This is a genomic window from Flavobacterium sp. T50_26 (assembly GCF_057652995.1).
On sequence record NZ_JBYFCC010000007.1, the window covers coordinates 1 to 57671 of the forward strand.

The following is a 57671-nucleotide window of genomic DNA, read 5'->3' on the forward strand; positions in this document are numbered from 1 at the left end:
TTAGCCGATGCAGGCTATAGCAGTGGCGAAGCTTTAAAATACTTAAACGATAACAAAATCAATGCTTGGATGCCTAACTTTGGGCAATACGTTCCTGAGCGAGAGGGTTTTGTTCACAACAAAGCAGAAAACTATTATCAATGTACCAAAGTAGGAGGCAACCAAGCCAAACTACTCTTTAAAGGCGAGAAGACCGACAGCAAAGGTTACACCAAACGCACGTATCGCAGTAGCGAGAGCGATTGCAAAAAATGTCCCCTTCGAGAGCAATGTTGTGGAATGAAAACCAATTTTAAGAAAATAGACGACAGCATCCACAAAGAGCTTTATGACAAGATGCACCAAAAGCTGACTCAAAACCCCGAGTATGCCAAACGGATGGTCAAGGTGAGGAGTAAGACAGTAGAACCGGTTTTGGGAACACTCATCAACTTTCTCAACATGAAACGTGTCAATACACGAGGAATACAACAAGCCAACAAACATGTTTTGATGGCCGCTATGACGTATAACTTGAAGAAATACCTCAAGTTTATTGGCAAAAAACCAAAAAGCCAAGCCCAAGTTGTATCAATCAATCAAGGGAAGGTAAACACTTCTATAAAAGTCACTTTTTTGAAGTTAAAACGAACGTTTTTACGTCTACATTTTTTAAACAACAACATCTTTAATCCAAAAATAAACCTCGCTTAGAAAGCACTAAACGAGGTTGTTTTTTATGATTAGATTGAAAATTTAGTTTTTTGAAGGGGTTGTGCAACGGTTACCGCTGTTACCAGCTGTTTTTATTTTTCATTCTGTTTGTCAATAAATTTCACAACAATTTTGCTATTGGTCATTAGCAAGTAGCCGATTATAGTTTTAATAAAATGAAAAATTAACCAGGTTAAATTCGGATAATTTCTGATAAGTTCTTTCTGTTGAATAAACTGAAAAATTTCTCTGATTAGATTTGGAAAACTATCAATTAAAATAGTTCCGCCGATTAAAATTACAATAATTTTTAGAACTGTATTTTTAGAAACAGTTATGTCAATTCTATTTTCGGTAAAATGTCTTTCCAAACCAAGTTTTGAAATTAAGGAAGAAGTTTTGAACAAAAATAAGCAAGCAATCAAAATATACGCAAAGAGAGCAATTATTCCAAATACTAATTCTGGAATAAATGTATTCCAACCTTCGACAAATTGGCTTGTCATTAATGTCACAGCAATTTGAGGAAATATATAAAGGCAGTTAACTAGCAGCCACAATCCAATTACTTTAAGTATAATATTCCAAAAAGTTTTAATTTCCATAGTTGTTTTTAGGTTTTGTGAGCCAAAATAGCTGGTAACTTGTCTATACCCGCTACAAAGTAGCGACTATACACCCATAATCAGCTGTATACCCGCTACTTTATAGCGTAATTTATTCAAATATACAATTTATTTATATTCTTACAAATCGTCAATTGGACTTTTATCTGTTGAATACTTTTGGTACTAACGTGTGTATAAATTTCTGTTGTTTTACTACTGTTGTGTCCTGATAATTGTTGTATGAAATGTAAATCTGTATTTTTAAAATGAAATATTTTCCCGGCACTTCACCTGCATGAGGGATAGTAGCGGAAAGCCCGGAATGTAGCCGAAGCTTGCGGAGGCGAAATGAGGACTTGCAGCGAATAGCCCGACCCGTAGTTTACGGAGGGGCATGCCCAAATTTTAGAAAAAGGAAGTTTTAATTTTAAAATTTTATATAACCGCTCCTAAATCGATTGGAGCGTTTTCAAAATCCAATTGTTGTTGCACATAGGTTAGGGTGTTTGGGATATCATCGGCACACACAAAAATGAATTCGCCTGGTTTTGCACTATCAATGGCATATTGAATGGCTTCGGTTTCATCGGAAACGATGGTGACTTCTACGTTGAGGTTCACTTCTCGGATGCCTTCCATAAGTAAAGTAGTGAGTTGTTCTTTGGTTCGTCCGCGGTTGTTTCTGTCGTGTTTGAGAATTATTTTGTCAAACATTTGTCCGGCATATCGCCCGATGCTTCTAACGTCTTCATCACGACGGTCGCCCGTGGCAGAAACAACACCTGTTTTTTGGGTAGCCTGAACTTGATTCATATATTTCTCCAAATGCTCATATCCGCTGGTATTGTGGGCATAATCGACCATCAAAATAAAATCTTTGAACTTAAAATGATTCATTCTGCCCGGTGTCATTTCGGGAGAAGGAATGAACGATTGAAGTCCGACTGAAATATCTTCTAACGAAAAATTACTTATTGAAGCAGTCAACAAAGCCGGAAGAATATTTTTAATCATAAACTCGCACGTGCCTGAGAAGGTCAGTGGAACCTGTGAAACTTCTGCGATGGTGGTTTTCCATTCGCCTTTGCTAATGACAAAATGATTGTTTTCGATAAAAGCGGCTAATCCACCTTCGCGGCAATGGTTAATGATGCGTGGATTATTGGCATCCATACTAAACAAAGCAATATTGCAATCAAGGGTTCGTTTGATTCGGAAAACTAAATCATCATCGGCATTCAGAATCGCATAACCGTGATCAAACGTGCTTTGCGGAACAACGGCTTTTACTCTTGCGAGTTGATGAATGGTGTCAATGTCGTTTAAACCTAAATGATCGTCGGTGATATTGGTTACGATACTAATGTTACAATTATCAAACCCTAAACCAGAACGAAGAATTCCACCTCTGGCACATTCGAGTACAGCGAAATCTACTAATGGATCACGCAAAACTACTGCTGCACTGGCCGGGCCGCTGCAATCGCCTTTCAGAATTGGGTTTCCATCGATGTAAATTCCGTCGGTGGAAGTATAACCGGTATGGTGTCCTGCGGTTTGTGCCAAATGGGCGATTAATCGGGTAACGGTTGTTTTACCATTTGTACCTGTAACGGCAACGAGCGGAATACGCGATTCTGCATTATTTGGAAAAAGCATTTCTACTAAAGGTTCTGCCACATTTCTGGCCGTTCCTTCGGTAGGAGAAAGGTGCATTCTGAGGCCGGGACCGGCATTGACTTCAATAATTGCTCCGTTTTGGTTGGTGATGGGTTCTGCAACGTCTTCTGCCATAATATCAATGCCACAGATGTCTAAATTCATTAAACGTGCAATGCGTTCTGCCATAAAAACATTGGATGGATGCACTAAATCGGTTACGTCTTCGGCTGTTCCGCCGGAGCTGATGTTGGCTGTATCTTTTAAATATAAAATATCACCAAAGGATAGAACCGTATTTAACGTAAGGTTTTTTTCTGCTAAAATAGCTTCTGTTCCTGCGTCGATTTTTATTTTGGTTAGTTCTTTTTCGTGACCATCGCCTCTGCGTTCGTCTTTATTGATGGCATCAATTAGTTCTGAAATGGTGGAAAAACCATTGCCAACTACCATTGCCGGAGTTCGTTTGGCAACGGCAACGAGTTTGTAATTGATGACTAAAAAACGATAATCATTTCCTTTGATAAATTTTTCGACAATGATATTTCGGGAAACTTTTTTAGCTTCATAAAAACCATTGATGGCTTGTTCGATGGTGTTGATTCGGGTTGTAATTCCTCGTCCGTGATTGCCATTGACGGGTTTAGTCACGATGGGAAAACCGATTTTGTTGATAGCTTCTTCGAGTTCAGTAATGTCATAAACGAGTGTGCCTTTTGGAACCGGAATATAGTTTTTGGCTAATAAATTTCGTGTATCTTCTTTATCAGAAGCCATATTAACGGCGATACTGCTTGATGTAGAAGCAACTGAAGAACAGATAATTTTCTGATTGCAACCTTGTCCTAACATAATCAACGAATTGCTGTTGAGTCGGGTGTATGGAATGTTTCTGCGTTCGGCTTCTGCAACGATGGAGTAGGTGCTTGGACCGAATTTATCTCTGTTGTTGAGGCGTTTCAATTCTTGAATATCTTCGTCAACGGAATAGGGTTGTTATGGATTAGTTTTTCTACTAAATTAACGGCAGCTTTGGCGGCGTAGATTCCTGCTCTTTCGCTAGTATAGGAAAAAACAACGTGATAAATTCCGGATGTGTTGGTAGAACGTGTTCGTCCGTAGCCACATTCCATTCCGGCTAAGGTTTGCAGTTCGAGAGCGATATGTTCGATGACGTGACCTAACCAAGTGCCTTGTTTGACGCGTTCAAAGAAACCACCTTCTTCACCAATGGAACAGCGATGACTTTGCAAAGACGGTAAAACCCGTTTTAATGCATCGCCAAAGCCATCAATGATGTCGGTGGGTCGTTGTTCCCATTCGCCAATGTCAAGTTTCATAACAATTAGTTTTTTTCTGTATCCGGACCAGTAATTGGGTCCACGCATTACTTTGATGTTAAGAATTTCCATGGTTTTTTGCTGTTTATTTATGATTCAACGTGGTTAGGGCGTATAAGGAAGTTGACTGGTTGAAACTAGTAAATGACAGCGTTTGGTTGACGATGTAACTACCTAATTATTGTAGTGTAAAGGTCTGATGATATTGCAGAAAATTGTTATATAATTTTTGGGAAGGGTTATATAGTTTACATATAAGCGATATAATTTGTGTCATTTCGACGATAGGAGAAATCACATCACGTTTATCAAGTTACGCTAGTCAAATATTGGGTTATCTTCTTTATGTGATTTCTCCTTCGTCGAAATGACACATCGTGGGGATTAGTTTGATTAAACAATAGTTATCGGATAGGTGGTGATGGTTTTGTTTGAGTTCTGGTTATGCAAAAAACTACTTTTTTGGCGTTCCGAACTACTTTTTTGGGGTTCAGAAGTACTTTTATTACGTTGGGTAACCTATTAAAAGGGTTTCAAGACTACTTTTATTACGTTGGTAGACGTATTAAATGTGGTTCTGGACTGGTTTTAATACGTTGGTGGACGTATTAAAATAGGTTCGCAACGTATTAAAATAGGTTAGGGGACGTATTAAAAGGGGTTCGAGACGTATTATAATACGTTGGTGGACGTAATAAAAGGGGTTCGGAACGTATTAAAATACGGTAGGGGACGTATTAAAAGTAGTTCGGAACGTATTATAATACGTTGGTGGACGTAATAAAATACGTTAGGGGACGTGGTAGAATACGTTAAGAGACGTATTAAAATACGTTGGTGGACGTATTAATTGTGGTTGGAGACGTGATAAAAGTGGTTTGAGTGCAGTAAATTTCTTTGTAGCACTTCACTCGCGTGAAGGATTGAAGTGGAAAGCCCACAGAGAGGAGGCACGACGAACGAGGACTTGCAACGGAAAGCCTGACCCGGAGCTTGCGGAGGGGCACGCCCCATTAAAAATTAGTTTAAAAGTTTAAAGGTTTAAGGGTTTAAAAGTTATTGGTTTCAAGTTTCAAGTTTCAGGTTCTGGATTGGGAGTTGTTCAAAAGAAAATGTTCTCTAAACGAATCTTTTTCAATCCATTATAGCTAAGCTATCAAATCAATGAAAATCTGTTTCATCCGCGGCATCCGTGTTCCATTCAAAAGCAAAGCGATTTTAAGAGTTTCAAGTTTGAAATTTTTGTTTCAGGTTTCAAGTTTCAGGTTGGAAGCGTGCAGAAAATGGAGTAATTTTCTTGAATTTTCATTATTCGTTAGAAAATAATTAAAAAAATATCGATAAAAATGTTGTTATTTAAATTTTTATGTTAAATTTGAGTCCCCTTAAATCTATTATTAACCTAAATTGACTATTTATGGCTACTGTTTACGAATCCATCGAAAACGAGAAAATTTCTTCTCTCGTGTTCCCCAAGTCCGATGTTTTAAGTAGAAATGAAGCAATTCTTCAACGGCTCTCTGAGTTGAAAATGGCCTTAACATTCGGTAATCTTGATTATTTTAAAATTAAAATTTACTTTGAAGACAATCAGTCCAAGAAGGTTGTGGAAGCAAAAGTATGTGGTGTAACGAAAAACCGCGTGATTTTGACCCAAGGTATTGGTATTCCGATTAATAGAATTTATAGGACGTTTAAGTTTTATAATTAATAATCCTATTTATGATAGAAACTGCTACCACTTTCTTTGAGCCTATCGAGAAAGAGACGATTCAATTATTACATTTTCCGCAGGAAGATGTTTTGGAAGACAAACAATTAAAAAGAACCAGAATTGCCGGACTTTCACGAGCGTTGGCACTCGGCAATTTAGAACACATTAAGACTAAAATTTACTTTGAAGATGATTTGTCTAAACGTGTAGTAGATACTACCATTTGGGGAATTACAGACGATAAAGTGATTTTGAAACAAGGAACTATCATACCGATAAACAGAATCTATTATTCGCAATAGATCTCTAGTTAGTTTGTTAAGTTGAAACACCAACTGTGCCGGTTGGTGTTTTTTTTGTGGTTTTTTTGGCCACGAATTTCACGAATTAGCACGAATTTATATAGTCTGTTCGCTTCGCTCAGGTGGTGAATTAAGCTTAATACTTTTGAGGACATATTTTTTTGACACGAATTTCACGAATTAGCACGAATTGAATGATTAAAAATTCGTGCTAATTCGTGAAATTCGTGTCAAATTTTTTATTAATTAATCGTGTAAACATATTGGCAACGCACTTGCTTTTTGTCTTTGACGGCAGGATACCAAGGTTCGTCAAACTTTGTGAAGACTTTGATGGTTTGGGCTTTGTAATGAGCTGAGATAGAATTTAATACTTGGATGTCGGAAATGGTTCCGTCGATTTCTACTATAAAACTACACACAATTTTGGGAACTACCGGCTCTTTGATGTCTTGTTTTAAATTTCGTGCAATGAAACGTTGCATCGCGTTTTCGCCATACATTAATTTGGGTTTGATATCGACTTCGCTTTCTAAATAGACTTTTTCGCCTGAAACGGTGTGGTTTAATTTTTTGGCATACTCCGTATTGGTTTGTGCAAAGGAGGTGAGTGTAAATACTAATAGACAGATTAATGATTTCATAGGGATTATTTAAAGAATATAAAACTCAAATTTCGTGATAAAAGTATATAATTGCTGTGAATATTTTGATAAAAAAAACACCAATCCGTTTCCGAATTGGTGCTTTCCAATTAACTAATCAATATGAAAAAACTACTCTATTTAATCTTTTAAAGACTTTTATTTTAGCCACGAATTCACAAATTGTAATTGATACTATTTTAATTTTATTACTCTAATTTTGAATGCTATGCATTCAATTTAATCTGTGAAATATTGGAGATAAATTTTTAATTAACCTTTATTTTAGCCACTGATTCACAGATTATATTTCTAATTTTTTTTCAAATTTCAAAAGAAAATTTGTGAATTCGTGGCTAAATACTTGAATAATTTACTTACTTTACTAATTCACTTTGGTTTCTAAAAACCAATTCGTTATTGAAACTGTCGAGCAAAATGATGCTGTCGGTTTTTACGGTTCCGCTCAAAATTTCTTTTGATAATTTGTTTAATACTTCGCGTTGAATAACTCGTTTTACTGGTCTGGCTCCGAATTGTGGATCATAGCCTTTTTTGGCTAAATAATCAATTGCTTCAGGAGTGGCATCCATTGTGATGTTTTGCTGAGCTAACATTTTGGTGACACTTTTTAATTGCAAGCCAACAATTTCTCGAATGTTTGCATTGGATAATGGCGTGAACATTACGATTTCATCAATACGATTGATAAATTCGGGACGAACGGTTTGTTTTAGTAAACCTAGAACTTCCACTTTGGCGGCTTCGGTTGCGGCTTCTAATCCTCCAGTCAAATTTTCAAATTTCTCTTGAATAATATGACTTCCCATATTCGACGTCATAATGATAATGGTGTTTTTGAAATCGGCTACGCGACCTTTGTTATCGGTTAATCTTCCTTCATCCAACACTTGTAAAAGTATGTTGAAGGTGTCTGGATGAGCTTTTTCAATTTCGTCTAACAATACGACAGAATAGGGTTTGCGACGAACGGCTTCGGTCAACTGACCGCCTTCGTCATAACCCACATATCCGGGAGGAGCACCTACTAATCGGCTCACGGCGTGACGTTCTTGATATTCGCTCATATCGATTCGCGTCATTGCATTTTCGTCGTCAAATAAATATTCCGCCAATGCTTTCGCTAATTCGGTTTTACCGACACCGGTTGTTCCTAAGAAAAGAAATGTTCCGATGGGTTTTTTCAAATCCTGCAATCCGGCACGACTTCTGCGAACTGCATCGCTAATGGCTTCAATGGCTTCTTCCTGACCAACAACTCTGTGGTGCAATTCGTCTTCTAGTTTTAATAATTTATCGCGTTCGCCTTGTAGCATTTTAGTCACGGGAACACCTGTCCATTTGGCAACGACTTCGGCAATATCTTCACGAGTAACTTCTTCTTTAATCAATGAAGTTCCGGATTGATTTTCTTGTAATTGAATTTGCAATTTGTCCAAACGTTCTTGAGCTTCTTTGATTTTTCCGTACCGGATTTCGGCTACTTTTCCGTAATCGCCTTCGCGTTCGGCACGTTCGGCTTCTAACTTGAAGTTTTCAATTTCAATTTTGACGTTTTGGATGTTATCAACTACTTCTTTTTCCGATTTCCATTTGGCAAAAATCTCGTTGCGTTCTTCTTTTAAATTGGCTAATTCCAGTCCTAATATTTTCAGTTTGGCTTCGTCATTTTCGCGTTTGATGGCTTCAATTTCAATTTCCAATTGCATGATTTTTCGATCCAAAACATCTAATTCTTCCGGTTTTGAATTGATTTCCATACGCAATTTCGAAGCGGCTTCGTCCATTAAATCAATGGCTTTGTCCGGCAAAAATCGATTGGAAATATAGCGTTGCGATAATTCAACGGCAGCAATAATTGCTTCGTCTTTAATTCGCACTTTATGATGCGTTTCATACTTTTCTTTGATTCCACGTAAAATCGAAATGGCACTTTCAGTATCCGGTTCATCGACCATAATTTTTTGAAAACGTCTTTCGAGAGCTTTATCTTTTTCAAAATATTTTTGGTATTCGTCTAAAGTCGTTGCACCAATCGCACGCAATTCGCCACGAGCCAAAGCAGGTTTTAGAATATTGGCGGCATCCATCGCACCTTCGCCACCGCCTGCACCAACTAAGGTGTGAATTTCATCAATGAATAACACAATGTCGCCTTCGGCAGCAATGACTTCTTTGACAACGGATTTCAAGCGTTCTTCGAATTCACCTTTGTATTTTGCACCGGCGATTAACGAACCCATATCTAACGAAAAAACGATTTTGTCTTTCAGGTTTTCGGGAACGTCGCCATCTACAATTCGGTGGGCTAAACCTTCTGCAATGGCGGTTTTACCTACACCGGGTTCACCAACCAACATAGGGTTATTTTTGGTTCTTCGTGAGAGAATTTGCAACACTCTACGAATTTCTTCATCACGACCAATTACAGGATCGAGTTTACCGGTTTTGGCTAATTCGTTGAGGTTTTTTGCATATTTGTTTAATGCGTTATACGTTTCTTCGGCAGAAGCAGACGTTACTCGTTCGCCTTTTCGTAATTCTGAAATGGCGGCTTCTAAACCTTTTTCGGTTACACCTTGGTCTTTTAAAATTTGAGCCACTTTACTTTTCGATTTGAAAATGGCTAAGAGTAAATGTTCAATCGAAACATATTCATCATTCATTTTTTTAGCAATGATGGAAGCTTCGTTTAGCATTGTTCCCGCTTCACGGGAAAGCATAATTTCGCCACCCGAAACTTTTGGAAAACTTTGAATCGTACTATCTAAGATTTGGGAGAACAAGTTGACATTCACATTCATTTTTTTTAAAATAAACGGAGCAACGTTTTCATCTACTTCTAAAATTCCTTTAAAAATATGTTCGTTTTCCAGTTGTTGCTGACCAAAACCTTGTGCAATTTGCTGAGCTTGTTGCAAAGCTTCTTGCGATTTAATGGTTAAATTTTTTAAATTCATCTGTTGTGTTTTTATGTTTTTTGAGGCAATAAAATGCCTATTAATTCGGTATCTTTGTGGAGGTTTAGTCAACTACTATTCCAAAACAAAAACCAAGACAAAATGACTGATTTTTAAATGAAGTTTATTCAAAAGCAAGTCAAAATGTCTCAAAACACGTCAAAAATGAGTTTTTTCACTAATTTATTTGGGAATTCAGAAGAGGGAAATTCATCCAGAGTAGGATGGAGGATGTTAACTGATTTAGGTCAGATTAATGAACTTATCGAGTTATCGCATCAACAGCCGGTTTTGATTTTTAAACATAGTACGCGATGCAGCATCAGTCGTTTTGCGTTGAAAAACTTTGAAAACGAATATGATTTTTCAGAAGAAGATTTACAACCTTATTTTTTAGACTTATTAGAATACAGAAACATTTCAAACGAAATTGCCAATCAATTTGACGTAAAGCATCAATCGCCACAAATCCTTCTGATTAAAGACGGAAAATGTGTTTATAATGAATCACACGATGGGATTGATGTTGAGAGTTTGAAGAGGGTTTTGGGGTAGTTTTCAGTTGCGGTTACACACAAAGTTTATCCTCAATCTTGTCATTCCGACGCAGGAGGAATCTCATAAAAAGGGGATTTTTTTAAACTAATTTCTACCATAAATTATGAGATTCCTCCTGCGTCGGAATGACAAAAGGCTGGAAAATCGTCTTAATTAGAAAACAAGAAAACTTAACGTCTAATCCTATTCCTACTAATAATATCCTTCAACTTAGCTTTCAAATCCTCACCCGTATCATAAACCATTTGTTCGTTACTCGGAAACGGAACTGCTCTTCGTCCAAAATACGAAATAAATTGCTCATCAAAAGCTCGTCGATCACCACGAACGGTGGCATAAATATGTTCAAAAATAAACTCACTCGCCAACGGATACGCATTAATTAACTGATTGTTATTAAAATCAATATAATCCACTTTTGCCGTCACTTGACACGCTTTGAACTGCGTAAATTGATAGGCCGTTCCTTTCACGGTAATAAATTTATCCACTTTTATCGCGTTGCCTAAACTATCGCGAACAATATTTCCATTTGCATCCACCAAGTTTTTTACACCATCTTTAATCTGTTTTTCTTGAGTAACTTCTTTTTCGCGAATTTGCTCCGGCGAAATATTGATTTCTCTAAAATTCAAAATAATTCCGAAATCATAAACAATTCCCTGTTGCCTGTTGCTGTGATAAACCGTCCATTTATCGTTTAAACCATACGTACTAAAATCCAATAAATCATTTTGCAAACGAACCGGAATCATCACATTGGTTTCGTTTTTCGTGTAAACGTGCACAAAATCAGTTCCTTTAAAACGAGCTTCTTCCAACAAACTGTTCACGTCTTTAAAACCCGGATTAATTTGATTCAAATAAGTCAAATCATCAACAATAGCTCTGGCTTGCAGTTTGTTAGCAGTTTTTAATTCATTTTTTGAAGTTGTATATAAATAATTCGACAAGGCATTTTTGCTATTTACAATCTCGGTTGAATAATTCTCCATCGGAAAAATCGCATCCCTACCTTCATTAATTAATTTCAGCGGAAGCAAAGGACGAATCAACTCTTGTCTATTGTTTAAATTTATATATGTATTGAAAATTTTCTCCAAATTTGCCGGATTCGCATCTTGCGACCATGTTTCAATATTTCGCAAATCACGCTCTTTTGCTTTAGCGAATGCCTCTTCCAAAAGGTAAACATAATCTTGTTTTCCTTTAGCATTTTTATTGCCACGCAAGCCGCTCACTGCCGATTGAATCGCACCATCATAATCGCCCGAAGTCAATCTGTTAGTCGTTTGCTTTATACCACACGAAGCCAAAATAAGAAATACAAGCAAAAAAGTAATTTTTTTCATCTTTTGAAATTTTAGCAAATATATATTTTTTTTTGAAGCTAATCCGGCTTTCCGTTTCAAGCTTTTTTGTCTTGTTGTTTTTTTCTAAGGCAAAAAAAGAGCTTCCTTTGGTCGCTTTTTTTCGCCAAGAAAAAATACAACAATCCTGCAAAAGGCTTTTCACTTCAATCCGGGCTAGAAATCTGTGCTATCAAAGAAGTAAAAGGAGAAAATAGAGTATAGAAAATAGACAAAAGACGAAAGACAAAAGATGAAAGACAAAAGATGAAAGACAAAAGAAAGTAAGATATGATCCTGCATATCCATCTCGTCTCCCCCTCCTTCGGAGGGGGCCGGGGGGAGGAAAAAAAAACTCCGGTCAAAAACCGGAGCCAATTATTATTTTCTCACAAACGAAGGAAGCAACTTACTCGAAACCTCGCCAAACCCAATCCGAATCTGACTGTTTTTGCAGTAACCTTTCATTGTAACCGTATCATTATCATCAATAAATTTTCGTTCTGTTCCATTCGATAATTTGATTGGGTTTTTTCCACCCCAAGTCAATTCCAACATCGATCCATAACTTTCAGGAGTTGGTCCGGAAATTGTTCCCGATCCCATCATATCACCTGAATTTACTTTACAACCGTTTGAAGTATGATGAGCCAACTGCTGAGCCATTGACCAATACATATATTTAAAATTCGATTTGCTAATTAAGTTTGCTTCGCCATCTTTAGGTGTTAAATACACTTCTAAATTAATATCAAATGCTTTTTTCCCTTTTTGTTGTAAATAAGGAAGTGGGGCAGGTTCTTGTTGCGGACCTTTCGTTCTAAAAGGTTCCAACGCATCCATCGTTACAATCCAAGGCGAAATGGAAGAGGCAAAATTCTTAGCCAAAAACGGTCCAAGTGGCACATATTCCCATTTTTGCATATCTCTTGCACTCCAGTCATTCAACAAAACCATTCCGAAAATATAATCCTCTGCTTCAGAAACCGGAATATTTTCACCCATAATATTAGTATCGGTGGTAATAAACGCCATTTCCAATTCAAAATCAACTAAACGAGAAGGGCCAAAAACCGGCTGCGTATCGCCATTTGGCAACGTTTGTCCCATCGGTCGATGCACCGGAATTCCTGACGGAATAATCGTAGAACTTCTACCGTGATAGCCTACTGGAATATGTAACCAGTTTGGCAATAACGCATTTTCAGGATCACGAAACATCTTACCAACATTTGTAGCATGTTCTTTACTGGAATAAAAATCAGTATAATCACCAATTAAAACAGGCAATTGCATTTCAACTTCGTTAATATCAAAAATAATAATTTCTCGATGAGCTTTATTATCTCTTAATTTTGGATTTTCGCTATCAAACAAATCGCCAATTCGGTTTCTAACTAATCGCCACGTTTTCTTTCCATCAGAAATAAAATCATTCAACGTGTCTTGCATGAACATATCATCGGTCAATTCGATGCCTTCAAAATAGTTTAATTGCTGCATAGCTCCTAAATCAATGGCATAATTTCCAATTCGTGTTCCAATAGTTATAATATCATCTTTGGTTAAAAAAACGCCAAAAGGAATATTTTGAATAGGAAAATCGCTGTCATTTTGGACATCTATCCAAGATTTTCTGTTCGGGTTGTTTGCTGTTATAGGCATATTTGGGTGTTTATTAAATGTTGAAAAATTATCAATCAAATATATTATTAACTATTAATTTAACAAACGATTTTCGTAATTTTGAGCTCAATTTAACGAAATATTATCAAATGCAACGCGACGAACAAATTTTTGAGCTTATTTTAGATGAGCAAGACAGACAAATTCACGGATTAGAATTGATTGCATCAGAGAACTTTGTAAGTGATCAAGTGATGGAAGCAGCAGGATCTGTGTTAACCAACAAATATGCCGAGGGCTATCCTGGTAAACGTTATTATGGCGGTTGCGAAGTGGTTGACCAAGTTGAACAAATTGCCATCGACAGAGCAAAAGCTTTATTTGGTGCTGATTACGCAAATGTTCAACCGCATTCGGGTTCGCAAGCCAATACAGCGGTATTTTTTGCGTGTTTGAAACCCGGAGACAAAATTTTAGGTTTTGATTTATCACACGGCGGACATTTAACGCACGGTTCTCCTGTGAATTTTTCAGGAAGATTATATAATCCGGTTTTCTACGGCGTTGAAAAAGAAACCGGTCGATTAAATTATGACAAGATTCAGGAAATAGCTACAAAAGAAAATCCGAAGATGATTATTGCAGGTGCTTCTGCTTATTCTCGTGATATGGATTTTAAACGTTTCAGAGAAATTGCTGATAGTGTAGGTGCGATTTTGTTGGCCGATATTTCACATCCAGCCGGATTAATTGCCAAAGGTTTGATGAATGATCCGGTTCCGCATTGTCATATCATCACCACTACAACACACAAAACCCTTCGTGGACCTCGTGGTGGAATGATTTTGATGGGAAAAGATTTCGAAAATCCATTCGGAATTAAAACACCAAAAGGAGATATCAGAATGATGTCTTCACTTTTGGATGCCGCTGTTTTCCCTGGAAATCAAGGCGGACCATTAGAACACATCATTGCTGCAAAAGCGGTTGCATTTGGCGAAGCTTTGTCAGATGAATTTTTCAGATACGCTCTTCAAGTTCAAAAAAATGCAAAAGCAATGGCCGAAGCATTTGTAAAAAGAGGTTATGATATCATTTCAGGCGGAACTGATAATCACATGATGCTGATTGACTTACGAAACAAAAACATCACCGGAAAAGAAGCTGAAAATGCATTAGTTAAAGCGGAAATTACGGTAAACAAAAATATGGTTCCTTTTGATGATAAATCACCATTTGTGACATCTGGAATTCGAGTTGGAACGCCAGCAATTACTACCAGAGGCTTGTTGGAAGAAGATATGGAAACCGTTGTAGAAATGATTGATAGAGTAATTATGAATCATACAAACGAAGAAATCATTGAAGAAGTAGCAAATGAAGTAAATGATTTTATGGGCGAAAGAGCCATTTTTGTGTATTAAAAAATTGTTAATAACAATCTTAATAATAACCTTTAGAAGTGATTTACTTCTGAAGGTTTTTTTTTAAATTTATACATTAAAAGTAAGTTTTTATTTACTATTGCAAAATCAACAAATGAACAAACATACTTTACTGTTTTTAATTGTTTTTCAACTGAATATTTTTTTTGGGTTTGCTCAGGAAAATACTTCCAAACATACCGTTATTAAAGGCGAGACAGTATCCTCAATTGCCAGAAAATTTAAAGTTACACCAAATGATTTGTATCAATTGAATCCTGATATTTACGATGGAATAAAGGAGGGACAAGTGATTATTATCCCCAAATCTGTTGTAAAAATTCAGTCCAATAATGTAAAACCAGTAGATAGCTCAAACAAAACTATTGACGGAATTATTTATCATGAGGTAAAATTTGGTGAAACTAAGTTCGGACTTTCAAAACGATATGGCGTTTCAATAAAAGAATTGGAAAGACAAAATCCGCATATTCTCAATATGCTTCAAGCAGGTCATCAATTGGAAATTAGAGGAGGAGTTGATACTAATCCAACAAAAACACAAAACACAAAATCAAGTTTTTCCACTTCAAATTTTATAACGTATGAAGTTCTTCCTGGTGAAACTTTGTATGGAATTTCCAGACGATACGGACTTACGGTTGATGATTTGATGGATGTAAATAATTTAGTAGGAATTTTGAAAAGTGGTCAGATTTTACAAATTCCGGTTAAATCCAATTTAAAAGAAAATTATGAAAACGGTCAATTTCACTTAGTTCAAGAAGGTGAAACAAAATATGGGTTGTCTAAGCGATACGGCGTTACAATTGATGAATTAGAGCAAAAAAATCCACAAATTATTCGAATGCTTCAAACCGGACAACGAATTGTTATACCGGGAAGAATTTCTTTAAATGTAGTTCAAAAAACAGAAATAAAAGAGGAAATAAAAGTTGTAGAAACTCCAAAAGCGGAACCAGAAATTGTTGAAACTCCAATCCAAACTGAGAAAGTTGAAGAAGTAGTAGTGATTTCAGAACCTCAAAAAGAAGAAAAACCGGAAACAAAAGTTGTTGAAAAAGAAACGGTGAACTCAGAATCAGCAAATAAAAATTGGGTTGATTATGAAATTCAACCAAAAGAAACATTGTTTGGTTTGTCAAGAATGGCCGGAGTTTCTCAAGATAAATTGATTGAAATGAATCCGATTTTGAATGAAGGTGTAAAAGCTGGCATAATTATAAAAATGCCATCTGATAAAGTTTCAGAATATAAAAAACCTGAATCAACCATTTCTGAAACAAAAACCGGTTCTGTAATTGAGAATAAAGTTGAAGTAGCTGGTCTTTTAAAAACCATCAATAAAATTGAGAAAAAGGAAATTGCATTTCTGACTTCCTTTTCCAATGAAAAATATTTGAGTTTTATTCAAAACCCAATTGCAGAACCAACCAAAGAAATTGAATTTTTTGCCGGTGCAAATTTTGCAATTGATTCTCTTAAAAATATGGGAGTCATGGTGGAATTGAAAAACATTCAAATTGAAATTAGTAAAGATGGCAAAGCAGATGTTTCTTCTTTAAAGAAAAATAATATTGACAAATCAAAAGCTGTTTTTTATTATTCGGAAGGAATTAATTCAGAAAAAATTGCAGAATTTTCAGCTAAGAATACTATTCCATTTCTTGTAAATAGTTTCGAAGAAAGTGCTCAAAAATCAGCAACAACTTATGTTAGTATTCCATCCAAAAATGATTTAGCACTGATGGTTTTAAAATACATTGCAGATAAAAATGGAAATTTAATTGTTGTAAGTGATGCCGTTAGTGCATTAAATGAAGATTTTATTTTGCAAAATTTTCCAAAAGCAAGGTTTGTTAAAATTTCTGAAAAAGATGTATTAGAAGATGAAGCGTTAACTAATGAACTTATTTTAAATAGAAAAAATTATGTTCTTCTAAACACTGATAAAAATGGATTAATTTTGAATGCGACTACTGTTTTATTAAAGCATTCCAAAGAATATACAATTCAATTAGCCTTATTAGAACCCAAAGAATCAATTCAAAAAGAAGGTTTTTCTGAAATGCGATTTAAAGCTTTAAACACCATTTATCCGTCTTATTCTAATCGAAATAACATTAATGAGGTGAATAAGTTTAAAGCGGATTTTAAGCAAAAATACAATTTTGAGGCTTCCGAAGAAGTCATAAAAGGTTTTGATGTCACTTTTGATGCTTTGATTAGATTGTTTCAAGACAAAAGTTTTGAAGCATTAGCGAAAGATGAAATTTCAGAACACTTAAATCATAAATTTCATTATTTTAAAGATTCAGAGGGAGGATATTCTAACAAGGGTGGATATATTCTTCAATTTGATACAGATTCAAACATAAAAATTGCGAATTAAAGACTATAAACTCAATCATATATGGGTTATTTATACAAAACAATTATTCCTTTTAACTTTAAAATGTTAGTTAATAGTAAATTATTACTGATTATTTTATTTTTTTCAGGAATTGCAGCATTTGCCCAATGTCCAACTGTTACAAATTTAAATCAATCTTTTTGTGATATTCAGTCGCCAACTATTGCCAGTTTACAGGCTATAAATAATGGAGGTGGAATCGCTTGGTATGCAACAGATACATCAACTACACCTTTAACACCTGGTTTTGGATTAGTAAATGGCGAAGATTACTTTGCAGATAATAGTTCAGGTAATTGTGGAAGCAGAATTAGAGTTGTAGTTACAATTTATTCTGCACCCACCGGACAGAATTTTCAAGGACCTTGTGTTGATTCCCCAGAACAAGCAACAATTGCAAGTTTAATTGCTATAGGAAACAATGTGCAATGGTATAATGTTCCAAGTGGTGGTTCTCCTTTGCCTCAAAGCACAGTCTTAATTCCAAATACAATTTATTATGCAAGCCAAACAAATCCGGACACGGGGTGTCAAACATCTAGACTTTCTGTTTTTGTTAGTATAGGCGTTGTTCCTGTTCCAACTGGAGCTGCTGTCCAGACTTTTTGTCAAGACCCTTTAAATCCTTCTACGGTTGCCGATTTGGATGCAAGTGGAGATAATAATTGGTATTTAACAAGTTCGTCTGCATTGCCACTAGAATTGAATACGCCATTAATAGATGGTCAAACTTATTATGCAACAACGGTTGATCCACCTTGCGAAAGTGATGAAAGATTAGAGGTGCTAGTTTCAATTCAACCCCAAAATAATGCTGGTTCAGACGGAATTATTTCTTTTTGTGAAGATAATTTATCTACATCTTTGCCAATTAATTTATTTGATAGTTTAGGAGGAAGTCCTTTTAATACGGGTATTTGGAGTGGTCCGATAGTAACATCAAATGGAAGTTTAGGTACATTAGATTTGTCGCAGTTATCATTATCGGGCAGTCCTTATGTTTTTACTTATAGTGTAAATTCTTCAACAGAATGTCCGCCAGCTTCATCAACTGTGACAGTAATTATAAATGAAATTCCAAATGCGGGAACCGATGGAGCAACCATCGTTTGTGAAAACGACCCAAGTTTTGATTTATTCACCTTACTTGGCAACAACCCTGAAGTAGGAGGAAGTTGGTCACCGGCATTGGCGAGTGGGACAGGAGTTTTCGATCCATCGCAAGATACAGCAGGCGTTTACACGTATACGATTATCGGCACACCACCGTGTGCGAACAGTTCAGCGAGTGTTACAGTAACAGTTAATCCAATCCCAAATCCGGGCACAGCAGGTGTAGCACCTTTTTGTGAAAACGGAGCACCGGAAGATTTATTCAATTATTTAGGAGGAACTCCTGATGCAGGGGGAACTTGGTCACCAGCGTTAGCAAGTGGCACAGGAGTTTTCGACCCGACTCAAGATACAGCAGGCGTTTATACTTATACCGTAAATGATTTAGGACCATGTGATCCGCAAAGCACCACAGTCACGGTAACGATCAACCCAATTCCAAATGCAGGAACAAGTAATGCAATTGTTTTATGTGAAACGGATGCAGCAATCGATTTATTCACCTTACTTGGCAACAACCCTGAAGTAGGCGGAAGTTGGTCACCGGCCTTAGTGAGTGGCACAGGAGTTTTCGACCCCGCCCAAGATACAGCAGGCGTTTACACGTATACGATTATCGGCACACCACCGTGTGCGAACAGTTCAGCGAGTGTTACAGTAACAGTTAATCCAATCCCAAATCCGGGCACAGCAGGTGTAGCACCTTTTTGTGAAAACGGAGCACCGGAAGATTTATTCAATTATTTAGGAGGAACTCCTGATGCAGGGGGAACTTGGTCACCACCGTTAGCAAGTGGCACAGGTGTTTTCGATCCAGCCCAAGATACAGCAGGCGTTTATACGTACACCGTTGGCGGAGATGATGAGTGCGATCCACAAAGCACAACAGTCACGGTAACGATTAACCCAATTCCAAATGCAGGAACAAGTAATGCGATTGTTTTATGTGAAACCGATGCAGCTATCGATTTATTTACCCTTTTAGGCAACAACCCTGAAGTAGGCGGAAGCTGGTCACCGGCATTGGCGAGTGGGACAGGAGTTTTCGACCCTGCCCAAGATACAGCAGGCATTTACACCTATACGATTATCGGCACACCACCGTGTGAGAATAGTTCGGCTACTATCACAGTAACAGTTAATCCAATCCCAAATCCGGGCACAGCAGGTGTAGCACCTTTTTGTGAAAACGGAGCACCGGAAGATTTATTCAATTATTTAGGAGGAACTCCTGATGCAGGCGGAACTTGGTCACCAGCGTTAGCAAGTGGCACAGGAGTTTTCGACCCGACTCAAGATACGGCAGGTGTTTATACGTACACGGTAAACGATTTAGGGCCATGCGATCCACAAAGCACAACAGTCACGGTAACGATTAACCCAATTCCAAATGCAGGAACAAGTAATGCGATTGTTTTATGTGAAACCGATGCAGCTATCGATTTATTTACCCTTTTAGGCAACAACCCTGAAGTAGGCGGAAGCTGGTCACCGGCATTGGCGAGTGGGACAGGAGTTTTCGACCCTGCCCAAGATACAGCAGGCGTTTACACCTATACGATTATCGGCACACCACCCTGTGACAATAGTTCGGCTACTATCACAGTAACGGTTAATCCAATCCCAAATCCGGGCACAGCAGGTGTAGCACCTTTTTGTGAAAACGGAGCACCGGAAGATTTATTCAATTATTTAGGAGGAACTCCTGATGCAGGGGGAACTTGGTCACCACCGTTAGCGAGTGGCACAGGAGTTTTCAATCCAGCCCAAGATACAGCAGGCGTTTATACGTACACCGTTGGCGGAGATGATGAGTGCGATCCACAAAGCACCACAGTCACGGTAACCATCAACCCAATTCCAAACGCAGGAACAAGTGATGCTATTGTTTTATGTGAAACGGATGCAGCTATCGATTTATTTACCTTACTTGGCAACAACCCTGAAGTAGGCGGAAGCTGGTCACCGGCATTGGCGAGTGGGACAGGAGTTTTCGACCCCGCCCAAGATACAGCAGGCGTTTACACGTATACGATTATCGGCACACCACCGTGTGCGAACAGTTCAGCGAGTGTTACAGTAACAGTTAATCCAATCCCAAATCCGGGCACAGCAGGTGTAGCACCTTTTTGTGAAAACGGAGCACCGGAAGATTTATTCAATTATTTAGGTGGTACACCCGATGCAGGTGGAGTTTGGTCACCAGCATTAGCGAGTGGCACAGGTGTTTTCGACCCTACTCAAGATACAGCAGGTGTTTATACGTACACCGTTGACGGAGATGATGAGTGCGATCCGCAAAGCACAACAGTCACGGTAACGATCAACCCGATTCCAAATGCAGGAACAAGTAATGCGATTGTTTTATGTGAAACGGATGCAGCAATCGATTTATTCACCTTACTTGGCAACAACCCCGAAGTAGGCGGAAGTTGGTCACCGGCATTGGCGAGTGGGACAGGAGTTTTCGACCCCGCCCAAGATACAGCAGGCGTTTACACGTATACGATTATCGGCACACCACCGTGTGAGAATAGTTCAGCGAGTATAACAGTAACAGTTAATCCAATTCCAAATCCGGGCACAGCAGGTTCAGCACCATTTTGTGAAAACGGATCACCGGAAGATTTATTCAATTATTTAGGCGGAACTCCCGATGCAGGTGGAACTTGGTCACCACCACTTGCGAGTGGCACAGGAGTTTTCAATCCGGCAGAAGATACGGCAGGTGTTTATACGTACACGGTAAACGATTTAGGACCATGTGATCCGCAAAGCACGACAGTCACGGTAACGATCAACCCAATTCCAAACGCAGGAACAAGTGATGCTATTGTTTTATGTGAAACCGATGCAGCAATCGATTTATTCACCTTACTTGGCAACAACCCTGAAGTAGGTGGAAGTTGGTCACCGGCATTGGCGAGTGGGGCAGGAGTTTTCGACCCCGCCCAAGATACAGCAGGCGTTTACACCTATACGATTATCGGCACACCACCGTGTGAGAATAGTTCAGCGAGTATAACAGTAACGGTAAATCCAATCCCAAATCCGGGCACAGCAGGTGTAGCACCATTTTGTGAAAACTCACCGGCAGATGATTTATTCAATTATTTAGGTGGTACACCTGATGCAGGTGGAACTTGGTCACCACCGTTAGCGAGTGGCACAGGAGTTTTCGACCCGACTCAAGATACGGCAGGTGTTTATACGTACACGGTAAACGATTTAGGACCATGTGATCCGCAAAGCACGACAGTCACGGTAACGATCAACCCGATTCCAAATGCAGGAACAAGTAATGCGATTGTTTTATGTGAAACGGATGCAGCAATCGATTTATTCACCTTACTTGGCAACAACCCCGAAGTAGGCGGAAGTTGGTCACCGGCATTGGCGAGTGGGACAGGAGTTTTCGACCCCGCCCAAGATACAGCAGGCGTTTACACGTATACGATTATCGGCACACCACCGTGTGAGAATAGTTCGGCTACAATAACAGTAACGGTAAATCCAATCCCAAATCCGGGAGAAGCAGGTGTAGCACCATTTTGTGAAAACTCACCGGCAGATGATTTATTCAATTATTTAGGTGGTACACCTGATGCAGGTGGAACTTGGTCACCACCGTTAGCGAGTGGCACAGGAGTTTTCGACCCGACTCAAGATACAGCAGGCGTTTATACTTATACCGTAAATGATTTAGGACCATGTGATCCGCAAAGCACCACAGTCACGGTAACCATCAACCCAATTCCAAACGCAGGAACAAGTGATGCTATTGTTTTATGTGAAACCGATGCAGCAATCGATTTATTCACCTTACTTGGCAACAACCCTGAAGTAGGCGGAAGTTGGTCACCGGCCTTAGTGAGTGGCACAGGAGTTTTCGACCCCGCCCAAGATACAGCAGGCGTTTACACGTATACGATTATCGGCACACCACCGTGTGAGAATAGTTCGGCTACAATAACAGTAACGGTAAATCCAATCCCAAATCCGGGCACAGCAGGTTCAGCACCATTTTGTGAAAACGGATCACCGGAAGATTTATTCAATTATTTAGGAGGTACTCCTGATGCAGGTGGAGTTTGGTCACCAGCGTTAGCGAGTGGCACAGGAGTTTTCGACCCGACTCAAGATACAGCAGGCGTTTATACTTACACGGTAAACGATTTAGGGCCATGCGATCCACAAAGCACAACAGTCACGGTAACCATCAACCCAATTCCAAATGCAGGAACAAGTAATGCGATTGTTTTATGTGAAACCGATGCAGCAATCGATTTATTCACCTTACTTGGCAACAACCCTGAAGTAGGTGGAAGTTGGTCACCGGCATTGGCGAGTGGGACAGGAGTTTTCGATCCATCGCAAGATACGGCAGGCGTTTACACCTATACGATTATCGGTACACCACCGTGTGCGAACAGTTCAGCGAGTATAACAGTAACAGTTAATCCAATTCCAAATCCGGGCACAGCAGGTTCAGCACCATTTTGTGAAAATGGATCACCGGAAGATTTATTCAATTATTTAGGAGGAACTCCCGATGCAGGCGGAACTTGGTCACCACCACTTGCGAGTGGCACGGGTGTTTTCGATCCATCGCAAGATACAGCAGGTGTTTATACGTACACCGTTGGCGGAGATGATGAGTGCGATCCGCAAAGCACGACAGTCACGGTAACCATCAATTCTATTCCTAACGCAGGCACTAATGGAGAAACAACGGTTTGTATTACCGATGCAAGTTTTGATTTATTCACGCTTTTAGGAAATAATCCAGAATTAGGCGGAAGCTGGTTACCAACGTTAGCAAGTGGTACTGGAATTTTCAATCCGGCGGTTGATCCTGCAGGAATCTACACCTATTCTATTATTGGAACACTGCCTTGTGAGGATAGTTCAGCTACTATAACTGTTACAATAGAATCAACTGCAAATGCAGGAACTTTTACCGGTATTCAAAGTGTTTGTGCTTCAGAAGGAATATTTGATTTGAATACCTTGTTAGATGGAACGCAACAAACTGGTGGTACTTGGACAAATAATCAAGGCGACACAGTTTCAAATGTAATAACAGTTACTAATTTATCGGCAGGAACGTATAATTTTATTTATACAGTTGAGACCGATTGTAACAGAGATTTCGAATCAGTTCAATTAGCAATTATTCAAGGAACGGAAATTCTTCCGGAAGATGTGATTGTTTTATCCCCAATATGTCAAGGAGAAAACACAACTGTTACCATTTTCAATTTAGCAGATGGAAATTATTCATTGAATTATTCTTTAACAGGAAGTAATACGATAGATAATCAAATCGTTTTATTTACAGTTGTTGATGGCGAAGTAACCTTTGAAATCGATACAGCACAATTAGCAAATCCGGGAACAACATCTTTGGTATTTAATTCGATTTTAAATGCGGCTACAAATTGTGAAACTGTATTGACAGGTTTATCTTTTGAGATTGAAATCTTACCATTATTAACTTTGGCAAATACTAATTTGACTGTTCAAAATGTTTGTCTTGGTACGGAAGTTATAGTGCAAATTTCAGGAGCAACTAATTTGGCTGATGGAACTTATCAATTTGTTTATTCTATTCCGAATGCAAATCCGATAACCGGAAGTTCAGGAGATGTTGTAATTACAGGTGGAGCGGGGCAATTTACAATTCCAAGTTCGGTATTTCCAATGGCTGGAAATTATACGTTGACTTTTAATTCGATTACAAGTGAAACTTTACCTTGTAATAATTTGAATCCGGCTGTTTCCGTTTCATTTGAAATTTTACCGGCTGCAACCGTAACTGAAGCATTGGTTTCACTTTCCGCAATTTGTGCAAATTCAGACGGAACTGTTACTATAACAAATGCAACAAACTTATCAAATGGAACATACCAATTAACTTATCAAATAACAGGAGCAATTACGCATAACGAGACAATTTCTGTTGAATTTTTGAATGGACAAGCTAGCTTTGTAATCCCATCCACCATCTTAATCAATGCAGGTGAAATTACACTTTCCATCAATCAAATAAATTCTAATACAGGAAATGCTTGCGGAACTCCAGGTCATACTTTTAATGCAGTAACATTAACCATAGAAAATGTAGAAACTCCTGAACTTATTGACGGCGGAAATTCATTTTGTGAAGATGATAATGCTACCATTGCCAATTTAAGTAGTGGTATCAACACAGATCAAACCATTATTTGGTATGATGCTCCTTTGAATGGAAATGCTTATTCTGATTCAACTGTTTTGGTAAATGGGCAAGTTTATTATGCTTCCATTCAATCTTCAGCCGGTTGCGGAAGTACGGTTCGATTAGCGGTAACAGTTTCCATTAGAGATTGTACAGACATAATTATTCCTGATGGTTTTTCACCAAATGATGATGGAATTAATGACTTTTTTGTGATTAAAAACATCAGAACATTATATCCGAATTTCGATTTAGAAATATTCAATCGTTACGGAAGCATCCTTTACAAAGGAAATGCAGCTTCTCAAGATTGGGATGGAACATCAGACAATGGAATTCAAGTTGGTGGAAATAAACTTCCGGCAGGCGTCTATTTCTTTATTATCAATTTTAATGACGGAATTAGAGAACCATTACAAGGAAGGGTTTATTTAAGCAGATAATTACAACATTGGTTATGAAAAAACTTTTGAAATATAAAATTCAATTATTCCTACTTCTGATGTCAATGATGGCAACGGCTCAGCAGGATCCACAATACACACAATATATGTATAATATGAGTGTGCTCAATCCTGCCTATGCAACTGACAATCCGGATGTCATTAATTTTGGAGCTCTTTATCGTGCACAGTGGGTTGGCTCGGTGGGCGGACCAACAACCGGTTCATTTTTTGCTCATTCGCCCATTGCTAAAAAAATTGAAATGGGACTTTCTGTTATCCACGATCAAATTGGTGATGTAGTCAATGAAACCAATGTTTTTGTTGATTTTGCATATGTTCTGAAATTGAATGAAAACAATAAACTTTCCTTTGGAATTAAAGGAGGAGCCACTTTTTTTAATACAAGTTTTGACGGATTTGTTTATTCAGATGATCTTCCTGATCCTGCTTTTGCCAATAATTTAAGCAGAACTTTTCCTAATGTTGGAGTAGGGGCTTTTTACTTTGGTGAAAATTATTACGTGGGTTTATCGAGTCCGAATTTATTACGAACCAAACATTTAGAAAGACAAGACGGAATTATAGCAACCGGTGTAGAAGAAATTCACTATTTTTTTACAGGAGGTTACGTATTTAATTTGAATGATAATTTGAAATTTAAGCCCGCTTTTATGACCAAAGCAGCCACTGGTGCCCCAATGTCTTTAGACATCACAACCAATTTTTTAATTAATAATGTTTTTGAAATTGGTGCAGGTTATAGATGGGATGATTCTGTGAGCGGATTAGTGAATTTTAAAATTTCTCCGTCACTCAGAATTGGCTATGCTTATGATTATACGCTTTCTAATTTAGGAAATTTCAATTCTGGAAGTCATGAAATTATGATATTGTTTGATTTGAATAAAAAAGGAAAGAACAATGGCTACGACAAATCCCCCCGATTTTTCTAAAGAAATTAAAATGAGAAACAGTAGATACATAATTTTCTTTTTGCTAATAAGTCAGATTTTATTGGCTCAAAAACCATCGCTAAAAAAAGCAAACGAACTTTTTGCCAATAAAGCCTATGTGGAAGCAGCAAAAATGTATGAAAAATTTAAGGATAAGCAAGACCAAAATGTTTTGCAAAATTTAGGAGATTCTTATTACTATAATGCTCAAATGAAGTTCGCCACCGATAATTATGGCAATTTGGTTTTTAAATACAAAGACAGCGTAAAACCGGATTATTTATTCCGCTATGCTCATGCTTTAAAAGGGATTGAAGATTATGAGCGAGGCGATAAAATCATGAGTGATTATTTGAAATATCCGGTAGATACCAAAAAATTCAAAGAGCATCTTAACAATATTGTTCCTTATAATTACAAAGTCAATCAAATGACTAGAAGCACGAGTACAGGCGATTTTGGAATTTCTTTATTTGGTGAAAAAGTTGTTTTTGCTTCGTTACGAAGTGAAGAGAGTCCGCTCTATAAATGGAACGAAAAACCGTATTTAGATTTGTATGAAGCAACAGTTTCAAAAGCGGGAATCTTAGAAAATATCAAACCTTTTTCAGAAAAAATAAATACCAAAACACATGAAAGTAACGCTGTTTTTACAAAAGATGGCAAAACAATGTATTTCAGCCGAACCAATGATAAGCAAGTGCAAGTGGGTGAAGAAAAATTTGCATCGGTTAAACTTTTTAGAGCTGAATTAATAGAAAATGAGTGGACAAATATAATAGAATTACCCTTTTCCAGCGATCAGTTTTCTACACAACATCCGGCTTTGAGTGTGGATGAAAAGAAATTATATTTTTCGAGTGATAGACCGGAATCTTTAGGTTCATTTGATTTATTTTTTGTAGATATTTTAGAAGATGGAGGATTTACGGAACCTCAAAATTTAGGAAATAATATCAACACCATTCACAGAGAGCAATTTCCTTTTATAGCAGACGATGGAACATTATATTTTGCTTCAGATGGTTTGCAAGGATTAGGCGGTTTGGATATTTTTATGGCACGTAATTATGATGAAGTTTTTGCGAAACCCATCAATTTAGGGGAAACCATTAACACTGGAATGGATGATTTTGCTTATGTTTTGAAAGCTGGAGAAAACTTAGGCTATTTTGCATCTAACCGAAAAGGAACAGATAATCTTTATTCGTTTATTAGAGAAGAAAATGAACGCCGATTTGTTGTAGAAGGTGATGTTCGTGATAAAATATCAAAAGAATTATTGCCAGGCACAACGGTTACTTTATATGATATGGATGATAAATTAATCGGTCAATTAGTGGTAGGTGCAGATGCAGATTATGTGTTTAATTCTGAGCCCAATACGAAGTATAAAATTGTAGCCGAAAGAGATTTTTACATATCAAAAGAAGAAACATTTGAAACAACCGATGATGGAAGAGTTCGTTTTACAATTGAATTAGAAATTGAATCGTATGATGATGCCGAAGAAATTATTGTAACCAAAGACGACGGATTAGTTTACATTCAGTTGGAAAATATTTATTTTGATTTGAATAAATGGGATATTAAAGAAGAAGCAGCTCGAACGTTAGATGTTTTGGTTGCTATTATGAAAAAATATCCGAGAATGGAAATTGAATTAGGTGCACACACCGATTCAAGAGCTTCAGATGCTTATAATTTAGGCCTGTCGCAAAATAGAGCAGGTGCCGCACTAGAATATTTAGTTTCAAACGGAATTAGCCGAAACCGTATGCGATCAAAAGGTTATGGCGAACGTGTCCAATTAATCAAATGTGGTGACAATTGTTCGGAAGTGGAACATTCAATCAATCGTCGTTGCGAATTTATTATTCTGAAATAATTATTTGATTACCAAATCATATTTAGAGAGCAATCCTTTTAAGCCTTCGGTCGAAAAGATTGCTCTTTTCATTTTATTTTTTTCCGGATCGATGACAAAATCATAGCTCGAATAAAAGTCGGCTTTTTGAAGATTTGTATCAATAAAAACCGCTCTTCTTAAATTGCAATTATCAAATAAAGTTTCAGATAAATCACTATTCATAAAATCAACAGAAATCATACTGCAATTGATAAACTGCATCTTTTTTAGCTTTAAAGCATAAAACTGAGCATAATCCAACAAACAATTTGTAAAATTAAAATTATAAATCACTTGATCTGTCATCGCAAAGTTCACAGAAGTGAAATCACATCCAACAAACTGTACATCTCTTAATGAAACATAATTGATTTTAGTTTCTTTGAAATTACAATCATAAAACGTACATTCAACAAACATCACTCCGGTGAAATCACAAGCCGTGAAATCGCAGTTTCTAAAGATGCATTGCTCAAATTCATTGTAGCGAATGGATGAGTTTTCATAAATAATATCCTTAATTTCTTTATCGTAGGTGTAATCTGATTTCATTGATTAATTTTTTTAAATATAAAAAAGCTTCTCGATTAGATAATCTGAGCAACATTTAACTCACTTGGATTTTGCAAGCAATATCCAGCAAAGCTCCGCTTTGAAAATAGCAAAAACAAAAAAACGCTCAAGCGAGCTTGGCGTTTTTTCTTTTTTTGCTATTTATTTGTGACCTCGACTGGATTCAAACCAGTAACCTTCTGAGCCGTAATCAGATGCGCTATTCAGTTGCGCCACGAGGCCTTAATGCGGGTGCAAATATAGTTATTTTTATGTAACTTGCAAACCAAATTTAGTTTAAAAACCACTTTTTTATGGCTTTAGAAAAATATATTCGTGACATTGTTGATTTTCCGAAAAAAGGTATTGTTTTTAAGGACATTACACCGTTGCTGAGTAGTTCTGAAGCAACGTCAGAATGCTTGAAACTGCTTTTAGAAAGTTTAAATAATCAAAAAATTGATAAAGTTGTGGGCGTAGAAAGTCGCGGTTTCTTTTTTGCAACGCTTTTAGCTCAACAATTAAATGCAGGTTTTATTCCGGTGCGAAAACCAAAAAAACTTCCTTTTGAGACCATTTCGGCTTCCTATGAATTAGAATATGGATCGGATTCGTTGGAAATTCACATAGATGCGATAAAGAAAGGAGACAAAGTTTTAATTCACGATGATGTGTTAGCCACCGGCGGAACAGCAAAAGCCGTTTGTGAATTAGTAGAGAAATTAGGAGGTGAAATTATTCAATTGAATTTTTTAATGGAATTATCCTTCTTAAACGGAAGAGAAAAAATAAAAGAATATCCTGTTTTTGCAGCGATTACGTATTAATTATTTTTATCCAAAGCTCGTGTCGTCACAAAATATCGCCAACCGATAATCGCCATTTGCCATTTTTTGGCTTTGGCTAAATCTAATTGCTGCTTGCTAAAACTTGGCAATAATATTTTGTTAAGTTGTGCTAAAAGTGAGTACATTTTCCATTTTTAACAAAAATACAAAAAAAACGGCTATCGATGATGGTAGCTGCTTGGTTTTCAATGTTATTGTTTTTTTCGTGATTCTTTTTTTCTTTCTTCCATTTTCTTTTTTCTTTCTTCCAAGAGTTTATTTCTTTCATCTATTTTTTCATTTCTCTCTTTCATTCTTTCTTCCCTTTCAGATTCAGTTAATTTAGAATTTTCTTGTGCTTTTAGTTCAAGCTCTTTATTCTTTTCTAAATTTTCACTTGATTTTATTTTTTCATCTGAAGAAATAAATTTTGCAGTACCATCAACAATTAAAACACCGTCTTTTTCTTTTTGCCCATATCTTTTTATACCTTCTTCTTTATCTAAATCAGTTATACTACCTTCTAATGAAATTGTGGTTCCTTTAGGTAATTCACTTTTTAAATATTCTTTTCCGTTGATGATATAAAGTTTATTTGTAGTTTCGTCAGTTTTGAAAACTTCATCAGTATTTTTATAACTACCAATAACAACTTTATTTTTATTGGTGCTAATATTAACTGCATTTACAGTTTCAATTTCATAATAAAGTTTATTTTTATCTGCTTTTTTATTGTATTTTTTTTCAAATTCACTTGCTGAGATTTCTTTCATATCACTCAACTCATCATCTAAATCTATTTTAACTTTTTCTTCGGCACCTTTGACATTTCCATTAATAATTAAAATAATTTCTTTTCCATTTCTAGTTAGGTTATCCATACTTAAATGTTTTTCTTTTGGCTTCTTTTCTTCAACTAAAAGAACATCAAGTGGAGTAATGTCAACCTCTTCAAAACCATAAGCTAAATCATCATCATCTTCATCAGAATTGATATAGATTTTTATATTGTCAATTGGTTTTTCAGACTTACGATCCAAAACACGATTATATGTTTTCCCATAATCAAATTCTAGTTTAATGGCTATAATTTCATTACTCTTATTTCTTTTTACATTTGAAATTATTAATTTATGATTTTCTCCTGAAAATGTTTCTTGTAATTCTTTAATTTCTAAGTCTGTTGTGTTCTTCGTTAAAATAGATGAATAACTGGACGAAACGGCATAAGTGTTTTCTTCAACTTTAGTTTCTTTCGTTTGAGCTACTGTTTCAATTTGAAATAAAAGCGTAAATGCAATTAAAAAAGGAAGTATGACTGCATATTTCCAAGATTTCTTTTTGTGTGATTGATTTGTGTTTAACATAACGATTCGTTTTTTGATTAATGATTGAAAAAATTGATTGGTGATTGTTGATTGATTGTTGCTGATTACAACTTTTAATAATGTTTTTTGATAAGCGTGTTTGTTGTTAATAATTAAGAAAGTTTCATTATCGGCAATGAATTCTAAATTTTGGATGATTGCTTTTCGATACAACCAAATCACTGGATTTATCCATAAAATAGCACAGATAATTCTTGAAAATAAAACATCAAATGAATGCTTTTGTTTTACGTGAATGGATTCGTGAATAAGAATGTGATTTAATTCTTCTTCCGAAAATTGTTGGTGATTTATAATAATGTAATTAAAAAAAGAAAAAGGATTTTCGTGCTGAGAAGAATTGATTAAAGTATAATTTTCTTCGTTTTTTCTATCTTGATTTTGGATGCTTTTAAAGAAAGAAACTACCTCTATCGTAATTTTTATTAAAACTAAAATTGAAATTAGTAGATAAACGAAAATCAAAACTTCATTCCAATTAAAAGTATCTTCAATCGGAGCTATATTTTCTACAAAAATTGAATTTGAACTGATACTTTCATCAAAAATAACAGGTTTTGATTCAACCCAAACGGTTTTTGTAAACGTAATTAATGGAAAAATAAACGAAGAAATCAATCCTAAAATTAAATACAATCGATTCGATTTAAAGAATGTTTCTTTTCTTAAAAAGAGAACATACATTACATAAAACAGAACGATTAATCCGTTCACTTTTGCGAAATAGAGCAGCCAATTTTCCATACTATTTCTTTTTTTCAATAATAGCTAAAATCTCTCTCAATTCTTCAGCAGAAATTTTTTCTTCTTCCGCAAAAAACGAAACCATACTTTTATATGAGTTATTAAAATAATGCTCAATCGCAGTATTCATAAAAGTCTTGCGGTACTTTTCCATACTAATGATAGGGTAGTACTGGTGTGTGTTTCCATAGGCTTGATGTGAAACATAGCCTTTCTCCTCCAAATTCCGAATAATGGTCGATAGGGTGTTGTAATGCGGCTGATCTTCCTTAATTTCAGCTATCACATCTTTTACGAATGCTTTTTCCAGCTTCCATAAAATGTGCATAATTTCTTCTTCTTTATTCGTGAGCTTTTGCATAATTGTAAAGTTTAAAACAAACCTACAACTATTTTTTTAGTTACACAACTATAATTTTAGTTATTTAACTATAAATTAAGTTTTGACAGAGATGGAAGATGGAAGATGAAAGATGGAAGATGAAAGATGGAAGAAGTGTGATGAAAGAGGAAAGTAAGCGTTCTCACCTCTTAATAATTTTCAATAGCTTTGTGTCTTTCTTCCTTTCTAGCAAAACCCGCAACTCGAAACTCGCAACTCGAAACTCGCAACTCGAAACTCGCAACTAAAACTTACTCCTCCCGTACCTTCTTAATCACCCAAATCGAACAAAAAACAGCAAGCAATCCGCAGCAACCCATTACAAACCAGTTCACTTGATAGCCGTGAAAAGCAATAATTTCCATTCCCATTTTTGAGCTCACAATATGAGCCAAACTAAATGTCATGGTGTAAAGAGCCATATATCTGCCTTCGTGTCCGCGAGGTGCTCGACTTAAAGCAAAAGAATTAGAAAACGGAAACGCAAACATTTCGCCAAAGGTTAAGAACAAAATATTAATAACTAAAATTCCAACCCAAACGTTAAAAAGCAACGCAAAAAATCCTAAAGCCATACAAAGTGAACCCAGCATAACAATCTTCATTTTATCCACTTTTTTGCGTTCAAAGTACCCAACAATGGGCATTTCCAGTAAGAAAACCAGAAATCCGTTCAACGTCATCAGCAAACCGGTTTCAAGTTCCGTCAAACCATATTGCTCATTATTATAAAGTGGAAGCGTTGTAAACAATTGAAAGAAAATCATTCCCGTCACAAAACTCACAAACAGAAAAACCCAAAACGGACGATCCTTAAATACCGAACGATGCGGTGCTTCAAATTCATCAATATGCTCATTAACCGGCTTTTTCTTTTCTTTCACCAACATCCAAAAAATAGAAATCGCAATGATACACGAAGCTCCATCAACATAAAAAAGTCCGGAATAACCAATGTTCATAATAATTAATCCGCCCAAAGCAGGTCCGGCCGCAAAACCTAAATTCACGGCAAGTCGAACCAAAGTCAATGCTCTCGTCCTATTTTCAGGTTTGGCATAAGCTCCCAGCGACACAAACATTGCGGGTCGAAACATATCGGCAATAATCATCACAAAAAACCAAGCAATACAAAGTGTAGAAAATTCAGTAATAAACGGAAAGATAAACAACAATATTCCGGTACTCATCAAACTGAAAATCATCACTCTATAAAAGCCAATTTTATCCGCTAATTTCCCGCCAACCCAAGAGCCAATCATCGAACCCGACCCAAAACAAACCATAATCCAGCCCACTTGCTGATACGAAAAATCCAAATCTTCCTTCAAATATTTCGACAAAAAAGGCAACACCATCGTACCCGCCCGATTAATAAAAGTAATAATCGTTAAAATCCAAATCTCTCGCGTAAACCCACGAAAATTATTAATATACCTCGAAAAAGCAGTCTTAAGCATCGGTAAAAATTGAGTACTGCAAATGTACAAAGTTGCGTGTGTTTAAAAAGCTAACATAACAACAAAAAATGTGTGTGATTTTTTTCAGAAGCTATTCCGGCTATTCGTTCCAAGCTTTTTTGTCTTGTTGTTTTTTTTCTATGGCAAAAAAAGAGCTTCCTTTGGTTGCTTTTTTTTGCCCAGAAAAAATACAACAATCCTTCAAAAGGCTTTTCACTACTATCCGGGCTAGAATTTGCATCAACTACGCATTTCACACGAACATTTTTCTTCGCATATTTTCATTAAAACCTAACAATCAATTTCCTATTTTTGTAAAAACACAACAATGAAAAACGTAGTCTTTCTTTTCTTGCTTACACAATTAGCTTTTTCTCAACAAAAATTTGAACGCGACTCTGTCATTCAATTTCAAAAAAATATGAATGAACATTACGCAGATACAGCCAAAAGTCCGCTCAAGAAAAAAGATGTAGCTGTTTTTAAGGAATTGGAATTTTTTCCAATCAACGAAAAATACTTTGTGACAGCCAAGTTCATTCGAACCAAAAAAGAAAAACCGTTTGAAATGAAAACGACTACTTCACGAAAACCAATTTACGTGAAATACGGCGAACTTCATTTTGATATCGACGGAATTCCGTGTCAATTAAACGTCTATCAAAATGTTGAATTTTCCAAAAAACCCGGTTACAAAAACAGCTTATTCCTTCCCTTCACCGATTACACTTCCGGTCTAGAAAGTTATGGTGGTGGCCGCTACATCGACCTCGAAATCCAAAAAGGAAAAAATTGGACAGTTGATTTCAACCAAGCCTACAATCCGTATTGTGCCTACAACGAAGTGTATTCCTGCCCAATCGTTCCACAAGAAAATGATTTAAAAGTGGAAATAAAAGCAGGGGTAAAGGCGTTTAAGAAGTAAGTTTACTTTTTTGCTTAGTGAGATTATTAATTCGTGAAAATCCGTGAAATCCGTGTCCAAACTCTTCAACCTCCATACACACAACTTCACCAGCCAAGAAAACATCCTCGAATTGGTCAATCAATACCCGTGGGAATTTGATAATTCAGTACCTTTTTATTCCATCGGAATTCATCCTTGGTATATTGACGAAAGCAGGTTGTCATCTGATTTACATATAATTGACAAAGAACTTTCTCATCAAAAGTGCCTCGCTTTAGGCGAATGCGGATTAGACAAACGCATCGAAATTCCAATTGAAATTCAAGAAAAAGTGTTCAAAGCACAAATTTTATTAGCAGAAAAACATCAAAAACCATTAGTTTTGCACTGCGTTGCTGCTTTTCAGGAAATTATCCAAATCAAAAACGAACAAAATGTCACAGTTCCAATGATTATTCACGGATTTTCAAAAAATGAACAAACAGCAAAGCAACTTTTGGATAACGGATTTTACCTTTCCTTCGGAAAATATTTATTGCGAAATCCGGAGTTGAAATCAGTTTTTCAATCCGTACCAAACAATCGATTTTTTCTGGAAACCGATACAATTGAAGAATCAGTAGAAGAAGTTTACGCATTAGCAGCAAACTATAAAAATATAGAAATTGAAGAATTAAAGTCAATCATAAAAACAAATTTTGAAAAAGTTTTCCGCCAAAGTTTGTAAAAACCGACGACCAACAACCGACGACCAACAACCGACAACGGATAACCGACAACAGATAACCAACAACAGACAACAGACAACAGACAACCGATATGGCTAAATGGCAAGAACGAGCGGAGCTCTTATTTAAAACAGAAGGATTAAACAATTTAAAAAACGCAAATGTACTCGTAGTGGGTTTAGGCGGAGTAGGTTCATTTGCAGCCGAATTTCTTGCTCGTGCCGGCGTGGGCAACATGACCATTGTGGACGGCGATGTGGTGGATATTACAAACGTAAACCGTCAATTACCGGCCTTGCATTCTACGGTTGGAATGCCAAAAGTGCACGTGGTTGGTGATCGTTTGATGGATATTAATCCGGAATTAAATCTTACTCGCTTAGAAGAGTTTTTAGAACCGGAACGAGCTTTTGAATTGGTTACTTCCGATTTTGATTATGTTTTGGATTGTATCGATAGTATAACTCCAAAATTAAATTTACTTATCGCTGCCAAACGCAAAAAAGTGAAAGTTATCAGTAATATGGGAGCAGGTGGAAAATATGAAGCTTCCAAAGTGAAAGTGCGAGACATCAGTAATACAGAATATTGTCCGCTAGCCAAAACAATCAGAAAGCGACTAAAGAAAGAAGGAATTTCTAAGGGAATTAAAGCTGTCTATTCTACTGAAATGCCGGATGAAACAAGTTTAAAAATGACCGACGGCAAAAACTTTAAAAAATCATTTTACGGAACAAACAGCTGGATGCCTTGCTTGTTTGGATTGCATGCTGCGGAAACGGTGGTGAAGTATTTGTTGAAAAGATAGTGGCTGAGTCGCTGAGTAACTAAGTTACTGAGTTTATTATCTGCGAATTGACAATTATAAAACAATAGAAAAATCAAATAGCAAAAACAAGAAAAGTAAAATAATTTTCAAACCCATTTAAACCACTTAGTTTCTCAGCTTCTCAGCAACTCAGAATCTCAGCAACTCAGCAACTCCCTATGATACAAACCGTAATTTTCGATATGGATGGCGTAATCGTTGACACCGAACCGGTGCATCATTTTGCGTATGTTCAACATTTTAAACAATTAAACATTGACGTTTCACCTGAAATGTATGCATCGTTTACAGGCAATTCTACCAAAAATATTTATGAACGTTTGAAAACAATCTATGACTTAAAAGAAGACGTTCAAACTTTAGTAGAAACCAAGCGAAATTTATTCAATGATGCCTTTGATCAAAAAGAAGATTTGTATTTATTGGATGGAGTAGAAGATTTAATCAAAGAGTTACATCAAAACGGAATGCAATTGATTTTGGCTTCTTCTTCTGCGAATGTTACCATTCAACGCATTTTTAATCGATTTATGTTGGATAAATACTTCACATACAAAGTTTCAGGTGAAGATTTTCCGAAATCAAAACCACATCCTGCTATTTTTCTCAAAGCTGCAGAATTGGCAAATACTGATGTTCAAAACTGCATTGTAATTGAAGATAGCACCAACGGCATTTTAGCAGCCAAATCCGCCGGAATATATTGTGTTGGTTATGATAGTTTTCATTCAAAACTACAAGATTATTCATTAGCCGATAAAGTCATCAGTCATTTTAATGAATTGAGTTTTGAGTCGATAAGAAACATCAAATAAATAAAAAATTCCCCTTTTTTTGAAGGGGAATTTGATAAAATTTAATCTTTAATTTCTACTTTAGCATCTTTATCAGACACATCAATCGTGGTTTTATTATCACCATTTTTGGTGTTGATTTTAACACCATCTTTACCAATCTCTAATGATGTTCCATCTTCTTCAACTGGCTCAGCAGGAGCTGGAGGAGGTGTTTCAGTTTCAGATGGTTGCTCAATGATGATTGTATCTGCAGGTTTTTCTTCTTTTTTACCACAAGAAATTAAAAATAAAGTGGTGAAAACAGAAGCAAGAATTACATTTTTGTTCATAATAGTTAGTTTTTATTTTTGGTAAGATAATCAATTTTAGTGAGAATACCTATAAATTAACGTTTATCAATTCTGTCAGACAGTGTATGTTTGTCAATAATTCGAATACCATCATTTCTAACTTCACCGTTTTTTCGCATCGACCAAAAAAAATCACTCGAAAATCGTCTTGCTTCTTCTAAGTTTACAATAGGAAAAGGATAATCTGCTCCAATTTCAAAATCATAAAGCATTTGTTCAATAGGAGTTAATTTCCACGGTTCATGAATAAATTCAGTTGGAATAGAATTTAATTCGGGCACCCATTTTTTTATGAAAATTCCATCCGGATCGTGTTCATACGAATTTTTTACAGGATTATACACTCGCAAAGTGTTGATTCCGGTCACTCCCGCCTGCATTTGAATTTGTGGATAATGAATACCCGGTTCAAAATCAAGAAATTGTCTGGCCAAGTGCGGACTACAATTTTGCCACGGTTGAAATAAATGATGTGTATAAAATGAAACAACTAAGGCTCGCATTCTAAAATTCAAGTAACCAGTTGTATTTAAAAATCGCATACAAGCATCTACAAGAGGAACGCCGGTTTTACCTTCGATCCAAGCTTGGTGAAATTCTGGGATTACAGTTTGACTAAGCGTTCGATATCCTTTATTAACAGCAATAAATTCCATGTGGCATTCCATTTCAAATTTCTGAATAAAATGAGCCTGCCATCGTAACCGTGAAGCAAAATTATCAATCTGACGTACATTTTTCTTCTGATCTCTAAATTTTAAAGCGAGTTGACAAACCTGTCGGATGGAAATATTCCCCCAAGCAATATAAGGTGAAATCCGACTGCAACTGTGTCTTCCTAATTCAGGTTTCGAGATATGTCTGCTGTAATTTGCAACTCTTTCTTTCAAAAAGGAATTTAAATACCGCATTCCAGTTAAAGTTCCTCCTTTTTGAAAAGGTGTGTTTTTTGAAGTTAGTAGTGAAACAGATTTGAAAGTTGAACTTAGCTTTTCAAAGTTATCAATAGTAAGAAATGAATTTAATTTTGGTTGAAATGGAAACTGTGGAAAATCCATAAATTCAACCCAATCGTCTTTCCACGTTTTTCGGTTTGATATGCCTCGTTTTACGCCGTTGGTAATGTATTCATTCCAAGTAATTTGATTATTTCTACAAAATGTCGCAACCGCTTTATCACGATCAAAAGTGAGTTTAATTCCGGTTTCTTGATGAGAAAATAATGATGAAATGGATTGAATTTGATTGATTTTTTCAAACGCTTCAACTGCTTCGCTTTCAATAATTAAAATTTGTGTTTTATAAGGTTTCAATTGAGTTTGAAGTTCTTCCAATGACTGTTTAATAAAATCAAAATGACGTTGACTGTAATGATGATCGTGGAGCAAAGAAGGTTCAAAAATGTAAAGTAAAAGCGTAGGCTCATTCGATTTTAAAGCTCGAAAGAGAGCCTCATTATCCAATAATCGCAAATCTCTTTTGAACCAAACAATATTCATTTTATTGCTTTTAAAAAATGAAGAATTATTTTAAACCATTTAGGTATTAAGTTTTATTAACAAACATATCTTAATGACACTTATTACCAAAATGGTTATTTTATCCAACTGCTTCTTTGTAAACTTTCAAACAGCGTTCTCTCGCTTCTTTGTGGTCTACGATTTGTTTGGCATAAGCAGAAGTTTCAACTTCAGGAACCCATTTTTTGATGTATTTTAAATCTTTATCAAACTTCTTAATTTGCTCTGTCGGATTAAATATTCTGAAGTACGGAGCAGCATCCACACCCGAACCGGCTGCCCATTGCCAATTTCCAACATTACTCGCTTGTTCATAATCAAACAATTTTTGAGCAAAATAGGTTTCGCCCCAACGCCAATCAATTAGTAAGTGTTTGCATAAAAAACTGGCAACAATCATTCGCACGCGGTTGTGCATGTGTCCGGTCGCATTGAGTTCACGCATTCCGGCATCTACCATCGGGTAACCGGTTTTACCTTCGCACCACTTTTTAAAATCTTCTTCGTTGTTATTCCAGTCAATTCGGTCGTATTTTTCTTTGAAACTTTTGTTGATAGTATGTGGAAAATGCCATAGAATTTGCATAAAAAATTCACGCCAAATGAGTTCGTTCCAAAACGTTTCGTTTTTATTTTCGATGGCTTTTGCAATCATTTTTCGGATGGAAACAGCCCCAAATCGAAGATAGGCTCCCAACATCGAAGTGCCTTCAACAGAAGGAAAATTTCGAGTAGCTTCATAATTTGAAATTAATTTATTTGAAATATCAAATGATGAAACTTTGATTTTTGATGGTTCAAAACCAATATCATTTAGACTTAAAAAAGGGTAGGAGTGTTTTGTAATTTTATCTAACTTTTTTTCTGATTCGTAATGAACTAACTGAATCGTTTTAAACTTTTCTTTCCATTTTTTTGAATACGGAGTATAAACCACATAAGGCAAACCGTCATCTTTAACCACTTCGCTTTTTTCGAAAATTACCTGATCTTTACTGGTTTTAAACTCAATTTCATTTTCTTTGAATAACTGATAAATTTCTTTGTCTCTTTTGCGAGCATATGGTTCATAATCATGGTTGGTATAAACGGTTGAGATTTTAATTTCAGTAATTAACTTTTGAAAAATTTCAGCAGGTTTTCCATAAAAAACAGCTAATGATTTTCCTTTTTCTTCTAATTGTTTTTGAATTTTAGAAAGTAATTCGTGAATAAAAGTTACCCGAGCATCATCTTTTGGTAATTGAGAAAGTATAAATTCATCAAAAATAAAAATGGGAAGTACTTCTTCATCACTATTTAAAGCGTGAAATAAGCCGATATTATCATCTAAACGTAAATCTCTTCGGAACCAGAAAATTGTCATATAAAAAAATGTAAAAATCCAAAAAATCAAAAACAGCTTTAAACAAATTTAAACCATTTTAAACAATCTTAAACTAAATTAACAAAGTGGACATTCCACCATCAACATGAAAAATCTGCCCCGAAATCCAACTACTTTTATCACTCAAAAGAAAAGTAGCCATTTGAGCCAAATCATCGGCTGTGCCAAATCGCTTGAGCGGATGACGTTCTGCCGATTTTTCGCGTTTCACATCATTATTCAAAAATTTATCAGCCAAAGGCGTATCTGTCAAGGAAGGTGCAATCACATTGACTCTTATTTTTGGAGTATATTCGGCGGCAAGAGCTTTTGCAAATCCTTCTACAGCACCTTTTGCGGCCGCAACACTAGTGTGAAAAGGCATTCCCATACTGGCGGCAACACTACTGAAAAGCACAATACTGGATTGATTGGAAGCAGTTAATTGCGGAAGAACAGCTTGAATAACTTTTACCATACAAATAAAGTTGATGCTCATATCACTTTCAAACGTTTCAGGTTTTATACCTTTGAACGGACGTAAATTGATACTTCCCGGGCAATAAACTAATCCATCAATAACTTCGGGAAGTTTAGATGTATCTAATATATCTGTTGATGCATCAAATGGAATATGTACGACATTTAAATCATCACTATTTTCAAATGTTCTGGAAGCTACAAACACTTTGCATTCAAATTGTAATTCTTTTGCGATGGCATATCCAATTCCATACGAACCACCTATTAATAAGATATTTTTCATTTTTTATCCTTTAAATTCTCCAAAAAGTTCAATTAATTTTTTTTGTCTGAAATCAAATATTTCTTTCAATTTAGGTTTAACCAATATCGGATGAACTAATTGACCCAAAATTCCTATTGGAAGTTTATAGTCCACAATGTCTTCCATTTCAACTCCGCCCGGAATTTCTTTTAGAAAATGTTTGTGATGCCACAATGCATAAGGTCCAAATCGTTGTTCATCTACAAAGTATTCTTTGTCACGAACATGTGTAATTTCAGTCACCCATTTGGTTGGAATGCCCAAAACCGGAGTAACAATATATTGAATAATTTGTCCCGGAAACATAGGTTTTTCTGCCCCGCTGAGGATATTAAAACCCATATAAGTAGGAGTAATAGTTTTTAAATTCTTTGGACTTGACAAAAATTCCCAAGCTTCATCAATAGAAATGGGAAGATTTTGTTTGGTTTGTAATGTATATATTTTCATATAATTTTTTTGTAAAGATAATTATTGTTTATTATTTTGAACAAAAAGTTAAACAAAATATTTTCGATTTATACTTTCTTTAACAGTTTCTGCCAATTCTAAACTGTAAATTTGAAGAATTAACTAAACTTATTTAATTATGAAAAAAATAGTACTAGCAGCGGTATTTTTTGTTGCTTCTTTCGCAGTTACTGCACAAGTAAAAACTCCGGCAGCAAGTCCGAGAGCTAATTTTGAGCAAACTGTTGGTTTAACAGATATTGAAATTGATTACAGTCGTCCGAGTGCAAAGGGAAGAGCCGTTTTTGGTGATTTAGTTCCTTTTGGTAAAATGTGGAGAACGGGAGCTAATCAAAACTCAATGATTACTTTTAGTGATGATGTGACGGTGGATGGAAAAACCTTGAAAAAAGGTAAATATGCACTTTTTGTTACTCCAAAAGCAGATAATTGGGAAGTGATTTTCTATACAGACACTGAAAACTGGGGAACACCAGAGAAATTTGAAGAGTCTAAAGTAGCCGCTCGCGTAAATGTGAAACCGGAAACATTAAACAGAAATGTTGAAACTTTTACAATTTCGTTAAATAATGTGGATAATGATTTTGCTCATTTAGAATTTTCTTGGGAAAAAACTGTTGCAGCTGTAAAAATCGAAGTTCCTACTAAGAAAACAGCGATGGCAAACATTGAAAAAGTATTAGCCGGGCCTGCAGCGAGTGATTATTTTGCCTCAGCTCAATATTATTATCAATCAAATGGAGATATCAATAAAGCATTAGAGTATGTTAACAAAGCAACTGAAATGACAGCGGCTAAAGGAACGCCATTTTGGTATAACCGTTTAAAATCTCAAATTCAAGCGAAAGCGGGAGATAGAAAAGGTGCTATTGAAACAGCGAAAGCCTCTTTAGAAGCTGCTGAAAAAGCAGGTAATGCTGATTATGTTAAAATGAACAAAGACAGCATTGCTGAGTGGAGTAAAAAATAATCTTACTTTTTATAAATTGAAAATCCTATCATTTCGTGTGATAGGATTTTTTTTGTTTTCAAATTTATTTTAAAAAGCTGTTCGAACAGATAAAATAAAGTTTCTTCCTGCAGCTGTTATTCCTGAGGAATACGGACGATAACGTTGATCTGTAATATTTTCAATTCCACCCGAAAAAGACCAGGTTTCGTTGAGTTTATATACTGATTTGAGGTTTAACGTGTACCAACTCGGCACATACGGATTTCCATTAGCATCAGTAGCATATAAATAGTCTTTTTCAACTTCTGATGGAGCTAAATCTTCTGCATTGATTTTGGAATTATAAACCATTAATAAATCAGTTGTCCATTTATTGGTTTTCAAACTCAAACGTGTATCACCAAAAAATGGAGCTGCGTGTCGTAAAGGAGCACTATCACCATTATCTAATTCTTCTTCGCCTTTGGTCCAATTGGCGTTTGTTCTCCAATTTAAATTGGGCAGAAGTTCAACATTTAATCCTGCTTGAATTCCATACACATTGGCTTTTGCCGCATTTTGAATGGCTTGAATGTTGCTCACTTCGCCTTGAAATTCGATGGTGCTTTCTCCATTTAAAGTGAAATTTCTTCGCACTAGAGCATCTATCACATGAGTGTAAAATCCGGTTACATCAAACGAAATTGATTTTACTAATTTTTGTCGAATGCCAATTTCTGCATTATACGCATATTCATATTCTAAATTTGGATTGGGAACCACTAAATTTCCGGGCGTACTTTCATAAATTTTACCCACATCATCCACATTTGGTGAACGAAAGGCTGTTCCGGCATTAAAAAATAAAGCTGTATTTTTTGTAGCTAGATAGGTAAAACCTACACTTCCTGTAAAAGCACTCGTATTTATTTTAGTTTCATCAAACGGATAATCCACAAACGTTTTGTCAAAAGTTGCATCTAACCAAATTTGATTAAAACGTAGTCCCGATTGAAAAGTGAATTTATCTGATAATTTATTTTCATATTGCAAATATGCTGCCAGCGATTGCCATTTTGAACCATCCGGATAACGGGAGGGAGCATTTTGTTGTTCACGGGTTTCAATGTTTCTTTGAAATCCGATTGAATTTATATTATTCAAAATATATTCTAAACCGTAGGAGATTCGATTTTTTGAACCAAATTTTTTAATGAAGTCGAAATTTGAGGAATAGGCATCGACATTTTCAATGTTACTGTTTCGAGTTAAGCCGTTAAAGTTTCGATTGTGACGACTTTCTTCAAATTGTTGAAAACCAGCATTAAACTGGGCTTTATCAAACCATTTATTTCCTTTGGTGTAATTAATTTTTAGATGATGCATCGTCCATTCTTGCGGACCATAGTACCATTCTGCAAAGCGAAGATTTCCTTCTCTTCTTCTTAATAATTGATCATAACGGTTGATATCAGAAGTGGTAGAATAGTGGTAAGCATACGTAAAATTCCAAAATTCGTTTGGTTTATAAGCTACTTTTTGTATGAAATTAATTTGATTGTAACCGGAAGCTACTTGCATTTCACGGTTGTCATTTGTGATAATTTCATCCACACCGTCAACGGTTTGCACATAATCTGGTCGAGTATACGCATCCGGCCCATGATTTCCCATTCGTAAATCTTCAAAATCACTAAAGGAAGCAGAGGTTACAAAAGCCCATTTTTTGGAGGAAACATTCAAATCGAAATGCAATGTTTTTTCGTTATTGGCAGACGACCATCGGCTCATAACATTTCCAAAATAATATTGATTCTTATTGGGTGTGAATTCAGGTTCTAACGTATAAAAATTCATAACTCCACCAATGGCATCGCTACCATAAATAACAGTTCCGGGTCCAAGAATGACCTCGGTATTTTGAATAGAATTAGCATCAATTGAAATGATATTTTGCACATTTCCACTTCTAAAAATGGCATTATTCATTCGGATTCCATCTACATTAATTAAAACTCTGTTGGTTGCAAAACCGCGAATCATTGGGCTTCCTCCTCCAAGTTGACTTTTTTGAACAAATACTTTTCCGGTATTCGTTAACAAATCCGCTGTGGTTTGCGGGTTGGCTAAAATTATGTCTTTTGGTTTGAATGTAATGATGGAATTCGGTACACTTTTTTTGGATTCTTCCCACTTTGAAGCGGATAGAACCACTTCATTGAGTGATGTGCTTTCGGGTGTTAAAAAAAGTTTAAATCCTTGTCTTTCAATTTGGCTGTAACTCAATGTTAAGGTTTCATACCCTAACATTCGAATATTTATTTTCTTAACATCTTTAAAATCAGTAAGATTAGCAATTCCCATTTGATTAGTAACTGCTGAAATTTTGTGTTGATTGGAATTAAATGTAACGGCTTCAAGACTTTCACCTGAAACTTCATCTTTAACGGTTACTTCTTGGGCAAATAATCCAAATGAAAACAACTGGATCAATATAAATCCAAGTAAATTTTTATACATAACAAACTTAGTTAAGTTTAGGCTTTGATAAAACCTGAATCAAAAAGGACAATCCAATGGTAAGTGCCGCTCCAATCGCATTTAGCCATAAATAGCCTAATATTTCTTTTCCGGAAGGATAAATATGAATGCATTGGTAATAAATCACAAAAATGACTAACTGACTAATAACACCACCATAAAAAATTGCATTTCCTTTAATAAATTTAATAAAGAATGCTACAAGAAATATGCCAAGAATGGTTCCATAGAACACAGAACCAATGATATTGACTAATTGAATAAGATTTTCTACTAAAGTTCCGAAACAAGCAAAAAGAATGGCAATTGCACCCCAAAGAAAAGTGAAAAATTTTGAAGCAAGAACAAAATGTTTATCTGATTTTTCACCTTTTATGTTCCGTTTATAAATATCGATTACGGTTGTGGATGATAAAGCATTTAATTCTGAAGCTGTAGAAGACATGGCTGCTGAAAGAATAACGGCCAACAATAATCCCACCAATCCGGTTGGTAAATAATGAAGAATAAAATGAATAAACACATAATCTTTGTCATTCGATTCTTGATTTAGACTTTTAATGATGGTTTTTGCCTCCTCTTTTAGTAGTTTTTCTTTTTCGTATAAACCTATCATTCTTTTTCGTAACGTAGAATTGTCAACATCAATATTTAGTTGATTGGCGTATGTGAGAGTTACAATTTTCTTTTCTTCATGAATTTCTTCAAGTTCTTTTTGTAATGTTTTGTATTCTTCTGCATAAATTGATTTTTCAACCGCAATTTGGCTGGTTGGATTAAAATTTAGCGGCACTTTATTAAACTGAAAAAAAACAAAAACCATTACTCCGGTAAGCAAAATAAAAAATTGCATCGGCACTTTCAGAAATCCGTTGAAAATAAGTCCGAGTTGACTTTCACGAACCGATTTTCCGGAAAGATAGCGTTGCACTTGCGATTGATCGGTTCCAAAATAGGAGAGAGCCAAAAATAATCCGCCGGTTATTCCGCTCCAAAATGTGTAACGACTATTTGGATTAACAGAAAAATCCAAAATATTCATTTTTTCATTTACGCCTGCAATTTGAAGAGCGTTGCTAAACGAAACTTCTTCGGGAAGATAGCTTAATATCAAATAAAAAGCAATGAACATTCCCAACATAATGATGAACATTTGTTGCTTTTGGGTTACATTCACGGCTTTTGTTCCGCCGGAAACGGTGTAAATAATCACTAAAACACCGATAATGAAATTGAGTAAGTTTAGATTCCATCCCAAAATGGAAGATAAAATAATGGCCGGAGCATAAATCGTAATTCCCGCTGCCAAACCTCTTTGAATTAGGAAAAGAACGGCTGCTAAACTTCTGGTTTTTAAATCGAATCTGTTTTCTAAAAATTCATAAGCCGTATAAACATTAAGCTTATGATATATTGGTATGAAAAAAACACAGATAATTACCATAGCTATTGGCAATCCGAAGTAGAATTGCACAAACCCCATTCCGTCATGAAAAGCTTGACCTGGTGTGGAAAGAAAAGTAATCGCACTGGCTTGTGTTGCCATAACCGAAATTCCAATTGTCCACCATTTGGTTTCGTTGTTTCCTAAGATATACTCTTTTACATTTTCGCTGCCTTTTGTTTTCCATGCACCATAGACTACAATAAAAAGTAGTGTAAAAACGAGTATAAACCAATCAAGTGTTTGCATGGATTAGGAAAAATAAGTCTTAATAAAGTAAAACAAAATGATGTAAAGAGCATTAGCAACTAATACCCAAATGTAAATGCTTTTTATGGCTATTTTTTTTTTCTCTTCCATGTTCTAATTTATTTTTGTTCCGATAGAAATCATGTTTGCAAATAAGCGATATGCTCCTGAAACACCTGCCGGAAGTTCTCTAAAGAAGCTCAAACCGGTGTAAATATAGTATCCTTTTCCGTATTGAGCTACCAATAAACCACCATTTTTTGGTTTTTCGTCTTTGTCATTAGATGAAAGAATAGGCGTGAAGGTTGCGTCCCATTCGTTGGGATAATACAAACCTTGCTCTTGAATCCATCCTTTAAAATCATTGGAAGTTATTTTGTTAGGAAAGTTTAGTATTTTGTGATTTGGAGCTAAGAAACGAACTTCGGCATCTTCTTCGGTAACTCTGTCTCTTGACAATTTTAAGGAAAATGGAGCTAATTCTTTTACAGTAAATTTTCCTGTTGTATTATATTGCACTATCATTGTATTGCCATTCTTAACAAAATCGAATAATAATTGTTGCTTGAAAGCCAATTCATCAACTGTATTGTAAGCTCTAATTCCCATAACAACAACTTGAAAGTTTTGAAGATTTTCAAGTGTGATTTCTTCAGGTTTTACAACAGTAACGTCATATCCCATTTGCGAAAGATAAAGCGGAACTTCATCGCCGGCACCCATGATATAAGCTATTTTTTCATTTTTGATAATGATATCTAACTTGCTAAATTTGGCTTCAGAATTTGCTAAAACTTGTTGCTGAGCAATGTGTTCGTATTGAATGTTGATTTGTTCTTTGTCTAATTTTTCGCCTTCAACTACAACATAACTTGTCGCTGTGATTTCAACTGAATTTTTGGGAGGAGTGACTTCAAAATAAACTGTTGTTTCGCCTCCTTTTTTATTGATTTGGAAAGGAATGGATTCGGGAGAAACCTTCCAACCTTGAGCAACAGTAAGAAATGCATTTCCGCTTACATTATCTTTTCCGGCTTTGATTTTTACTCCAACCGATTTACTTTTTTCAGAATTAAAGATTTTAACTTTGTCTAAAATAGAAGTAGTTGCCACCGGAATAACATCAAAAGGTTTGTAAACTTCGCCTTTTACTTCATCATTATATTTGTAAATCACTTCTTTTTCAAAAGGAATTACGACACCATATATTTCTACCAAAAAAGTAACTGAAATTGTTCTAATGATATCCGGTATTCCAATATTTTCTTGATTAGAAACGGCATACATTCCAACAGTTCCTTGCTCTTTTAGCCAATAAGGAGCAGTATATTCCTGATTTTTATCTAGTTGAAGTTCTACATCAATAAACTGCGGTTGATTATTTGTTAAAGAAGCAGTTGAAAAAGTTGTAATTGATGAAGGATTTGTTTTAATACCATTTAAAACCATTTTTTGATTACTGCGATTGATGGCTTCCAATTTCACTTTTAACTTGCTTCCCGGAGTTGAACTTTGTGCTTCAGCAACTGCTTCTAAAAATAATCCGGCACAACCAGCAATGATTTTTTTGATTTCTTCTGTTTTGATTTTTTTCCAATGTTCATCATCCAATTTTTGAATTAACGAGTAAGCTTCGGTTAATTTTGGAATACTCGCCGATGGGTTTTTAAAATCAAAATCCTTTTCAATTTGAGTAACTAAATTTCCTATTGATGCTCCGCCTTTTACGCGATTCCAAGAAGTATCAATGCCTTCAAAAATATTTTTGTTGTCTTTGGCTGCATCACCTTTAATAAGTTCTAAATATTCAATTTCATCGCCTCTTGAACCGGTGCTACCAAATCCTTGAGATTGATGGCGACTTCGGCTAAGAGCAGCAATTTCCTGATTTGATTTTCCAAAAGAAGGATAATAAACGCCCATATCAAAGTTATTCAACTTGCTTTTGTCGGCTTTATCAAATTTTTCTTTACCACCATAAAACCACCACGAAGTGTTGAAAAACAATCGTTTAGGTTGCCAAGTGGAAGTGTATTTTAATTGATTTGGAAAAACTTTAGGATCATACGTTTGGTCAAAAAGTTCAATCGAAAGCATTGCAGAAGAAGTGTGGTGACCATGCGTAGTTCCGGGTGAACGGTGGTCAAAACGATTAATGATAACATCCGGTTTAAATTTTCGGATAATGTAAATCATATCTTCTAGTACTTCGTTTTTATTCCAAATTTTAAGGGTTTCATCCGGAACTTTTGAAAAACCAAAATCATTTGCTCGGGTAAAAAATTGTTCTCCACCGTCTATTTTTCTAGCTTCTAATAATTCTTGTGTTCGGATTACGCCCAATAATTCACGTAATTCTGTTCCGATTAGATTCTGACCACCATCGCCGCGAGTGATTGATAAATAGCCTGTTCTGGCTTTTACATGATTGGCCATGTAAGAAATCAATCGCGTGTTTTCGTCATCCGGATGTGCAGCAACATATAACACAGAACCTAAAAAATTAAGCTTTTGAATCTGATGATAAATTTCAACAGAAGAGGGTTTTTGTGGCTGATGAGCCAATAATGTTGAAGAAGAAAGTAAAAATAGAAAGTATACGAAGTATTTTTTTAAACCCATTGAAAGCACAGTTTTGTGTAAAAGTCAAATATAGTAAATTAAAGATGTTGATTTTTTAATTAGAATTTCTTTAACAATAAAAAAAGACAGTCCGAATAAATTACTTATCCAGACTGTCTTCCCTTATTAAAACCAATTCTAATTGTAGGTTAAAGCATTTTGCTTAATTTTTTCTAGCTTTTTTCGCATTTCTTTAGCAGTAAATATTTGTGGATATATTTTTTTATGTTTCTCAATGTGTTTTTCAGGATTGTCTTCGTTTACCAAACCATTTATAATTTCATAATTTTTGTTGAATAATGAGTAGCCTCTGTAATCATCTGGAATTGTTTTTTCTCGAACCCATTCGCCACTTTTTTTAAAGACATATTCTTTGTTTTTTGTGTCAAAGTAGGCTTGCAGATTAGGATAAAAATGATAACGAATTGAGTCTAAAGGAACAGAAATTTGATTATATTCTTCAAGATTATAAACAGCAGAATAAGACTGACTTAATAAAAAATTTGTTGGAAATAGTAGAAAAGTTATTAATAATAAACATACCGTTTTCATGATTTATTAGTTAAAAAATTAATAAAATCGTGTGTGGTATTTTTTTAAGTTATCAATTAGAATAATTATAGTGTAAAAGTAATGAAAATAAAAATACAAATATGTTAAAATTAGGTATAATTTGTAATTAAAATGTTAAAAAACATGATTTATTCATACAGAACAGTTTTAGGCTTATTGATTTCAAAATCTAAATAACCAAAATCACTGCTTTTAAATGTGTTTGATTTAAAGATGTTTTCTCCTTGATTTGGAATCCGAGGATAATAAGCAATAGAAATTTGAAATGAATTAAAAACTAAATAATCATTTGTAATAATAGCACCAAAACCGATTTTTGAATAGCCTGAACTTCCATTGAAATTTATTTTTGAATCTGCTAAAAAGGCTAAAGAATAATTAAAAAATGGACTAAAACGAAATCCTGCCCATTGCCAAGGTGAATAACTCTGAGTTTGAAATGAAAATAGCATTTTTCTGGTTCCAAGAAATTTAGGGTCATTAAATCCATTGATACCGTTAGATTCGTTTATAGAAATTCTATCGCCGGGAGAGTCCAAGCGATGACTTCCAATGATAATATCGCTCTTAAAAAATTGCCGAACTTTCCATTTTCCCATTTCAACTAATGGAGTAAAATAATTTATTTGAAAAGCAAAAGCACTTTGTTGATTTTTTTTATCTTTAAAAAAACTTCCATATTCATAGTTAGTACTAAAATAGCCCCATTTGAAATAGTTACCAAAAGTTGCTTTTGCCCCAAAATAGAGCCTGTTTTCAAAATTTTTATGCTGCATACCTCCGGTAATACCGTAATATTTTCCGATAGGAATATCTTCTGCAATGGCAAAGTTAAAAACATACTCATCTTGAACGAAATTTCGAGACGAAACTCCTATTCCGGCAAGCCAAAATGATTCATTTGAATAGAAGTTAATAGGATCAAAATCAGATGATATGTCTTCTAAATAATTTACTTTTAAGTACCTTAAAGTAGTTACCAAACTCGTGTTTCGTTGTATTTTAAGTTCATCATTTTTAAGTATAAACGAATGACCTACCCATAAATCAATTGTATTGTTTTTAAACGTTTGAAGCGAATAATCTAGCTCAAGATTAGGCAAACTGTCTCTTCTTAATCGATTTTCTAAGAAAACTCCACCAGCCCATCGGGTAAGAGGCGAGAAGAATCTTCGCTCCATTCGAATGCTTTTAGAATAATTGCTTTCTAAATCAATTTGGTAGTTTAAATCGGTTTGAACGTAGGAGTTTCTTATGTTTGGAATAACATATCGTGTAGAAAAGGCTCTTCTTTTATCGTCCAATTCATGTTGATATCGATTATCCCATAAATGGCCGGAACCTAAAAAATTTCGTTCTAAAAGTTCGTAGGTCGCTTTTGATGGAGTTAAATTTGCATTTGGAATTAAGCTCCAAGAATCTAGAACAGTAATAGTAATATCTACACTATCAGCGTTTTTTCCGGTTAATTCTGAATTAATATTTACGCGTCTCACAAAACGTTGACTTCGAATTAAACGTTCAGATTCTTTTATAATTAAACTATCATAAGGCTGGTGCTTTTTTAGTAAAAGTATGTTTCTAATAGCAAAATTTCTGCTTTTCATATGAATTGCGTTTCCTGCTTTTTCGGTAAATCTTTTCGGTTTTTTTAGGGTATCAATTTCAGAATAACCAAACGGATCAAGTGTTTTAATCTTAATGTTTCGAATTATTTTATTTTCGTAAACAGAATGTTTTTTTGCTAATGATTGAACATTTTTTGGTTTGGCAGGTTTAACACTCGTAGATCTAAATACCAGCTTGTGTACGAATTTTGTAAATTTATTTTTTTTGGAATAATTTTCAATTTTGTTATAACCGTTTATTGCAGAATCAGTTTTAGTTTTATTTTCTTGGGAATAGGAAATAAAACACAAACAAAGTAAAAGAAACGATAATAGATACTTCTGAGTCATAGCTTAATGATTCGAAGATAACGCAAAAATAGTTATAGTGTTATCAACAAAATGTTAATCTGTAAACTCTTGCTCTTCAACAGGAAATTTTAATACAGTTACGCCTTTTTGTAGTAGTAAACTATTTGGATAGGTAATTAACTCTCCCTCTTTGGTTTTCAGGTAAGTATGAAATCCACGAATATCTTCAATTTCGGCTTCTATTGGAAAATCTTTATCGTGAATTCTAATGGTATCCCCAATTTTAAAAGGAGCAGAAAAGAATAAAATAATACCGGATGTAACGTTGCTCAAAATTGACCATTGAGCAAACATTGCTACGCCAATAACAGCAAATAAAGAAGAAAAAACTAAAATTACATTTTGCGGCTTAACCCCCCAAATTATAAAAATGGCAATAATTGAAACAGATCCTAAAAGAATATTGAAATATTTTATAATCAAATTTGAGCGGTGTTCTAAAGTTTGACTCACTTTGGCAAACCTACGTACGATTTTTGCCGTGATGATTCTAGAAATAAAATAGATCAACAAAACTATTCCTGTTGCAATTTCTTCTTTGATATAAAGTTTTAAAAATTCCATTTCACATTATTTTATAAAATTCATTAGTTTTTGATAAACCAGATGCATGGGCATCCCAACAACATTAGTATATGAACCTTCAATTCTACTGATGCCAACGTAGCCAATCCACTCTTGAATAGCATAACTTCCGGCTTTATCAAATGGCTTGTAATTGGTTAAATAATAGCGAATTGCTTTATCAGAAAGTTCAAGAAAAGTTACTTTGGTGACTTCATGAAATATTTCGGTTTTAGAATTTGTTTTAAAACAAACAGATGTAATTACTTCATGCGTAGAATTCGACAACGATTTTAACATTCTAAAAGCATCTTCTTCGTCTTTCGGTTTACCTAAACATTGATTCTTGTGCCAAACGATGGTGTCGCTGGTGACTAAAATTTCGTTTGGTTTTAGTTCTCCATCAAATGCTTTGGCTTTCAATTCAGCTAAATAGTTTGTGATTTCTTCTGCTTGAAGATGTTGTGGATAGATTTCCTCAACTTCTTTTAAACGAATTTCAAAATCGATGTCTAAATCCTTAAAAAACTGTTGTCTTCGTGGCGAACCGGATGCTAAGATTATTCTATATGATTTAAGTTTTTCTCTAAGCATTTGTATTGATTTTGATGTTATATGTAATCACAGCAATCGACAAAATTCCGAAGAAAATAACCCATTTTAAAACAATGCTCAAATGACGAAAATCTTTACTTGTTTTAGCATTCCAACTCTTTATCCATACGTATAAAATTGGTCCGAGCACTAAAATAAGAACATATAAAACAGCATAATACAAATCAAAACTCATCAAATGCTTATTAACATACCAAAAAATTACTGAAATAGGTATCAACAATAAACCAAATATAATTTTAGCAGTTCTATTAACACCCAAAACAATCGGAAGAGTCTGCATTCCTTGGTTATAATCACCTTTAGTATCTTCAGTATCTTTAATTATTTCTCGAATAAAATTCAATACAAAAGCAAAAATGGCATAATCGGTAAGAATTTTAAATAGTAAACCCATTTTGTCACGATTGCCATCATACGTTGCTGGATACAAATCGAAAACACCAATAATTAAAACACTTAATCCAAGAATAAAAGCCACTAAAAGATTACCCAATAGTAACATTTTTTTTAGTGTTGTGGCGTAAAAATACAAGCAAGCAGCAATAAAAATAAAGACAGTAGCAAAACTTGGTTTATCAATTAAATTAGAGAGATAAAAACCAATCGCAACACCAACAATATTTAAACCTACGTAGATATTATAAGCTCTTGATTCTGAAATGGCTTTTCCAACAATTACTTTTTCAGGGCGATTGATGGTATCAGTTTCCTGGTCAAAAATATCATTAATTACATAACCTGCAGCAGCCAATAAAACAGTTGACAAAACCAATAGAAAATACTGCCAATCTGCTAATGCTAAATAGCCATCTTGTTGTTTTAAAAATCCGTAACGAAAAATTAATTGCATTAATGCAAGTAGGAGTAGGTTTTTGTAGCGTATTAATTTTAGATAAATCATCTTGTTTGTTCAATTATTTTTTTTATAAAATTTTAGTCGCTTTTTTGCCTGCTTTGCAGGAGATTCCTCTTTTCGACTGCGTCATCTTTCGGAATGACAAAAAGTATCGCTTTTTGCCTGCTTCGCTGGAGATTTCTATTTCGACTTCGTCATCTTTCGGAATGACAAAAAGCGTTGTGCAACTTACAACTCGCAACCCGCAACTTGCAACCTGCAACAGCTAATCATGCTTCCCATCATAATACAAATGCCATTTCCCTTGCACTTTCATCACTTGTTCAATGACTTCACGAACGGCACCTTTCCCACCGTTTTTATGTGAAATGTATTTTGAAATCGCTTTAATTTCCGGACTCGAATCTTGCGGACAAGTAGGTAATCCAACCAATTTCATCACATGATAATCGGGAATATCGTCGCCCATATACAAAACATGTGCAGGATTTATGTCGTAAATTTCACAGTATTCTTTGAATGTTTCCACTTTATCAGGTGATCCTAAATAAATGTCTGAAATGCCGAGGTTTTTCAAACGTATTCGAACGCCTTCGTTACTTCCGCCGGAAATAATACAAACATAATAACCGCTTTCAACAGCAGCTTTTAAAGCAAAACCATCTCGAATATTCATAATTCGAAGCATTTCGCCGGTAGGTGTAATGTGAACAGAACTATCCGTAAGAACGCCATCTACATCAAAAATGAAGGTGGTTATTTCATTCATTAATTCTTTATAGCTTTTTGCCATCGTCAATAATTAATTTAGTTAGAAGTTTATAAATTTCTTTTTGATTTTCATCAGACAAAAAATTCAAATGGGTATTGATTGTTTCGCTATCATTCCTTTTGGCTGGTCCGGTTTGAGCATTTTCAGGTGATAAATGGATGATTTTTTGAGCCGTTTCAATAATCAAAGGCTTCAATAATTCAAATGAAAGTTGATTTTCTTCACAAATTTCATTTCCGATTTTATACAAATGATTGACAAAATTACACACAAAAACAGCCGCCACATGCAATGCTTTTCGTTGTTCAGATGAAATAGATTGTACAACTGATGAAATAGTTTTAGCAACAGTTTCAATTGTTTTAAAATCTTTCTCGTTTTCCGCTTCCAAACATATCGGAATTTCTTTGAAATTAACTGGTTTATTTTTAGTAAATGTTTGTAATAGATAAAAAACACCCCGACGATTTTTTGAATCTAAAATTTCCATCGGCATACTACCGGATGTATGAACAACTAATCTATTTTCAAATGGAAGTTTTGTCGAAACATCAGCAATCGCATTATCCGAAACGGCAATTAGGTATAAATCCGCATCTTTAATTTCCTCATATTCAGAAACAATTTTATCCGAAGAAATCAAATGTGAAACACTTTCTTTTTGCCGCGAAAAAACTTGAATCAGCTCAATTTCATTACTTTGCAAAAAAGCTGTAATCAAATGTTGAGCTACATTTCCCGAACCGATAATAACGATTGAAACCATGCGTCAAAAATAATAAAAACACAGCCGATTTCCGATTAAAATTAATAAGAATAAAAGACTGATTAAACTTCCCTTAAAAATTATATAAAAATAGATAAGATTCTTTCTTTTATAAGTATTTTTGTGCTTTCAAAAATTACCCTTCTCAAAATGGACAAAAAAATACTTTCCTTCCTTTTTTCCACACGTTTAATGGCTTTTTTATTTATTGCTTTTGCGGCAGCGATGGCAGTTGGAACCTTTATCGAAAATGATTATAATACAGATACAGCCAGAATTTGGGTGTATAATGCTTGGTGGTTTGAAGTAATTATGGTGTTTTTTGTCATCAATTTTATTGGAAATATCAAACGGTATCAACTTTGGAAAAAAGAAAAATGGGCGACTTTATTACTGCATTTTTCATTTATCTTCATTTTAGTGGGAGCTTTTATTACACGATACATCAGTTTTGAAGGAATGATGCCAATCCGCGAAGGTGCTTCAGAAAAACGATTTTATTCGGATAAAACGTATCTCACCGTTTTCACAGATGGCGATTACAAAGGCGAAACTAAGCGAAAAACAATCGAAAAACCGCTAATTTTATCGCAAGCAGCTAATAATAGTTTTACGATTAACGATAAGTTTGATGCGAAACCATACACCATTCGCTATAAAAATTTTATTATGAACGCTACCGAAAGCATCAAACCGGATGAAAGTGGCGAAACGTTTTTAAAATTAGTCGAATCGAGTGGAGGAACTCGGCACGAACATCATTTAAAAGAAGGCGAAGTACAAAGCTTACACGGAATTCTTTTTGCCTACAACAAAGAAACAGACGGAGCAATTAACATCATTCAAGATGGAGATTCCTTTTTTATCAAATCTACTTTTGGTGGCGATTTTATGCGAATGGCCGATCAAATGAAAGGATTGGTTGTCAAAGATTCGTTACAACCGCTGATGTTCCGTTCGTTGTACAATATTGCAGGAGCTCAATTTGTTTTGCCAGACGCACCAGTGAAAGGTAAAAAGGAATTCGTTTCCAATAACAATTGGAAGGATATGTCAACTGATGATGCATTGATTGTAGAAGTTGAAGCCAACGGCGAAACAAAAGAAGTAACGTTAGTGGGTTCTAAAGGAAAACAAGGCGTTCCGCAAACCGTTTCAATGGGCGATTTGGATATTACTTTGATGTTTGGTAGTAAAATTTACGAATTGCCATTCAGCATTCAATTAAATGATTTTATTGCGAAGCGATATCCCGGAACTATCAATAGCTATTCCGCTTTTGAAAGTAAAGTGACCGTTTTAGATGGCGATAAAAAGCAAGATGCTCATATTTTTATGAACAATATTTTGGATTATAAAGGCTATCGATTTTTTCAAGCTCAATTTGATCAAGATGAAAAAGGAACAATTCTTTCGGTAAATCACGATTTCTGGGGAACTTGGATCACATACATCGGTTATTTTTTACTTTACATTGCGATGATGGCGATTTTATTTGATAAAAATACTCGTTTCAACGATATTAAAGTGAAGTTGGAAAAAGTGAAGAAAAAGAAATCCGCCTTATTGTCTCTTTCATTTCTACTTTTTTCGTTGGTGGGATTTTCTCAAAATGCTGAGGAGAATCACAATCATCAACGACCTTCATTAGCTGAAGTTGAGAAGTTTCTTGAAACCACTATGCCAAAACCCGAACACGCAGCAAAATTTGGTCGTTTAGTGATTCAAGATGCGGGTGGAAGAATGAAACCGGTGAATACTTTTTCGTCGGAATTACTACGTAAAGTTAGCAAAAGCGACAAGTACAAAGGATATACTTCCGATCAGGTTTTTTTATCGATGTCGCAAACACCAAACGCTTGGTTTGAAGTGCCATTAGTGTTTTTAAATCGAGGAAATGACAGTATTCGAAATGTTTTAGGTATTGAAAAAGATGCCAAATATGCTCCATTCATTAGTTTTTTTGACGAAAAAGGAAATTACAAATTAAGTCCATTTTTAGACGAAGCATACAAAGCAGCCATTCCTAATAAATTTCAAAGTGATTTTATTGAAGTAGATAAAAAAGTAGTGTTATTAAATTCGGCTTTAAGCGGAAGCATTCTCAAAATTTTTCCGGTTCCAAATGATGATAACAACAAGTGGATTTCTTATCTGGAATTGGATGAATACCAAGATACTGAGCTTGCCAACCTAAAAAATATTCTTCCGGCTTACATGCAAATTTTAGGAGAGGCAAGTAAAACGCAAGATTATAAAATGGCTGATGACATCATCGGCGGAATGGAGAAATTTCAAATTAAATACGGCAGCGAAGTTCGTCCATCTGATAAAAGAATTGATTCGGAAATCCTATACAACAAATATGATATTTTCAAAAATTTGTATTATTTGTATATGTTGGCTGGTGTTTTGATGTTGATTTTTACGGTAATTCAAATTGTTAAATCATCCAAATTCATCAATTATACGGTTAATGCTTTTCATATTCTAATCGGTTTTTTCTTTGTCTTACATACATTAGGTCTAATTGCACGTTGGTACATCTCCGGTCACGCACCGTGGAGTGATGCCTACGAAAGTATGATTTATGTGGCATGGGCTACGATGTTTTTCGGATTGGCATTTGACAGAAAATCGAAATTAACCGTTGCTTCGGGAGCCTTCGTAGCTTC

At 35.3% G+C, this 57671-nt stretch carries 43 protein-coding genes and 1 tRNA gene (1 of these 44 running past the window's edge); 16 read left to right on the plus strand and 28 right to left on the minus strand.

Features of this window, described 5'->3' with window-relative positions; genetic code table 11:
- A partial coding sequence (locus AC23MC_RS05455) for a transposase (RefSeq protein ID WP_487570632.1) occupies positions 1-693 on the plus strand: 693 nt, incomplete at its 5' end.
- Positions 694-785: 92 nt separating this feature from the next.
- Here the strand turns inward: AC23MC_RS05455 and AC23MC_RS05460 are convergent.
- The 3 genes from AC23MC_RS05460 to AC23MC_RS05470 form a co-directional block, all read right to left on the minus strand.
- Positions 786-1199: a hypothetical protein gene (locus AC23MC_RS05460; RefSeq protein WP_487567401.1), complete on the minus strand. Its 414-nt coding sequence runs from the start codon at positions 1197-1199 to the stop codon at positions 786-788.
- Between the two features lie 537 nt (positions 1200-1736).
- Positions 1737-3923 (minus strand): cyanophycin synthetase, encoded by a 2187-nt coding sequence (gene cphA / locus AC23MC_RS05465; RefSeq protein WP_487567402.1) that lies wholly within the window; start codon positions 3921-3923, stop codon positions 1737-1739.
- On the minus strand, positions 3920-4300 hold the full coding sequence (locus AC23MC_RS05470) for a cyanophycin synthetase family protein (protein WP_487570633.1): 381 nt from the start codon (positions 4298-4300) through the stop codon (positions 3920-3922). The genes cphA and AC23MC_RS05470 overlap by 4 nt, the downstream gene beginning before the upstream one ends.
- 1417 nt (positions 4301-5717) lie before the next feature.
- Here AC23MC_RS05470 and AC23MC_RS05475 point away from each other — a divergent pair.
- Positions 5718-6011 (plus strand): hypothetical protein, encoded by a 294-nt coding sequence (locus AC23MC_RS05475; RefSeq protein ID WP_291093979.1) that lies wholly within the window; start codon positions 5718-5720, stop codon positions 6009-6011.
- Positions 6012-6022: 11 nt separating this feature from the next.
- Positions 6023-6316: a hypothetical protein gene (locus AC23MC_RS05480; protein WP_487567404.1), complete on the plus strand. Its 294-nt coding sequence runs from the start codon at positions 6023-6025 to the stop codon at positions 6314-6316.
- A 242-nt stretch (positions 6317-6558) separates the two neighbouring features.
- Here AC23MC_RS05480 and AC23MC_RS05485 read toward each other — a convergent pair whose 3' ends face one another.
- A complete protein-coding gene (locus AC23MC_RS05485; protein WP_487567405.1) occupies positions 6559-6960 on the minus strand; it encodes an energy transducer TonB in 402 nt (133 codons plus the stop codon).
- A gap of 377 nt (positions 6961-7337) precedes the next feature.
- Positions 7338-9941: an ATP-dependent chaperone ClpB gene (clpB, locus tag AC23MC_RS05490; protein WP_487567406.1), complete on the minus strand. Its 2604-nt coding sequence runs from the start codon at positions 9939-9941 to the stop codon at positions 7338-7340.
- 165 nt (positions 9942-10106) lie between these two features.
- On the opposite strand from clpB, the gene ytxJ reads away from it, so the two are divergent.
- Positions 10107-10496 carry a bacillithiol system redox-active protein YtxJ gene (ytxJ, locus tag AC23MC_RS05495; RefSeq protein WP_487567407.1) on the plus strand — a complete coding sequence of 130 codons (390 nt, stop codon included), beginning with the start codon at positions 10107-10109 and terminating at the stop codon, positions 10494-10496.
- 173 nt (positions 10497-10669) lie between these two features.
- Here ytxJ and AC23MC_RS05500 read toward each other — a convergent pair whose 3' ends face one another.
- Entirely contained in the window at positions 10670-11851 is a 1182-nt protein-coding gene (locus AC23MC_RS05500; RefSeq protein ID WP_487567408.1) for a hypothetical protein, read from the minus strand.
- A gap of 378 nt (positions 11852-12229) precedes the next feature.
- Complete coding sequence (fahA, locus tag AC23MC_RS05505; RefSeq protein ID WP_487567409.1) at positions 12230-13513, minus strand: fumarylacetoacetase; 1284 nt, start codon at positions 13511-13513, stop codon at positions 12230-12232.
- A 110-nt stretch (positions 13514-13623) separates the two neighbouring features.
- Between fahA and glyA the strand changes: the two genes are divergently transcribed.
- From glyA to AC23MC_RS05530, 5 genes are all read left to right on the plus strand, one after another.
- Complete coding sequence (glyA, locus tag AC23MC_RS05510; protein WP_487567410.1) at positions 13624-14898, plus strand: serine hydroxymethyltransferase; 1275 nt, start codon at positions 13624-13626, stop codon at positions 14896-14898.
- 115 nt (positions 14899-15013) lie between these two features.
- The gene (locus tag AC23MC_RS05515) at positions 15014-17311 is read left to right on the plus strand and encodes a muramidase family protein (protein WP_487567411.1); all 2298 of its coding nucleotides are present in this window, start codon (positions 15014-15016) and stop codon (positions 17309-17311) included.
- 21 nt (positions 17312-17332) lie between these two features.
- Positions 17333-25108 carry a T9SS type B sorting domain-containing protein gene (locus AC23MC_RS05520; RefSeq protein ID WP_487567412.1) on the plus strand — a complete coding sequence of 2592 codons (7776 nt, stop codon included), beginning with the start codon at positions 17333-17335 and terminating at the stop codon, positions 25106-25108.
- 14 nt (positions 25109-25122) lie between these two features.
- Positions 25123-26064 (plus strand): PorP/SprF family type IX secretion system membrane protein, encoded by a 942-nt coding sequence (locus tag AC23MC_RS05525; RefSeq protein WP_487567413.1) that lies wholly within the window; start codon positions 25123-25125, stop codon positions 26062-26064.
- 10 nt (positions 26065-26074) lie between these two features.
- Positions 26075-27952, plus strand: a complete 1878-nt coding sequence (locus tag AC23MC_RS05530; RefSeq protein ID WP_487570634.1) for an OmpA family protein — start codon at positions 26075-26077, stop codon at positions 27950-27952.
- On the opposite strand, the gene AC23MC_RS05535 is transcribed toward AC23MC_RS05530, so the two are convergent.
- Positions 27953-28525, minus strand: coding sequence for a pentapeptide repeat-containing protein (locus tag AC23MC_RS05535; protein ID WP_487567415.1), 573 nt, complete (start codon positions 28523-28525; stop codon positions 27953-27955).
- A gap of 169 nt (positions 28526-28694) precedes the next feature.
- A tRNA-Arg gene (locus AC23MC_RS05540) sits at positions 28695-28768 on the minus strand.
- A gap of 71 nt (positions 28769-28839) precedes the next feature.
- Between AC23MC_RS05540 and AC23MC_RS05545 the strand changes: the two genes are divergently transcribed.
- Positions 28840-29352: an adenine phosphoribosyltransferase gene (locus AC23MC_RS05545; RefSeq protein ID WP_487567416.1), complete on the plus strand. Its 513-nt coding sequence runs from the start codon at positions 28840-28842 to the stop codon at positions 29350-29352.
- Here AC23MC_RS05545 and AC23MC_RS05550 read toward each other — a convergent pair.
- From AC23MC_RS05550 to AC23MC_RS05565, 4 genes are all read right to left on the minus strand, one after another.
- The gene (locus AC23MC_RS05550; protein ID WP_487567417.1) at positions 29349-29498 is read right to left on the minus strand and encodes an SsrA-binding protein; all 150 of its coding nucleotides are present in this window, start codon (positions 29496-29498) and stop codon (positions 29349-29351) included. The genes AC23MC_RS05545 and AC23MC_RS05550 overlap by 4 nt on opposite strands.
- A gap of 66 nt (positions 29499-29564) precedes the next feature.
- Positions 29565-31484 carry a M56 family metallopeptidase gene (locus tag AC23MC_RS05555; protein ID WP_487567418.1) on the minus strand — a complete coding sequence of 640 codons (1920 nt, stop codon included), beginning with the start codon at positions 31482-31484 and terminating at the stop codon, positions 29565-29567.
- 1 nt (position 31485) lies between these two features.
- On the minus strand, positions 31486-31845 hold the full coding sequence (locus AC23MC_RS05560; protein ID WP_487567419.1) for a BlaI/MecI/CopY family transcriptional regulator: 360 nt from the start codon (positions 31843-31845) through the stop codon (positions 31486-31488).
- 272 nt (positions 31846-32117) lie between these two features.
- The gene (locus tag AC23MC_RS05565) at positions 32118-33326 is read right to left on the minus strand and encodes an MDR family MFS transporter (RefSeq protein ID WP_487567420.1); all 1209 of its coding nucleotides are present in this window, start codon (positions 33324-33326) and stop codon (positions 32118-32120) included.
- A 328-nt stretch (positions 33327-33654) separates the two neighbouring features.
- On the opposite strand from AC23MC_RS05565, the gene AC23MC_RS05570 reads away from it, so the two are divergent.
- The 4 genes from AC23MC_RS05570 (at position 33655) to AC23MC_RS05585 (ending at position 36605) form a co-directional block, all read left to right on the plus strand.
- On the plus strand, positions 33655-34251 hold the full coding sequence (locus tag AC23MC_RS05570; protein WP_487567421.1) for a DUF1684 domain-containing protein: 597 nt from the start codon (positions 33655-33657) through the stop codon (positions 34249-34251).
- 52 nt (positions 34252-34303) lie between these two features.
- The gene (locus AC23MC_RS05575; RefSeq protein WP_487567422.1) at positions 34304-34960 is read left to right on the plus strand and encodes a TatD family hydrolase; all 657 of its coding nucleotides are present in this window, start codon (positions 34304-34306) and stop codon (positions 34958-34960) included.
- Between the two features lie 92 nt (positions 34961-35052).
- Positions 35053-35769 (plus strand): tRNA threonylcarbamoyladenosine dehydratase, encoded by a 717-nt coding sequence (locus AC23MC_RS05580; RefSeq protein WP_487567423.1) that lies wholly within the window; start codon positions 35053-35055, stop codon positions 35767-35769.
- Between the two features lie 179 nt (positions 35770-35948).
- Positions 35949-36605, plus strand: a complete 657-nt coding sequence (locus tag AC23MC_RS05585; protein WP_487567424.1) for an HAD family hydrolase — start codon at positions 35949-35951, stop codon at positions 36603-36605.
- Between the two features lie 41 nt (positions 36606-36646).
- Here AC23MC_RS05585 and AC23MC_RS05590 read toward each other — a convergent pair whose 3' ends face one another.
- The 5 genes from AC23MC_RS05590 to AC23MC_RS05610 all read right to left on the minus strand — a co-directional run bounded on the left by AC23MC_RS05590 (position 36647) and on the right by AC23MC_RS05610 (position 41060).
- The gene (locus tag AC23MC_RS05590) at positions 36647-36916 is read right to left on the minus strand and encodes a hypothetical protein (protein ID WP_487567425.1); all 270 of its coding nucleotides are present in this window, start codon (positions 36914-36916) and stop codon (positions 36647-36649) included.
- A 56-nt stretch (positions 36917-36972) separates the two neighbouring features.
- A complete protein-coding gene (locus tag AC23MC_RS05595) occupies positions 36973-38436 on the minus strand; it encodes a cryptochrome/deoxyribodipyrimidine photo-lyase family protein (RefSeq protein WP_487567426.1) in 1464 nt (487 codons plus the stop codon).
- Positions 38437-38536: 100 nt separating this feature from the next.
- Entirely contained in the window at positions 38537-39823 is a 1287-nt protein-coding gene (locus AC23MC_RS05600; RefSeq protein ID WP_487567427.1) for a cryptochrome/photolyase family protein, read from the minus strand.
- Positions 39824-39896: 73 nt separating this feature from the next.
- Complete coding sequence (locus AC23MC_RS05605) at positions 39897-40589, minus strand: SDR family NAD(P)-dependent oxidoreductase (protein WP_487567428.1); 693 nt, start codon at positions 40587-40589, stop codon at positions 39897-39899.
- Between the two features lie 3 nt (positions 40590-40592).
- Positions 40593-41060, minus strand: coding sequence for an SRPBCC family protein (locus AC23MC_RS05610; protein ID WP_487567429.1), 468 nt, complete (start codon positions 41058-41060; stop codon positions 40593-40595).
- 139 nt (positions 41061-41199) lie between these two features.
- On the opposite strand from AC23MC_RS05610, the gene AC23MC_RS05615 reads away from it, so the two are divergent.
- A complete protein-coding gene (locus AC23MC_RS05615; RefSeq protein ID WP_487567430.1) occupies positions 41200-42051 on the plus strand; it encodes a DUF2911 domain-containing protein in 852 nt (283 codons plus the stop codon).
- A gap of 69 nt (positions 42052-42120) precedes the next feature.
- Here AC23MC_RS05615 and AC23MC_RS05620 read toward each other — a convergent pair whose 3' ends face one another.
- The 10 genes from AC23MC_RS05620 to AC23MC_RS05665 form a co-directional block, all read right to left on the minus strand.
- A complete protein-coding gene (locus AC23MC_RS05620) occupies positions 42121-44532 on the minus strand; it encodes a TonB-dependent receptor (protein ID WP_487567431.1) in 2412 nt (803 codons plus the stop codon).
- Positions 44533-44539: 7 nt separating this feature from the next.
- Complete coding sequence (locus tag AC23MC_RS05625) at positions 44540-46246, minus strand: sodium:solute symporter family protein (protein ID WP_487567432.1); 1707 nt, start codon at positions 46244-46246, stop codon at positions 44540-44542.
- Positions 46247-46360: 114 nt separating this feature from the next.
- Positions 46361-48868 (minus strand): PIG-L family deacetylase, encoded by a 2508-nt coding sequence (locus tag AC23MC_RS05630; RefSeq protein ID WP_487567433.1) that lies wholly within the window; start codon positions 48866-48868, stop codon positions 46361-46363.
- Positions 48869-49006: 138 nt separating this feature from the next.
- A complete protein-coding gene (locus tag AC23MC_RS05635; protein WP_487567434.1) occupies positions 49007-49420 on the minus strand; it encodes a hypothetical protein in 414 nt (137 codons plus the stop codon).
- A gap of 149 nt (positions 49421-49569) precedes the next feature.
- The gene (locus tag AC23MC_RS05640) at positions 49570-51399 is read right to left on the minus strand and encodes a hypothetical protein (protein ID WP_487567435.1); all 1830 of its coding nucleotides are present in this window, start codon (positions 51397-51399) and stop codon (positions 49570-49572) included.
- Positions 51400-51453: 54 nt separating this feature from the next.
- The gene (locus AC23MC_RS05645) at positions 51454-51984 is read right to left on the minus strand and encodes a mechanosensitive ion channel domain-containing protein (RefSeq protein ID WP_487567436.1); all 531 of its coding nucleotides are present in this window, start codon (positions 51982-51984) and stop codon (positions 51454-51456) included.
- 6 nt (positions 51985-51990) lie between these two features.
- Positions 51991-52578: a Maf-like protein gene (locus AC23MC_RS05650; protein ID WP_487567437.1), complete on the minus strand. Its 588-nt coding sequence runs from the start codon at positions 52576-52578 to the stop codon at positions 51991-51993.
- Positions 52571-53452, minus strand: a complete 882-nt coding sequence (locus AC23MC_RS05655; RefSeq protein ID WP_487567438.1) for a geranylgeranylglycerol-phosphate geranylgeranyltransferase — start codon at positions 53450-53452, stop codon at positions 52571-52573. Before AC23MC_RS05655 ends, AC23MC_RS05650 begins: the two co-directional genes overlap by 8 nt.
- Before the next feature lie 271 nt (positions 53453-53723).
- On the minus strand, positions 53724-54251 hold the full coding sequence (locus AC23MC_RS05660; RefSeq protein ID WP_487567439.1) for a KdsC family phosphatase: 528 nt from the start codon (positions 54249-54251) through the stop codon (positions 53724-53726).
- The gene (locus AC23MC_RS05665; protein WP_487567440.1) at positions 54235-54996 is read right to left on the minus strand and encodes a Rossmann-like and DUF2520 domain-containing protein; all 762 of its coding nucleotides are present in this window, start codon (positions 54994-54996) and stop codon (positions 54235-54237) included. Before AC23MC_RS05665 ends, AC23MC_RS05660 begins: the two co-directional genes overlap by 17 nt.
- Before the next feature lie 150 nt (positions 54997-55146).
- Between AC23MC_RS05665 and AC23MC_RS05670 the strand changes: the two genes are divergently transcribed.
- Positions 55147-57671, plus strand: the 5' portion of a protein-coding gene (locus AC23MC_RS05670; protein ID WP_487567441.1) for a cytochrome c biogenesis protein. 619 nt of this gene lie beyond the right edge of the window; only the first 2525 of its 3144 coding nucleotides appear in the window; the start codon lies at positions 55147-55149; its stop codon lies off the right edge, out of view.

Coding starts and splice junctions, on each gene's coding strand:
- AC23MC_RS05600 (WP_487567427.1), bottom strand. CDS start 39,823: ATGACAATTTTCTGGTTCCGAAGAGATTTACGTTTAGATGATAATATC.
- AC23MC_RS05500 (WP_487567408.1), bottom strand. CDS start 11,851: ATGAAAAAAATTACTTTTTTGCTTGTATTTCTTATTTTGGCTTCGTGT.
- AC23MC_RS05665 (WP_487567440.1), bottom strand. CDS start 54,996: ATGGTTTCAATCGTTATTATCGGTTCGGGAAATGTAGCTCAACATTTG.
- AC23MC_RS05615 (WP_487567430.1), top strand. CDS start 41,200: ATGAAAAAAATAGTACTAGCAGCGGTATTTTTTGTTGCTTCTTTCGCA.
- AC23MC_RS05660 (WP_487567439.1), bottom strand. CDS start 54,251: ATGGCAAAAAGCTATAAAGAATTAATGAATGAAATAACCACCTTCATT.
- AC23MC_RS05555 (WP_487567418.1), bottom strand. CDS start 31,484: ATGGAAAATTGGCTGCTCTATTTCGCAAAAGTGAACGGATTAATCGTT.
- clpB (WP_487567406.1), bottom strand. CDS start 9,941: ATGAATTTAAAAAATTTAACCATTAAATCGCAAGAAGCTTTGCAACAA.
- AC23MC_RS05610 (WP_487567429.1), bottom strand. CDS start 41,060: ATGAAAATATATACATTACAAACCAAACAAAATCTTCCCATTTCTATT.
- AC23MC_RS05605 (WP_487567428.1), bottom strand. CDS start 40,589: ATGAAAAATATCTTATTAATAGGTGGTTCGTATGGAATTGGATATGCC.
- AC23MC_RS05550 (WP_487567417.1), bottom strand. CDS start 29,498: ATGTACTCACTTTTAGCACAACTTAACAAAATATTATTGCCAAGTTTT.
- AC23MC_RS05525 (WP_487567413.1), top strand. CDS start 25,123: ATGAAAAAACTTTTGAAATATAAAATTCAATTATTCCTACTTCTGATG.
- AC23MC_RS05460 (WP_487567401.1), bottom strand. CDS start 1,199: ATGACAAGCCAATTTGTCGAAGGTTGGAATACATTTATTCCAGAATTA.
- AC23MC_RS05480 (WP_487567404.1), top strand. CDS start 6,023: ATGATAGAAACTGCTACCACTTTCTTTGAGCCTATCGAGAAAGAGACG.
- AC23MC_RS05580 (WP_487567423.1), top strand. CDS start 35,053: ATGGCTAAATGGCAAGAACGAGCGGAGCTCTTATTTAAAACAGAAGGA.
- AC23MC_RS05570 (WP_487567421.1), top strand. CDS start 33,655: ATGAAAAACGTAGTCTTTCTTTTCTTGCTTACACAATTAGCTTTTTCT.
- AC23MC_RS05485 (WP_487567405.1), bottom strand. CDS start 6,960: ATGAAATCATTAATCTGTCTATTAGTATTTACACTCACCTCCTTTGCA.
- AC23MC_RS05595 (WP_487567426.1), bottom strand. CDS start 38,436: ATGAATATTGTTTGGTTCAAAAGAGATTTGCGATTATTGGATAATGAG.
- AC23MC_RS05625 (WP_487567432.1), bottom strand. CDS start 46,246: ATGCAAACACTTGATTGGTTTATACTCGTTTTTACACTACTTTTTATT.
- AC23MC_RS05640 (WP_487567435.1), bottom strand. CDS start 51,399: ATGACTCAGAAGTATCTATTATCGTTTCTTTTACTTTGTTTGTGTTTT.
- AC23MC_RS05620 (WP_487567431.1), bottom strand. CDS start 44,532: ATGTATAAAAATTTACTTGGATTTATATTGATCCAGTTGTTTTCATTT.
- AC23MC_RS05630 (WP_487567433.1), bottom strand. CDS start 48,868: ATGGGTTTAAAAAAATACTTCGTATACTTTCTATTTTTACTTTCTTCT.
- glyA (WP_487567410.1), top strand. CDS start 13,624: ATGCAACGCGACGAACAAATTTTTGAGCTTATTTTAGATGAGCAAGAC.
- AC23MC_RS05470 (WP_487570633.1), bottom strand. CDS start 4,300: ATGAAACTTGACATTGGCGAATGGGAACAACGACCCACCGACATCATT.
- AC23MC_RS05535 (WP_487567415.1), bottom strand. CDS start 28,525: ATGAAATCAGATTACACCTACGATAAAGAAATTAAGGATATTATTTAT.
- AC23MC_RS05530 (WP_487570634.1), top strand. CDS start 26,075: ATGAGAAACAGTAGATACATAATTTTCTTTTTGCTAATAAGTCAGATT.
- AC23MC_RS05560 (WP_487567419.1), bottom strand. CDS start 31,845: ATGCAAAAGCTCACGAATAAAGAAGAAGAAATTATGCACATTTTATGG.
- AC23MC_RS05655 (WP_487567438.1), bottom strand. CDS start 53,452: ATGCAATTAATTTTTCGTTACGGATTTTTAAAACAACAAGATGGCTAT.
- AC23MC_RS05520 (WP_487567412.1), top strand. CDS start 17,333: ATGGGTTATTTATACAAAACAATTATTCCTTTTAACTTTAAAATGTTA.
- AC23MC_RS05590 (WP_487567425.1), bottom strand. CDS start 36,916: ATGAACAAAAATGTAATTCTTGCTTCTGTTTTCACCACTTTATTTTTA.
- AC23MC_RS05585 (WP_487567424.1), top strand. CDS start 35,949: ATGATACAAACCGTAATTTTCGATATGGATGGCGTAATCGTTGACACC.
- ytxJ (WP_487567407.1), top strand. CDS start 10,107: ATGAGTTTTTTCACTAATTTATTTGGGAATTCAGAAGAGGGAAATTCA.
- fahA (WP_487567409.1), bottom strand. CDS start 13,513: ATGCCTATAACAGCAAACAACCCGAACAGAAAATCTTGGATAGATGTC.
- AC23MC_RS05645 (WP_487567436.1), bottom strand. CDS start 51,984: ATGGAATTTTTAAAACTTTATATCAAAGAAGAAATTGCAACAGGAATA.
- AC23MC_RS05515 (WP_487567411.1), top strand. CDS start 15,014: ATGAACAAACATACTTTACTGTTTTTAATTGTTTTTCAACTGAATATT.
- AC23MC_RS05545 (WP_487567416.1), top strand. CDS start 28,840: ATGGCTTTAGAAAAATATATTCGTGACATTGTTGATTTTCCGAAAAAA.
- AC23MC_RS05650 (WP_487567437.1), bottom strand. CDS start 52,578: ATGCTTAGAGAAAAACTTAAATCATATAGAATAATCTTAGCATCCGGT.
- AC23MC_RS05475 (WP_291093979.1), top strand. CDS start 5,718: ATGGCTACTGTTTACGAATCCATCGAAAACGAGAAAATTTCTTCTCTC.
- AC23MC_RS05635 (WP_487567434.1), bottom strand. CDS start 49,420: ATGAAAACGGTATGTTTATTATTAATAACTTTTCTACTATTTCCAACA.
- AC23MC_RS05565 (WP_487567420.1), bottom strand. CDS start 33,326: ATGCTTAAGACTGCTTTTTCGAGGTATATTAATAATTTTCGTGGGTTT.